This window comes from Phytopseudomonas seleniipraecipitans (assembly GCF_900102335.1).
GTDB classification, from domain to species: domain Bacteria; phylum Pseudomonadota; class Gammaproteobacteria; order Pseudomonadales; family Pseudomonadaceae; genus Aquipseudomonas; species Aquipseudomonas seleniipraecipitans.
Genome location: NZ_FNBM01000011.1, coordinates 112443 through 170113, shown reverse-complemented (window position 1 = coordinate 170113; position 57671 = coordinate 112443). Strand labels below are relative to the sequence as shown.

Genomic DNA, 57671 nt, shown 5'->3' with positions numbered 1-57671 from the left:
GCATGTGCTCGCGCAGCTGGCGCAGTTGCTGTCCGACCAGCGGGCCGCCGTAGTAAGCGCGAACCGCCACCAGCTGCGCCTTGCCGTCGGCGAAGTCGATGACCTGCAGCGCACCGGGGTATTCGATCAGGCGCTTGATGTAGTTGGTCACCACCTGCTCGGGGCTGATCAGCACGTCGATCGGGATCGCTTCGTTGTCGAACAGCCCGGTGCGGGTCAGGTAAGCCGGTTCGCGTACGCGGGCGATCTTGGTCGGCGTATGGAACAGGGTGTAGGCCACCTGACAGGCGATCATGTTGACTTCGTCGCTGTTGGTGACCGCCACCAGCATGTCGGCATCGTCGGCGCCGGCTTGGCGCAACACGGTCGGGAATGAGCCCTTGCCTTGTACGGTTCGGATATCGAGGCGATCACTGAGCACGCGCAGGCGGTCGCCATCGGTGTCGACCACGGTGATGTCGTTCGCCTCGCCGGCCAGGTGCTCGGCGAGGGTGCCGCCAACCTGGCCGGCGCCAAGGATGATGATCTTCATCGGGTGGCTCCTGCAGCGATCTTGATCAGCTTGGCATAGTAGAAGCCATCGTGGCCGTCCTGCTGGGCGAGCAGCTGCCGGCCGTGGGGTTGCTTGAGGCCGAACGGCCCGAGGATGTCGAGTTCGCGGGCACCCGGCGTGCGGGCTAGAAACGCCTCGATCACCTCGGTGTTTTCCGTCGGCAGGGTCGAGCACGTGGCATAGAGCAGGATGCCGCCGACCTCCAGGGTCGGCCACAGCGCATCGAGCAGCTCGCCTTGCAGCGCGGCCAGCGCCGGGATGTCGTCGGGCTTGCGGGTCAGCTTGATATCCGGGTGGCGACGAATCACGCCCGTGGCGGAGCAGGGCGCATCGAGGAGGATGCGCTGGAATGGCTTGCCATCCCACCAGGCGGCGGTATCTCGGCCATCGGCGGCGATCAGCGTGGCGTCGAGCCGCAGACGGTCGAGGTTGTCGCGTACGCGCAGCAGGCGCTTGGCTTCCAGGTCCACGGCGACCACTTCGCTGAGCCCTGGCTCAGCTTCGAGCAGGTGACAGGTCTTGCCGCCCGGCGCTGCGCAGGCATCCAGCACACGCTGGCCAGGCGCCAGTTGCAGCAGCTCGGCGGCCAGCTGCGCGGCTTCGTCCTGCACGCTGACGTGGCCTTCGGCAAAGCCGGGCAGCAGCGTCACGTCGCAGGCCTGCAGCAGACGGATGCCGTCATGGCTGAAGGAGCAGGGCTCGGCCTCGAAACCGGCCTGGCGCAAGCGCGCGAGATAATCGTCACGGCTGCCGTGACGCTGGTTAACCCGCAGAATCAGCGGCGGGTGAGCGTTGTTGGCGGCGCAAATCGCCTGCCAGTGCTCGGGCCAGAATGCTTTGAGCTGCTTCTGCAGCCAGCGCGGATGGGCGGTGTGCAGCACTGGGTCACGGTCCAGCTCTTTGAGCAGGCTGTCGCTGTCGCGCTGAGCATTGCGCAGCACTGCATTGAGCAGGCCCTTGGCCGAAGTCTTTTTCAGCTTGTCGACGCAGCCGACTGTCTCGCCGATCGCCGCGTGGGCGGGGATGCGCGTATAGAACAGCTGGTACAGGCCGATCAGCAGCAGTGCTTCGAGGTCGCGGTCGCCGTCCTTAAAGGGCTTGCGCAGCAACTTGTCGGCGATCAGCGCCAGGCGCGGTTGCCAGCGTGCGGCACCGAACGCCAGGTCCTGGGCGAGGCCACGGTCGCGGGCCTCGACCTTGTCGAGGAGCGGCGGCAGGCTACTGCCCAGCGACGCCTTGCCTTCAAGTACCGCGGCCAAAGCGCGGGCGGCTGCCAGTCTGGGATTCATGCCAGCACCGTGCCGACGGCGAACTGCTCGCGGCGGCTGTTGTACAGATCACTGAAATTCAGCGCTTTGCCGCCCGGCAACTGCAGGCGGGTGAGCAGCAGCGCGCCGCCGCCGCAGGCAACGGTCAGGCCGTCCTTGCTGGCCGCGAGGATCTCGCCGGGCTGACCGTGGCCCTCAGCGAGGCGGGCAGCAAGCACCTTCAGCGGCGCCTCATTGAGCGTGCTGTGGCAAATCGGCCAGGGGTTGAAGGCGCGGATCAGCCGCTCCAGTTCGTCGGCAGGGCGCGTCCAGTCGAGGCGCGCCTCGTCCTTGTTGAGCTTGTGCGCATAGTTGGCCTGAGCATCGTCCTGCACTTCGCCCATCAGCGTGCCGCCGGCCAGGCCGGCAATGGCCTGGATTACCGCAGGTGGGCCGAGTTCGGCGAGGCGGTCATGCAGGCTGCCGCCAGTATCGTCTGCGCTGATTGGCGTGCGCACCTTGAGCAGCATGGGCCCAGTGTCGAGACCAGCTTCCATCTGCATCACGGTGACGCCGCTCTCGGCATCGCCTGCCTGCACCGCGCGCTGGATTGGCGCCGCACCACGCCAGCGGGGCAGCAGCGAGGCATGGCTATTGATACAGCCGAAGCGCGGGATATCGAGTACCACCTGCGGCAGGATCAGCCCATAGGCGACCACCACCAGCAGGTCCGGTGCCAGCGCGGCCAATTCGGCCTGGGCCGCAGCGTCACGCAGGCTTGGCGGCTGCAAGACGGGAATGTCGTGTTGCAGCGCCAGCTGCTTGACCGGGCTTGGCATCAGTTTCTGCCCACGGCCCGCGGGGCGATCCGGTTGGGTATAGACGGCGACAATCTGGTGCGGCGTGTCGAGCAGCGCCTTGAGGTGGGCGGCGGCGAATTCCGGGGTGCCGGCGAATACGATACGCAGAGCTTCGGTCATGGTGTCTCGCTGTACTGGCAAATAGAGGGCGCTGAAAAAACAAAAGGCTTGCCGCGGCAAGCCTTTGCTGTGGGCCCGGTCAGGCCTGCTGGCGGTGCTGCTTTTCCAGCTTCTTCTTGATGCGGTCGCGCTTGAGCGTAGACAGGTAGTCGACGAACAGCTTGCCGTTGAGGTGATCGCACTCGTGCTGGATGCACACGGCCAGCAGCCCTTCGGCAATCATTTCGAACGGCTGCCCGTCACGACCCAGCGCATTGATCCTGACCTTTTGCGGGCGGTCGACGTTCTCGTAGAAGCCGGGCACCGACAGGCAGCCTTCCTGATACTGATCCATCTCTTCGGTGAGCGATTCGAATTCCGGGTTGATGAATACCAGCGGCTCGCTCTTGTCTTCGGACAGATCCATGACCACGACGCGCTTGTGCACATTCACCTGGGTCGCGGCGAGGCCGATACCGGGGGCGTCATACATGGTTTCGAACATGTCATCGATCAACTGACGCACGGCGTCATCGACCACGTCCACCGGTTTGGCGATGGTCCGCAGGCGCGGATCGGGAAATTCGAGGATGTTTAAAATCGCCATATGCGTTTGTGATGCACTTGTGGAATAAATTTAAAATCCGCTGCTAAGATGACGGCAGCATTGAAAAACGGCTTCACGCCGCGGTTTTACTGGGTTCTGTCGCGGCGCTAGGGCGCTTCACGCGAAGCCACATAATAAAGGGATTCACCGCATGAGGAAATCACTACTCGCCCTGTTGCTGGTCGCCGCGAGCGGCTTGGCGCTTGCCGAGGTGCAGCTCAAGGAAGGCCACCCCGACCGCTACACGGTCGTGAAGGGTGACACCCTTTGGGATATTTCCGGCAAGTTCCTGCGTCAGCCACTGGAAGTGGCCGGAAATCTGGCACGCCAACCCGCAGGTGCAAAACCCGCACCTGATCTACCCCGGCGACGTATTGAGCCTGGTCTATATCGACGGTCAACCACGCCTGATGCTGGGCCGTGGCGAGTCGCGTGGCACCATCAAGCTGTCGCCGAAAGTGCGCAGCACACCGATGGCCGAAGCTATTCCGACCATTCCGCTGGAGGCGATCAACAGCTTCCTGCTGAAGAACCGCATCATCGACAAACCCGAACAATTCCAGAGCGCGCCGTACATCGTTGCCGGCAATGCCGAGCGCGTGGTCAGCGGCGCGGGTGATCGTGTCTACGCCCGCGGCAGTTTCGACCCGGCCGAGCCGGTGTACGGCATCTTCCGTCAGGGCAAGACCTACACCGATCCGGACACCAAGGAATTTCTCGGCATCAATGCCGATGACATCGGTGGTGGAGAGATCGTCGCCGAGGAGGAGGGCATCGGTACCCTCAACCTGACCCGCACCACTCAGGAAGTACGCAACGGCGATCGCCTGTTCCCCACCGAGGAGCGCGCGATCAACTCGACATTCATGCCCAGCGAGCCGAGCGTGGACGTCAAAGGTCTGATCCTCGACGTGCCACGCGGCGTCAGCCAGATCGGCCAGTTCGACGTGGTCACCCTCAACAAGGGTGCTCGCGACGGTCTGGAAATCGGCAACGTACTGGCCGTCTACAAGACCGGCGAAACCGTACGGGATCGGGTTACCGGCGATTCGGTGAAGATCCCGGACGAGCGCGCTGGCCTGCTGATGGTGTTCCGCACCTACGACAAACTCAGCTATGGCCTGATCCTCAATGCCTCGCGGCAATTGGCGGTGATGGACAAGGTCCGCAACCCGTAACACTCGACAAGCCCCGCCTCTGCGGGGCTTGTGCTTTCTACCACCGCCGCTCTGGGCACTTATAAAAACCAGCTGCGTGTCATCACTGTTTTGCTTTGTGCTGACCGCCTCGCTTACGTTTTTAGATGTGCCCTTTGGCGGCGCGATCGATCAAGGATGATCAGCCATGTCGCAATCCCCCCGTGCCTTATCACCCGCCGAACTTGAAGCCCGTCTGCGCCTGCATTGCCTGCCGGAGCTGGGGCCGAAGCGTTTCCATAAGTTGCTCAGCGCTTTCGACAGTGCCTCTGCGGCGCTCAGTGCGCCAGCCAGTGCCTGGAGCTCCCTGGGCTTGCCATTGGCATGCGCCGAGGCGCGGCGCAGTTCTGAGGTGCGTGAACGAGCACGGCGCAGCCTTGAATGGCTGCAGGCGCCCGGTCAACAGGTACTGATGTGGGACGACCCGCACTATCCCGCCTTGCTCGCAGAAATCCACGACGCACCGCCGCTGCTGTTTGTCACTGGCGACCCGACACTGCTCGAGCGGCCGCAACTGGCAATGGTCGGCAGCCGTCGTGCGTCACGGCCGGGTCTGGACACGGCGCATAGCTTCGCCCGCAGCCTGGCCCGCGGTGGTTTCGTGATTACCAGCGGACTGGCGCTGGGCATCGATGGTGCCGCGCATCAGGGTGCGTTGGATGCTGAGGGGCACACCGTCGCCGTGCTCGGCACCGGTTTGCAGTGCCTGTACCCAGCGCGCCACAAGCGCCTGGCGCAGGACATTATCGAGCGGGGTGGCGCACTGATCTCGGAGCTGCCGCTCGATAGCCCGCCGCAGGCCAGCAACTTTCCGCGGCGCAATCGGATTATCAGCGGCCTTTCGCTGGGTGTGCTGGTGGTCGAGGCCAGCCCGTTGAGCGGCTCGTTGATCACTGCACGCCTGGCGGCAGAGCAGGGTCGCGAGGTGTACGCGATTCCCGGCTCCATTCATCACCCGGGCGCCAAGGGCTGTCACCAGCTGATTCGTGACGGCGCGACGCTGGTGGAAAGCATCGAGCACATTCTCGAAGCCTTGCGTGGCTGGCAGACGCCCAGTGGTGATGCCCCGGCGAGCGCAGAGGGAACGCCGCCGCCAGCCCATCCGTTGCTAATGCTGCTGCACGCCGCGCCGCATAGCAGCGAGGCGCTTGCCCACTCCAGCGGCTGGCCGCTGCCCGAGGTGCTCGCCGCGCTGACCGAGCTGGAACTCGATGGCCGAGTCGCCTGCGAAGCCGGGCTGTGGGTGGGCTGCAAGCCCTAGCTTGGATACACTGCGCCCAGTGTTTTTTGGGAGACGAGCCATGATCACCAGTTGGCAGGTTCAGCAGGCCGCGCGCGTGGTTCGCGCCGGTGGCGTTATCGCCTATCCGACCGAGGCGGTATGGGGATTGGGGTGCGACCCCTGGGATGAAATGGCGGTGGATCGTCTGCTGGCGCTCAAGGAGCGGCCGGTGCGCAAGGGGCTGATTCTGGTGGCCGACACTATTCGCCAGTTCGACTTCCTGCTCGAGGATTTGCCCGAGCTCTGGCAGGACCGCCTGGCCAGCACCTGGCCTGGCCCGAACACCTGGCTGGTGCCCCATCAGGATCGTCTGCCGCAGTGGATAACCGGCGAGCACGACAGCGTCGCCCTGCGTGTCAGCGATCATCCGCGCGTGCGCGAACTGTGTGCGCTGAGCGGGCCCCTGGTGTCGACCTCGGCCAATCCTGCCGGTCGGCCGGCGGCGCGTTCGCGCTTGCGGGTCGAGCAGTATTTCCCGAGGCAGTTGGACGCCGTACTGGGCGGTGCCCTGGGCGGGCGGCGTAATCCGAGCGTGATACGTGATCTAGTTACCGGCGACGTACGCCGACCAGCCTAGAGCCGTTTATGATCAGCTGCGCGTCGGCCCTGCGGCGTTAAAAACAGACTCGGAATGCTCATGTACAACAGTACAGTCGGCCGCGCCCCCGGCCGCTTCCTCGCCTGTTTTGCGGGGCCGCCTAGGCCTTGCATGGCTCTAGCTCGCAAACTCATAAACGGCTCTAGCCAGACTCAATAGGTTTATGGCAACAGAACTGTAGGGTGGATCACGCTTCACCGATCCACCGCTGCAACCGTACCCACTGGCCACAAAAAGCCCACTACCTTTCGCCATAGGGAAAGCCAAAAGGCAGCGGACCTCACCCCGACTTACGGCACCAGAATCGTCGAGCCCGTGGTCTTGCGGTCGCTCAGCAGCGTCTGCGCGGTGGCCGCTTCGCTCAGTGGATAACGTTGGGCGATTTCCACGCTGAGCTTGCCCTTGGCGATCATGCCGAACAGCTCATCGGCCATCTTCTGCAGGTTATCCGCCGTATTGGCGTAGCCCGCCAGGGTCGGGCGGGTGACGTAAAGCGAGCCTTTTTGCGAGAGGATGCCGAGGTTGACGCCAGTGACGGCGCCGGACGCATTGCCGAAGCTGACCAGCAGCCCACGCGGCGCGACGCAATCCAGCGAGGTCTCCCAGGTGTCCTTGCCGACGCCGTCATAGACCACCGGGCATTTCTTGCCATCGGTCAGTTCCAGTACGCGCTGGGCGACGTCTTCATGGCTGTAGTCGATGGTCGCCCAGGCACCTTGCTGCTTGGCGTAATCGGCCTTCTTCGCCGAGCTCACCGTGCCGATCAGCTTGACGCCCAGAGCTTTTGCCCACTGGCACGCAAATGAGCCAACGCCACCTGCGGCCGCATGGAACAGGATGATGTCGCCGCTTTTCAGCTCGGCTGTCTGGCGTAGCAGGTATTGCACGGTCAGGCCCTTGAGCATCACTGCTGCGGCCTGCTCGAAGCTGATCGCATCGGGCAGTTTGACCAGCTTGTCCGCGGGCAGCACGTGCAACTCGCTGTAGCCACCCAGCGGGCCCGTGGCATAAGCGACGCGGTCGCCGACCTGGAAGCCCTTGACCTCGGAGCCGATGGCATCGACAAAGCCGGCACCTTCAGTGCCCAGGCTGGACGGCAGCGATGGCGGCGCATACAGGCCACTGCGGAAGTAGGTGTCGATGAAATTGAGGCCGATGGCCTGGTTATGCACACGCACCTCATGAGGGCCAGGGGCAGCCGGCTGGTAGTCGGCGTATTCGAGAACCTCGGGGCCGCCGTGGCGGCTGAACTGGATGCGTTTGGCCATCGTTTTGCTCCTGCTTTAAAGATGAGTGCAATAGACCGCGAGCGCGGTACGGGGTTAAACCGTTTTTTTCTCAGCGGCTGAACGTCGCACCTGTCGTTGACCCGCGTCAACTGCGGAGTGCGGATACCCGGTGCTATGCTAGCCGCCGATTTCGCCGCAACCAGGGTAAGCCCGTGAGTGACCAGACCGAGGCCGTAAAAGCCTACCTGCTCGACCTGCAAGACCGTATCTGCGCCACCCTGCAAGCCGAGGATGGCCGGGGCAGTTTCATCGAAGACGCCTGGCAGCGTCCGGGCGGTGGCGGTGGTCGCACACGGGTCATCAGTGACGGTGCGGTGATCGAGAAGGGTGGGGTGAATTTCTCCCACGTGTTTGGCGACAGCCTGCCGCCGTCGGCCAGTGCTCATCGCCCCGAGCTGGCCGGGCGTGGGTTCCAGGCGCTGGGCGTATCGTTGGTCATTCACCCGCACAGCCCACACGTGCCGACCTCGCACGCCAACGTGCGTTTCTTCAGCGCCGAGAAGGAAGGTGAAGAGCCGGTCTGGTGGTTCGGCGGCGGCTTCGACCTGACGCCTTACTACGGCAACGAAGAAGACTGCGTGCACTGGCACCGGGTTGCCGAGCAGGCCTGCGCGCCGTTCGGTGCGGACGTCTACCCGCGTTACAAGGCCTGGTGCGATCGCTACTTTCACCTCAAGCACCGCGGCGAGCCGCGCGGTATTGGTGGACTGTTCTTCGATGACCTCAACGAGTGGGGTTTCGACACCTGCTTCGCCTTTATCCGCGCAATCGGCGACGCCTATATCGAGGCGTACCTGCCCATCGTGCAGCGCCGCAAGGCCCTGCCGTTCACCCCGGCGCAGCGCGAGTTTCAGGAGTTCCGCCGCGGCCGCTACGTGGAATTCAACCTGGTCTACGACCGTGGCACGCTGTTCGGCCTGCAGTCGGGCGGGCGTACCGAGTCGATCCTCATGTCGCTGCCGCCGCAGGTGCGCTGGGGCTACGACTGGAAAGCCCAACCGGGCAGCGAGGAAGAGCGCCTGACCGACTACTACCTCACCGACCGCGACTGGCTCGGCCTGCAGCCCGAGGCTTGAAGCGCGCGGGCAAAAGCTTCAGGCTTGCCGCCTTTGGCTTTCGCGCACGGAAACTTTCATGGATCGCTACGGTGTATTCGGCAACCCCATCGGCCACAGCAAGTCGCCACTGATTCACCGCTTGTTCGCCGAGCAGACCGGCCAGACGTTGAGCTACGAGGCGCTGCTGGCGCCGCTGGAGGATTTCGAAGGCTACGCCCGGGCCTTCTTCACCGATGGCCGCGGCGGCAACGTGACCGTGCCGTTCAAGGAACAGGCCTTCGCCCTGGCCGACAGCCTGACCGAGCGCGCCCGCCGTGCCGGGGCCGTGAATACGTTGAAGAAGCTGGAAGACGGCAGCATGCTCGGTGACAACACCGACGGTGCCGGCCTGGTGCGCGACCTGACCGTGAATGCAGGGATCGAGCTGCGCGGCAAGCGCATCCTGCTGCTTGGCGCCGGTGGCGCGGTGCGCGGTATTCTCGAACCCTTCCTGACGCAGCAGCCGCAAAGCCTGGTGATCGCCAACCGCACGGTGGACAAGGCCGAGCAACTGGCCCGCCAGTTCGCCGACCTCGGCCCGGTGGTCGCCAGCGGTTTCGACTGGATCGATGCGCCGGTGGACCTGATCATCAACGGCACCTCGGCGAGCCTTGCCGGCGAGCTGCCGCCGATCGCCGCCAGCCTGATCCAGCCGGGCCACACCTGCTGTTACGACATGATGTACGGCGCAGGCCCCACTGCGTTCAACCGCTGGGCCGCGGCGCAGGGCGCTGCACGCACCCTCGACGGCCTTGGCATGCTGGTCGAGCAGGCCGTGGAAGCTTTTCACCTGTGGCGCGGCGTGCGCCCGGACAGCGCCCCGGTACTGGCCGAGTTGCGTCGTCTGCTGACGGCTTGACCGCCTTCAGGCACCTGCCTGTGCCGAAATCGTCATCTGGGTGAGCCAAACGGATCAAGCCGTGCGGCGCCGCCGGCGCCAGTCTTGAAGACTTACCGTGCCCTTGTGGGCGCGCAACGGCCCGTGCCGGGCCTAGCCAAAGGAGTTGACGATGATTCGGCTGTCCCTGGAAGAAGCCCGTGAGTTGGTGCTGTCGGTCATGCGCCGGGCCGGCTTCAGCGAAGCGCAGGCCCAGGCTGTTACTACCACGGTAGTTGCCGGTGAGCGCGATGGCTGCGCCTCCCACGGGTTGTATCGCGTGCTGGGCTGCGTGAGTTCGCTCAAGGCGGGCAAGGTGGTCGCCGATGCCGAGCCAGAGGTGATTGACCAGGCGCCTGCGATTGTCCGCGTGGATGCGCGCGGTGGTTTCTCCCAACTGGCGTTCCAGGCCGGCTTGCCGGTGCTCAAAGACAAGGCTCGCGCTAACGGCATCGCCGCCTTGGCGATCAACCGCTGTGTGCATTTCTCCGCTCTGTGGGTGGAAATCGAAGCGCTCACCGAAGCCGGCCTGGTGGCCCTCGCGTGCAACCCGAGCCATGCCTGGGTAGCGCCGGCGGGCGGCAGCAAGCCGATCTTCGGGACCAACCCCATCGCCTTCGGCTGGCCGCGGGCGGGCAAGCAGCCGTTCATCTTCGACTTCGCCACCAGTGCCATCGCTCGCGGCGACATCGAGCTGCATCGGCGCGCCGGCAAAGCCATCCCGGAAGGCTGGGGCATCGATGCCAATGGCCAGCCCAGCACTGATGCCGAGGCGGTCATGAACGGCGCCATGCTGACTTTCGGCGGGCACAAGGGCTCGGCGCTGGCAGCCATGGTGGAGCTGATTGCCGGGCCGCTGATCGGCGACCTGACCAGCGCCGAATCCCTGGCTTATGACGCCGACAGCAAGTCGTCGCCGTACCACGGCGAGCTGATCATCGCCCTCGACCCGCAGCGCTTTCTCGGCGCGGCGGCCGACGAGCACCTGGCCCGTGCCGAGGTGCTGTTCGAGGGGATTCAGGAGCAGGGCGCGCGACTGCCTTCGCAGCGTCGCTACGACGCGCGCGCCCGCAGCCTTACCAATGGCGTACAGATTCCCCAGGCACTTTATGACGATCTGAAGGCGCTGCTCAGTTGATGCTGTAGCCGCGTCCGCCCAGACAGGCACCCAGTGCGCGCCGGTAGTAGTCGGTGGCGCTGGCGGCCGGCGCGCTGATGGCGGTAGCCGGATCGAAACCGCTCTGGCTGACCGCCCAACTGTGGCACTCATAGCGGTCGCGGGCCTGCAGGTCGGCGTTCTGGCCGCGGGCTGGATAGGCGATCACAGTGTAATTGGCCGCAGGGGCCGCTACGGCTACCGGCGGCGCCTCGACCATAATGTATTGCCTGCGGTCGGCGTTCCACATGTAGTAGCTGCCGGCGGCGACGAAGTACAGCGCGCTGCCGATCCACAGTTCACGGGCGTAGTCCGGCAGGCCATGGCCATGCCGTGGGCCCGGGCCGCCCCAGCCTGGCCCGGGGCCGTCGTGCCCGCGATGACCACTCGGGCCCCCTGGGCCACCACACGGCCCGCCGGGGCCAGCCATCGCGTTCAGGGAAAGCGCCGCCAGCAACAGTGCGGCGACAGCGGTACGGGGGAGACTTGCTTTCATCGTGGGCTCCAGAGAATCGACAGCCCGACCAGACGGTTGGGCAGGATCGATTATCGGGAAGCTTGTGCAAGGTGACGTCAGGCGGATGTAAAGCTGGTGTAAACCCAGCGCGTTGTTACGGCTGCAGCTGTGGATAACTGCGCGGCGTATACACCCACTCACCGCCATCGCCTCGGGGGAAGCGGCGGGTTTGGCTGGAGCCGATGATCACCAGGGTGCGCATGTCGACCATCTCTGGCGTCAGCTCGCCCAGGCTGAGCACGCGCAAGGCTTCGGCGGGGCGACCAATGTCGCGGCCAAGCACCACCACGGTGTCGGGCGTGCGGTGCTGGCGGACGATTTCCAAGGCGCGGCCGAGCTGCCAGGGGCGGGCTTTGGAGATCGGGTTGTAGAAGGCCATCGCCAGGTCTGCGGCGCCGGCGTGGTCGAGGCGGCTTTCGATCACCGCCCAAGGCTTGAGATTGTCCGACAGGGAGATCAGGCAGAAGTCGTGACCCAGCGGCGCGCCGGCCTTGGCGGCGGCGGCCAGGGCGGCGGACACGCCGGGCAGGATTTGCAGCTCGACGGCGTGCCAGTCGGCGGGTGCATCGCTTGCTTCAAGGGCTTCCAGCACGGCTGCCGCCATGGCGAATACGCCCGGGTCGCCGGAGGAAATCACTACCACGCGGCGGCCACTGGCAGCCAGTTCGAAGGCATGGCGGGCGCGTTGCAGCTCTTCCCGGTTGTCGCTGCAGTGGCGCACCTGCTCGGGGCGCAGCGGTTCGGCCATCTTCACGTAGGTTTCGTAGCCGAGCAGGTCCTCGGCTTCGTCCAGCGCGCGACGTACCGCCGGGGTCAGGTGTTCGGCGGCGCCGGGGCCCAGGCCGATCACGCTCAGGCGGCCACGTGGGCGGCCAATGGTTTGCGCCGCGTCTGGGGATGCGGCCTGCAGCAGCTGCAGGTTCGTGCTGCCGTGCACGGGTGCCGGCAGCGCCTCGTCCGCAGCGATGAAACGCAGCGGGATGGCCAACTCAGCTGCGGCCTGGGCCAGGCGCTTGTCGGCCATCAGGGCGTGCGGGGCGAGCAGGGCGGCCAGCGCCTTGGCGGCCAGGCCTGCCTGGTCGAGTGCCGCACCGATCTCCGCAGCCAGGTCATCGCCTGCGCTATTAATCAGCACCAGCAGCGTGCGCGGGTGGATCAGCAGTTCGTCGTGCTGCGCGGCGCCCTGGCGTGTGGTGATGCGCACCGTGCGGGCGGCGTCGTCAGCCAGCGGCAGGTTTGCTGCGGCCAACCAGGGCGCGTCGCCGTCGATGCGCAGGCTTTCGCCGCCGAGTAGGTCGGAGACGAAGCGTTTGCCTTGTTCGATATTGGCCAGGGCGTAACCGCTCGGTGGATCGAGCAGGCAGGTGCCGAAGCGCAGCTCGCCGCTGGTGGTGATCGCCGCCTGCGTGCCCAATGTCGCGGCGATTTCTCGGGCCATGCGGTTGACCCCACCCAGCCCGCCGAGCAGCGGCACCACGGCGCTGCCGTCCTCGGCCACGGCCAGCACGGGTGGCTCGGCACCTTTGTTGGCGAGCAGCGGCGCCAGGCTGCGGATGACGATACCGGCTGCGCACAGCGCGATGATCGGCGCACCGCTGCGGTACAGGTTGCGCAGGCTATCGCCGAAATCGTCATAGGCCTGATCGGCGTCCACCCGCCCATGCAGGCCATGGATGGCGGCCTGTGGATAAAGCGCCTGGATGCGCCGGGCAGTGGCCAGGGCGGAGGGGCCGAGGATGATGATGGCGGGCGAAGAGGTCATAGAAATTTAATTGTCCAAAGCGAGCGCAAGAGTGCTGACAGCATGAAACAGTGAGGGAGAACCTGTAGGCGCCGCGCCCCCGCGGTGAAGGGCACGGGCAACGGCGTTACAGTGGCTATCAATTCGCGCCGATGGCGATGCTCCTATAAGAACGCTGGCTGCTTTCACCCGCGCCACTTTTCACCCGGCACCACGATCATCGAGAAATAGGGCGAGGCCATCGGCTCGACCTCGTCCAGCGGCACGATGCGCTGGTTGGCCATGGTCGCCCGTTCCACGTAGTGAGCGCGCTCGTGCAGGCCAAGGTCCTGCAGCACCCGGCGGACTTTCTCGAAGTTGCGGCCGAGCTTCATCACCACGGCGGCTTCGGCATCACGCAGGCGCTCGCGCAGTTCGTCTTCGGGCAGCACGCCGGAAAGCACCGACAGGCTCTGGTTGCGGTACACCAGCGGCGCGCCGAGCACCGCCGCACTGCCGAGCATCGAGCACACGCCGGGAATCACTTCGGCCTCGTAGCGCTCGGCCAGGCGGTCGTGCAGGTACATGTAGGAACCGTAGAAGAACGGGTCGCCTTCGCAGATCACCGCCACGTCACGGCCGGCATCCAGGTGTTCGGCGATCTGTACTGCGCAGGTGTCATAGAAGTCGCTGATCACGGTCTCGTAGGTCAGCGGCGGCTCGAGCTTTTCAGTGGTCACCGGGTAGACCAGTGGCAGGCGCTGCTGGCTGTCGTCGAGGTGCGCTTCGATGATGCCGAAGGCGTTGCCGCCCTGGCCGACATTGGCCTTGGCCTTGGCCACGAAATAGCCGACCACGGGCGATGCCTTGAGCAGGCGCAGGGCTTTGACGGTAATCAGTTCCGGGTCACCCGGGCCGACGCCCAGGCCCAGCAGGCGGCCTTTGCCGGGACGGTCCATACCGGTCATCACTCGACCTCCGTGGCCAGCGCATTGACCGCAGCAGCTGCCATGGCGCTGCCACCACGCCGGCCCTGAACGATCACGTAGGGCACGCCGTGCTGGGCAAAGGTGCTGGCGAGCAGGTCCTTGGATTCGGCGGCGCCGACGAAGCCCACTGGAAAGCCGAGAATCAACGCTGGTTTGGGGGCACCAGCAGCGAGCATGTCGAGCAGATAGAACAGCGCAGTGGGCGCATTGCCGATCACCACGACTGCGCCTTCGAGGTGCGCGCGCCAGTGCTCCAGGGCCACCGCCGAGCGGGTGTTGCCCAGCCTCTTGGCCAGCTCCGGCACGCCGGCATCGTTGAGGGTGCAGACCACCGGGTTGCTGGCGTGCAAGCGCGCGCGGGTCACGCCTTCGGCGACCATGCGCGCATCGCAAAGGATCGGCGCGCCGTTGGCCAGGGCGTGACGCCCGGCCGCACCTGCACCCGGAGAAAACCGTAGATCCTGCACCACATCGACCATGCCGCAGGCGTGGATGACCCGCACGGCGAGCTTCTCCATATCGGCCGGAATGGCACTCAGGTCGGCCTCGGCGCGGATGATGGCGAAGGAATTGCGATAAATCTCCTGACCATCGCGGATGTAATCGGTCATTGGGTGAAACTCCAAGTATCGGGAAGCGAGGCCAGCAGCTCGCGGGCCTCGTCGAGTGTCAGGTGGCGCGCCAGTGGCGTGCCGAAATCGGTGCTGTGCGCCTGGCGGGCGAACAGGTCGTAGCGTCCCTCGGCGACCGCCAGCAGGGTCACCGGCGCGCGGTGAGCGGCGGCGCAGGAACGGCTGCAGCCGCTGAGGTGAATGCCCGGTTGCTGGCTACCAGTGGGCAACCCTTCGGCCAGCCGGCGCGCATCGGCCTTGGTGTCGGCCAGGCCCTTGGCGCATCCGCTGGAACCAGTGCAGGCAATCAGCCGGGCCAAGGGCGCGTCGGCGTCAACCAGTAGGCCGAGGCCTTGCATCGACTGGAGGACTGCCATCGCATCGGCTTCGGCGATATTCGGCAGCAACACGCTCTGCCAGGGCGTCAGGCGCAGGCTGCTGTCACCCAGGCGACGCGCCAGCGCGGCGAGGCCCAGCAGCTGTTCGGCGTTGAGCCGGCCCAGCGGTGGCACACCACCGATATGCACGCGTCCCGGCTGGCGCTGGGTGCCGATGCCAATAGGTGCCTGTGTGCCGGCAGGGCAGCGGCGCCACGCATCCGCGCTCAGCAGCACGTCGCCCATGCGTTCGTTCAGGCGCTGCAACAGCTCGGCGGCTGGGTGGGTCAGCAGCAGATGGCGCATGCGCGTCTGCTCGGGCGTCGCCAGTTCGAGGAACAGATCGAGCAGCGCCAGCAGCAGCTCATGGGCGTGCGCCTCAGGAACAACCGCCAGCGCGGGTGCATCTCCAGGTGCTTGTGGCGGGCAACCGGCCAGGCCGAAGGCGTAGCCGATCTGCCCATCGAACTGCAGGGCGCTGAGCCAGATGTCATGAGGGTGTTCAAGCATCGCCAGGCGTTCGCCGCCATCGAGCAGCACGGCGAACTTTGGCGACAGCGCATGCAGGCGCGGGGTGTTTTCCAAAGTGTCCAGCAGGCGAGCGGCCAGGGGCGATACATCGACCAGCGCCATCGGGTCGAGGCTCGCGGCGGGGCTGATCATCAGGTTGCGCACATCGTCGGCGCCTGGCGAGCGGGGCCCAAGTCCCGCCGCCAAGAGCTCGGCGATCAGCGCCTCTTCGCTGCCGGCACGGATGCCACGGATCTGCAGATTGGCGCGGTTGGTCGCTTCGATCACGCCGCCGGCATGCCGTTGCGCAGCGTCGGCGATGCGCTCGGCCTGGGTTGCGTCGAGGCGGCCGCCGGCCAGTTTGATTCTGCAGATGCCGCCATCCTTTGCCTGCACGATACGCAGCAACCCCGGGCAGGCCGAGGGGCGAAAGGCTGGAGATGGATCGAGCTGGGCCTGTTTCAACGGATCACCGGGGTCGGGTCACATGGGCATCCGTTCGAGGATAGGCCAGAGAAGAGCGAGCTTCTATCACCGGGACACCCCGCCCGGTGTGGGCACATGCGACTGAATCCGTCGGCAGGTCTCCTGGCTTGCAGGTCATGGCGCGTGGCCGGCCTTCCCGGTTTCCCAGTGGCGATTGGCGCGCTCGCTGCAACAGTTGCGGGGGCAGCCACGCGGCAGAGTGCTCTGCTCGTGTTCCCTCTTAGGCCCGCGTCTACGTACCACGTAGCCGACGGACACCGACGAAGGCGCTATTATGCCCGCTTTGCGCGCCCGGATGAAAAGCCGCGTCGTCGGATACGAAGCAGTGCGCGGCTCGCGGCCCTTTGGCAGGCGCATGCAAAAGGCTGCCTCTGCCCCGTAGACGTAGGGTGGACGACGCTCTCCGTCCGCCGCTCCAGCATTGCAAAGGTGGACAGAAAAGCGTTATCCACCCAGCGGAAAGCACGCCGGTGCCTTTATAGCTGATGAGGTCCGTAGGGTTGAGGAGTGCAGCGACGATACCCATCAAGGCTGACTGATGAGCACCGCTTCGTTCACCGTCATCCTCCGGCACGGCCGTTCTGATAATGAGGAAAAACGCATGACACCCTGGCTGACCGTCGTGGGCATTGGAGAAGACGGCTACACCGGCCTCGGCAAGGCGGCGCGGCATGCGTTGCTCAAGGCTGATCAGGTGTTTGGCAGCGAGCGCCAACTGGCGTTGCTGCCGCCGTGCATCCGCGCCACGCATCAGCTGTGGCCCAAACCCTTTTCCCTGGCGCCGGTGCTGGAACAGCGCGGCACGCCAGTCTGCGTGTTGGCCAGCGGTGACCCGATGTTCTTTGGTGTCGGTGCCAGCCTGGCCCGTGAGTTGCCGAGCGAGGAGCTGCATATCCTGCCCGCCCCGTCGTCCTGCTCGCTGGCGGCGGCGCGTCTCGGCTGGCCGTTGCAGACCACGCCGTTGGTGTCGCTGGTCGGCCGCCCGCTGGCGGCGCTCCAGGCGCAGATCCATCCCGGCGTGCGCCTGCTGGTGCTGAGCAACGATGGCGAGAGCCCTGCCGCCATCGCCGAACTGCTGCGCGAGCGCGGTTTTGGCCCCAGTCGCCTGAGCGTGTTCGAACACCTGGGCGGCGCGCGGGAGCGGCGCATCGATGGCCTGGCTGACGGCTGGTCGTTGCAGCGCGCTGCCGATCTCAATCTGGTGGCAGTCGACTGCATCGCCAGCCACGATGCCAGGTGTCTGCCGCTCACCCCCGGCCTGCCGGACGATGCCTACCGCCACGACGGGCAACTCACCAAACGCGACGTGCGCGCCATCACCCTGGCGCGTCTGGCGCCGCTGCCCGGCGAACTGCTCTGGGATGTGGGGGCTGGCTGCGGCTCGATCGGCATCGAATGGCTGCGCGCGCACCCCAGCTGCCGGGCCATCGCCATCGAGGCGGACGAAGGGCGCCAGGCGCACATCGCCCACAACCGCGATGCCCTTGGCGTGCCGAATCTGCAACTGGTGGCCGGCCGCGCGCCCGAGGCGCTGGACGGATTGACGGCGCCCGATGCGATCTTTATCGGTGGTGGCGTTACCGTGCCGGGCATGTTGCAAGCCTGCTGGCAGGCGCTCAAGCCCGGGGGGCGGCTGGTGGCCAACGCCGTGACCCTGCAGAGCGAGGCAGCGTTGATCGCCTTTCGCGGCGAGCATGGCGGCGAGCTGACCCGCATCGACGTGGCCCAGGCCAAACCGCTCGGCGGCTTCGACACCTGGCGCGCCGCGTTGCCGATCACCCTGCTGCAGGTCACCAAGCCCTCATGAGTCGTGTGTTGTTGCTCGGCGGTATCGGCGAGGCTCTGACTCTCGCCCGGCGCCTCGGCCCGGCGCATATCTACAGCCTGGCCGGGCTGGGCAAGGTACCGAATGATCTCGATTGCCAGGTACGCGTCGGTGGTTTCGGCGGCGCCGAAGGCCTGGCGGATTTTATCCACAAGCAGGGTATCGACCTTCTGGTCGACGCCACCCACCCCTATGCCGCGCAGATCAGCCACAACGCAGCCCGCGCCGCGCAACAGGCCGGGATCGCCTGCTGGGCGCTGCGTCGGCCGGGCTGGCAGGCTTCGCCCGAGGACGACTGGCGCGAGGTAGTCGACTGGCCGACGCTGATCACTGCACTTGGCGACTTTCAGCGTCCGCTGTTCACCCTCGGCCGCGAGCCACTGGAGCATCTGCATGAGATTCCCGCCCATCAGCACTGGACGGTGCGCTGCCTGCACAGCCAGCCCGCTACGCCGCGCGCCGAAGTGATCGGCGCCCGCGGACCGTTCAGCCTGGAGGACGAGCGCGCGTTGTTCGAGCGCCTCGATTGCGATGTGCTGGTGAGCAAGAACAGCGGCAGCGCGGCGACCGAGCACAAGCTGCAAGTTGCCCGTGAGCGCGGCGTGCCGGTGCTGGTGCTGCAGCGGCCGCTGTTGCCCGCTGTAGACCGCGAATTCAGCGAACCCGAAGCGCTCTGGCAGGCGTTGCAGGGGCTTGGCCTCTAGCCGTAGCCCGCGGTAGAGCGCAGCGAAACCCGGGGAACGCTCTGCCAGATGTACGCCAAATCCAAGGGCCAACCTGGGTATCGCTGCGCTCAACCCAGGCTACGAACTGACCACGCTGTTAAACTGCCGCACTTTTTGCGGAGCCCGACCATGACTGCCACGCCTTATGCCCAGGTGCTATTCGCTGGCCCGGACTTGCTCGACGGCTCGTTCGCCGAGTTGTTTCGTGGCCGTTTGGTCGAGCTGCGCGGCGCGGCGGCGCTGGCCGATATCGTCGACACCGGCGCTGGCTACGACGGCCTCTGGCAACGTGTGGGCGACGGCAGCGGCCCGCTGCTGGTGATCGACCTGGAGCCGCAGAGCAGCAGCCAGCATGTCGACTGGCTACGCGCTGAACTCGCTGCCAAGACCGATCGCGAGCGCGTATTCGTCACCAGCCTGTTTGGCCAGCTCGATGCCGATGCTGCCGGCGCCGCCTGTGCATTGATCGAGCGGCCGGAGCTGCACCTCGGCTGCGTCGAGGTGCCGGCTCTGCCTGGCAGCCATGCCTGGTCGAAGGTCCCCGCCCACGAATACCGCGTGCTGCTCTGCAATGGCCCACGTTGCACCCGCCGCGGCGCGTTGGGGCTGTGGAAAATGTTGCGCGAGAAAGTCAAAGCCGCCGGACGCCTGGAGTGCGACGGCGGCGTGCACATCACCCGCACCCAGTGTCAGTTTCCCTGCGATCAGGGGCCGACACTGAGCGTCTATCCGCCAGGTCATTGGTACCAGGTGCGCAGCGAAGCCGACGTGGTGCGCCTGGTGGACGAGCAGCTGGTCGCCGGACGCCCGGTCCCCGAGCTGATGATGCAACGGCCGTAGTCCGTAGCCTGGGTTGAGCGCAGCGATACCCGGGACTGGCAATTATCCGCACCTGTCCGTTGGGTTACGTCGACCACCGCATCCGCTACTCGACCCGCGGGCATTTCGGGCTAACATGCCGCCATCATAAAAACTCGAGTCGTGCATGACCGCCCTGTTTCTGCGCAACCGCACCGTCGCAATCGTGCTGCTGATCGCTCTCGGCCTGGCTGTGAGCTTGTGGCTGGCCAGCCGTTATGCCGAGCAGCGCGCCTGGGAAGATCGCAGCAGCGAGGCCCACGGCCAGCTGCAGCTTTACGCGCAATCGATCCAGACGCTGGTCGACCGCTTCCGTTCGGTGCCGCAGCTGCTGGCGATGGACAGTGACATCCAGTCGCTGCTGCAGGCCCCTGACGATCCTCAACTGCGCAACAAACTCAATCGCCGATTCGAGCTGCTCAATGCCGCCGCCGGGGCCAGCGTGCTGTACCTGATCGACCGGCAGGGGCTGACCCTGGCGGCCAGTAACTGGAACGACTGGAGCAGCTTCGTCGGCAACAACTACAGCTTCCGCCCTTACTTTCAGGACGCCCTGCGCCGCACCTCAGGCCGCTATTTCGCGGTTGGGGTGACCACCGGTGTGCCGGGCTATTTCCTGTCCCACGCGGTGTACGACGATGACGGTGCGGTTATCGGCGTGCTGGTGGTCAAGCTCGAGCTTGAGGAGCTGCAGCGTGAATGGGTCGGCCAGCCGGGTGTGCTGCTGGTCGCCGACAGCTATGGCGTGGTAATTCTCAGCAACCGGCCGGCCTGGCGCTTTCGGGCGCTGGAAGAGCTCGATGAACTTGACCACGCCGAGTTGGTGGAGGTGCGCAAGTATGCCGAACGGGCGCTGCAGCCACTGCCCAAGGAGCACAGCCGATCACTCGGTGATAACGCCGACTGGATGACTATCGACGGCCCGGACGGTCGACGCAATTACCTCTGGCAACGCTCGCGCCTGCCCAGTGAAGCCTGGACGCTGCACCTGCTCGTCGATGAGGGCAGCCTGGGCGACACGGCGCGCAGCTATCGGCTGGCCGCCGCTGGCGTCTGGCTGACCCTGGTGTTCCTAGTGCTGTTCCTGCTGCAGCGGCGCAAGAACCGGCGGTTACAGGCGAGCATCCGAGAAAACCTCGAGCGTGAGGTGACGTTGCGCACCGCCGAACTGCGTGAAGCTCAGGAGGGCCTCGTGCATGCCGCGAAGATGGCCGCGCTGGGGCAGATGTCGGCGGCCATGGCCCATGAGATCAACCAGCCGCTGACCGCCATTCAAATGCACTTGAGCAGCCTGGGCCTGCTGCTCGACAACGGGCGCGAGCAGGATGTGCGCACCGGCCTGACGCGGATCGACGGCCTTCTGCAGCGCATGGCCAGCCTCACCGGGCACCTGAAAACCTTCGCCCGCAAGAGCCCGGCCGGGCTCAACGAGCGCTTGCTGCTCAGCGACGTGCTGGAGCAGGCGCTGTTGCTGCTGGCGCCACGGCTGCGCAGTGAACAGGTCGAACTACTGCAGGAAATCCGCAGCGAAGCCTGGGTCTGCGGTGATGCCATCCGCCTCGAGCAGGTCATTCTCAACCTGCTCAACAACGCCCTGGACGCCATGCTCGACAGCCCTGTGCGGCGGCTTGGCGTGTTAATCGAGGTTCAGGGCGCGCAGTGCGTCATGCGCATCAGCGACAGCGGCGATGGCATTGCCGAGGCTAACCTGGGCCACGTGTTCGAGCCGTTCTTCACCACCAAGCCGGTGGGCGAGGGCCTGGGTCTCGGGTTGGCGATTTCCTACGGTATCGTGCGCGACCTGGGCGGCAACCTGGAGGCTGCCAACGCTGCCACTGGCGCAGTCTTCACACTGCGCCTGCCCAAGGCATGAGCGGCTGTGTGCGAGTGGATGAGTGTGGGCGCGGTGCGGCTTTCGCCGCCGCGCACGGGGAGCTGTGGCGTTACACTGCGGCGTCGAGCCAGGAGGTGGTATGAGTGGTCAGGTAATCGTCGTCGACGATGAAGCAGCGATTCGCGAGGCGGCGCAACAGTGGCTGGAGCTGTCCGGTTTCAGCGTGCAGGTCTGCTCCAATGCCGCGCAGGCATTGGCACTGATCGACGTCGACTTTGCCGGCGTGCTGATCAGCGACGTGCGCATGCCCGGCACCGATGGCCTGCAATTGCTTGCCAAGGTGGTCGAGTGCGACCGCGACCTGCCGGTGATCATGATCACCGGGCACGGCGATGTGCCGATGGCCGTGCAGGCGATCCAGCTGGGCGCCTATGATTTCATCGAAAAACCGTTCACCCCGGATCGGCTGCTCGACGTCGTGCGGCGTGCACTGGAGAAGCGCCGGCTGGTCTGCGAGAACCGTATCCTGCGCCAGCAATTTGGCATGAAGGACGGTATCGCCGCGCAGCTGCTCGGTGTATCGCGGCCCATGGAACGCCTGCGGCGGCAGATTCTCGACCTCGCCGGCACCTCGGTGAACGTGCTGATCCGCGGCGAAACCGGCTCCGGCAAGGAGCGCGTGGCGCGCTGCCTGCACGATTTCAGCGAACGTGCCGACAAGCCGTTCGTGGCCCTCAACTGCGCGGCGATCCCGGAGCACCTGTTCGAGAGCGAGCTGTTCGGTCACGAGAGCGGTGCGTTCACCGGCGCGCAAAGCAAGCGCATCGGCCGCATCGAGCATGCCGACGGCGGCACCCTGTTCCTCGATGAAGTGGAAAGCCTGCCGCTGGCGCAACAGGTCAAGCTGCTGCGCGTGCTGCAGGAAAAGACCCTGGAACGCCTCGGCTCCAACCGCAGCATCCGTGTCGACCTGCGCGTGATCAGCGCGGTGAAGCCGGACCTGCTCGATGAAGTTCGCGCCGGGCGCTTCCGCGAGGATCTGCTCTATCGGCTGAATGTCGCCACCTTGCAGATCCCCGCGCTGCGCGAGCGCCGTGAAGACATCTCGCTGCTGTTTGAGCATTTCGCCGAGGAAGCTGCGCAGCGTCATGGCCGCAGCCTGGAGCCGTTGACCCCGGCCGAACTGGCCAACCTGCTGGGCCACGACTGGCCGGGCAACGTGCGCGAGCTGATCAACGCAGCCGAGCGCCACGCCCTCGGGTTGAGCGGCTCAACGCAGGAGGACGTGGAGCAATCGCTGGCGCAGCAGATGGAAGCCTTCGAAGCGCAGTGCCTGCACAACGCGCTGCTGCGCTGCCGGGGCAGCATCCTGCAGACCATGGAGCTGCTGCAACTGCCGCGCCGCACCCTCAATGAGAAAATGCAGCGCCACGGCCTGCAGCGCAGCACCTACCGGCCCGCCGGCAGCAGCGACGAAGACTGAAAATCGCCGGAGCATTTCGCGATCATCCGCGAGGGCTGGCAGACGGCGGGAGCGGGCAGCCGTTGGCAATTGATGGGTTTTATCCATCCTGCAGCCATGTTCAGGCTGAGCAGTTGGTGAGTTGACTCCAGGTCGACCGCCGCTTCTGGCGGTCAGTTATCCACGTTTGAGCGGAATCTTGCCGGTTGCCCAGCCGGTAATAGGCGGGGTTTCGCTGGTTTACGCCTGGCTGCCTGGGCTGGACCCCTCTGGCGCGTGGGTTCTTATCTCTGGCACGGCATCTGCTATGTATTTAGGGCAACCGGCATTCATCGACCGGTGACCATAATAAAGACAAGAGTCGTCATGCTTCGCGGTAGCCAACCGCCTGCAGCCGTTCGCGCGGCACTCTCCGTCCCCGTGGTCATCGATCCGAACCGGCTCTATGACAACAATAAGCACGGAGAAACACCCATGCGACTGACCAAGCGTTTCAGCCTTCTCGCCGCTGCTGCGGCCATCACCGCCAGCACGGCCGTGTTCGCGGCACCCACCTTCATCAATGTCCTGACCGGCGGTACCAGCGGGGTGTACTACCCGATCGGCGTAGCGCTGTCGCAGGTTTATGGCAACGGCATCGAAGGGTCGAAAACCTCCGTACAGGCGACCAAAGCCTCGGTGGAAAACCTCAACCTGCTGCAGTCGGGCCGCGGTGAGCTGGCCTTTGCCCTCGGCGATTCGGTAGACGATGCCTGGAACGGTGTCGAAGACGCGGGCTTCAAAGCGCCGCTGAAGAAAATCCGCGCGATTGCCGCCACCTACCCGAACTACATCCAGATCGTTGCCAGCAAGGAATCCGGGATCAAGACCCTGGAAGACCTCAAGGGCAAGCGTATTTCCGTCGGTGCACCGAAGTCCGGTACCGAGCTCAATGCACGGGCGATCTTCAAGGCCGCCGGCCTGAGCTACAAGGACATGGGCCGCGTTGAGTTCATGCCCTACGCCGAGTCGGTCGAGCTGATCAAGAACCGTCAGCTGGACGCCACCCTGCAGTCGTCCGGCCTCGGCATGGCAGCAATTCGTGACCTGGCGTCGATGGTGCCGATCACCTTCGTGGCCATTCCGGAAGACGTCGTCACCAAGATCGGCAGCAGCGCCTACCAGGCGCGCGTGATCCCGGCCGGCACCTATGACGGTCAGGATCAGGACGTACCGACCGCAGCGATCATCAACATCCTGGTCAGCCATGAAGGCGTCGACGATGAAGTCGCCTACCAGATGACCAAGCTGATGTTCGACAACCTGCCTCGCCTGGTCAATTCGCACTCGGCGGCCAAGGACATCAAGCTGGAAACTGCTACCGAAGGCCTGCCAATCCCGCTGCATCCGGGCGCTGAGCGCTTCTACAAGGAAGCAGGCGTACTCAAGTAAATCGCCCTGGCCGAGCGCTTCTACAGCGCTCGGCACACTTCCCGCTTCGCCGGGTGGGTGCAGGCTGTCAGCTGATGGTCGGCATTCACCCGCAGTCCGATTTTTCGCCCTCTGGGCGTCAGCGTAGGTGTGACCAGCATGAGTGAACATCAGGGGCTGAGCGCCAGCCCGAGTGAATGGCCGAAGGCGTTGTTCTACACCGCCTTGCTGTTCTCAACGTACCAGATCATCACGGCGGCGTTTCACCCGGTGTCCAGCCAGGTGTTGCGTGCCGGGCACGTCGGCTTCCTGCTGCTGATGGTCTATCTCTGCTACCCGGCCCGCGGCGCAGGCCGCCCGTGGCAGCCGCTGGCCTGGTTGCTGGGCCTCGCCGGGATGGCCACGTTCGCCTACCAATGGTATTTCGAAGCTGATCTGATCCAGCGCTCCGGTGACCTGAGCACTGCGGATATGGTCGTCGGCATCGGCCTCATGCTGCTGATTTTCGAGGCAGCCCGCCGTGTGATGGGCATCGCGTTGCCGCTGATCTGCGGGTTGTTCCTGCTTTACGGCCTGTTCGGTGAATACCTGCCGGGCGATCTGGCGCACCGTGGTTACGGCTTCGATCAGATCATCAACCAGCTGGCGTTCGGTACCGAAGGCTTCTATGGCACACCGACCTACGTGTCGGCGACTTACATCTTCCTGTTCATCCTGTTCGGTGCGTTTCTCGAACAGGCTGGCATGATCAAGCTGTTCACCGATTTCGCCATGGGCCTGTTCGGCCACAAGCTCGGCGGCCCAGCCAAGGTCTCGGTGGCGTCCTCGGCGCTGATGGGCACCATCACCGGCTCCGGCGTGGCCAACGTGGTGACCACCGGGCAATTCACCATTCCGTTGATGAAGCGCTTCGGCTACCGACCGGCGTTTGCCGGTGCCGTGGAAGCGACCTCGAGCATGGGTAGCCAGTTGATGCCGCCGGTGATGGGCGCAGTGGCGTTCATCATGGCCGAAACCATCAACGTGCCGTACGTGGAAGTGGCCAAGGCTGCACTGATTCCCGCGCTACTGTATTTCGGCTCGGTGTTCTGGATGGTTCACCTGGAGGCGAAAAGCGCCAACCTGCGCGGCCTGCCGAAAGACCAGTGCCCCAGCGCCTGGGCAGCGGTCAAGCAGCGCTGGTTCCTGCTGATCCCGCTGCTGGTACTGGTGTACCTGCTGTTCTCCGGGCGCACGCCGATGTTCTCCGGCACCGTCGGGTTGGCGCTGACGGCCATCGTCATCCTCGGTTCGGCGATCATCCTCAAGGTATCGTCGAAGATCATGCGCATGGTCTTCTGGGTCGCGTTGGGGATTCTTTGCGCGGGCTTCTTCCAGCTCGGCATTGGCGTGGTGTTCGGGGTGATCGCCGCGCTGGTGGCGGTCTGCTGGTTCATCAAGGGCGGCCGTGAAACCCTCCAGGCCTGCGTGCATGCGCTGGCTGAAGGCGCGCGGCACGCGATCCCGGTCGGTATCGCCTGCGCCCTGGTGGGCGTGATCATCGGTGTGGTCTCGCTGACCGGCATCGCCACCACCTTCGCCGGCTACATCCTCGCCATCGGCCAGAACAACCTGTTCCTGTCATTGGTGCTGACCATGATCACCTGCCTGATTCTCGGCATGGGCATCCCGACCATTCCCAACTACATCATCACCAGCGCGATTGCTGCGCCGGCGCTGCTGGACCTGGGCGTGCCGCTGATCGTCTCGCACATGTTCGTGTTCTATTTCGGCCTGCTGGCCGACCTGACGCCGCCGGTGGCGCTGGCCTGTTTCGCAGCCGCGCCGATCGCCAAGGAGAACGGCTTCAAGATCAGCCTGTGGGCGGTGCGTATTGCGGCTGCCGGCTTCGTGGTGCCGTTCATGGCGGTCTATGACCCGGCGCTGATGATGCAGGGCGACAGTTGGGCCGCGACGATCTACATGTTCGCCAAAGCAGTATTTGCGGTCGGCTTATGGGGCATGGCGGTGGTCGGTTATCTGAACGTGCGGATGGCCTGGTGGGAGCGCATTTGGGCGTTCGCCGCGGGCGTCGCGCTGATTCTGGCCATGCCCATCAGCGACGAGATCGGCTACCTGCTGGGTATCACGCTGATTGCCCAGCACCTGTGGCGCGCGCGCCGCGCCGCTGCGGTGGCGGTTTGATCGGTCTGTGCCTCGGCTTGGCGGGGACGGTATGGGCGCAGCTGCCCATGCCGTCCTTTACCCTGGCCTGGAACCACACGATCGAGAAGATCCGCTGGGAAGAGGACTACCGCGTCACCCCTGCCGGGCTTTTGCTCGGCGAGGCGCGCGTACGTGGCAGTGGCGCCGGCATGGAGATTCCAGATGGCGCCGTACTGCGCGATGGCAGCTGGCACTACCAGCGCCAGCTGCCGGCTCTGCAACCGCTGCGCCTCGGTCGCACCCCCGAGGCCGGTGATTATCAGCTGTGCAACGACAACGACTGTCAGCCTCTCAGCCAATGGCTTGGCCCGCCGACGGCAAGCCAGCCGGCGGTGGAACTGTGGAGTTGCGAGGTGGACGCGCGGTAGAAGGTGAAAGCAGCCATCAGATCGTTCCTCACGCTCCGCGTGGGAATGCCTCCTGGGACGCTCTGCGTCCGCTTTTGAATTCTGCCTAGCGCAAACGGGCGCAGAGCGCCCTAGCCTGAGCTACCACGCTGGAGCGTGGGAGCCATCATTAAGCGGAGCGTGAGGAACGATCTGTTGAACGTCCGCTCTCGCCACGCAACAGCCACTCCCTGCGCTGCGCTCACGAGATGCGGCGCATCTCCGCCAGCTCTGCACGTAACCCTTCAGCTCGTCGAGGATCATCTGTTCGCGTACTGCGCGGGCCTCGACTTCGGGGTCCGGGCCCTGGGCGTCCTGCATGGCGTTGACGATCACCGCGATGAACAGGTTGAGCATCATGAAGGTGGCGATAAGGATGTAGGGCACGAAGAACACCCAGGCCAGAGGCTGCTCTTCCATGACCGGGCGGACAATGCCCATCGACCAGCTTTCCAGGGTCATGATCTGAAACAGCGTGTAGAGGCTGGCGCCGATGTTACCGAACCATTCAGGGAAGCTCTGACCGAACAGTTGCGTGGCCATCACGGCGGCGACGTAGAACAGTAGCGCCATCAGCATGACGATGCTGCCCATGCCCGGTAGCGAGGCCAGCAGCGCCTGCACCACCTTGCGCATGCTCGGGTTGATCGACACCAGGCGTAGCACGCGCAGTACACGCAGCGCGCGCAACACGCTGAATGGCCCGCTGGCCGGCACCAGTGCGATACCCACCACCAGGCAGTCGAACACCGCCCAAGGATCACGCAACAGGCCGATGCCCCGAGCCGCGAAGCGCAATGCCAGCTCGATCACGAACGCCGTGAGGATGAAGATATCCACAGGCAACAGCAGCCAGCCCCATTCGCGAACGATATCCGCCGAGGTCAGCAAACCGAGGATGGCGGCGTTGATCAGGATCAGCGCGGTGATAATCCGCTGCACCGGCGTGCTGTCCATCAGCTCGGCCAGCTTCAGGCGCCAGGTAGGGGCGGTTGGGTGTGACATGCTTTCGTTCATGGTCTGCTAGACGGGCTCAACTGGGCTGCTGAGCGTAGAGAAGCGCCATGACGGAAGGAAGCGATAAGGTTGCGGTTGGCCGAATGCTTTTTCACCAAATGTGTAGACGGCTATCAACGGAACACCGTGCAGCCGAATGGCATGATTGCCGAAGCCGCTCTGGGGCATTAGCCTGCACGTTTTGCTTCGGGCCAGGCGGCCCTTACCACGCGACGGATGACCGCATGAGCGAGCAGGGCGACAACATCACGTATTACCTGGAAATGCACAGCGCCGAGCAGGTGCGTGGCAAGCCGTTGCCGGATGATCTGCAGGTAGTCGAATGCCGGATCAAGCAGTTCCAGCTCAACCGCTTTCTCTACCAGCTGGTGGGTGGGCCCTGGGAGTGGACGGACAAGCTGTCCTGGTCCGATGCGCAGTGGCGCGAGCTGATCGAGCAGGACAACCACCGCACCTGGGTGGCCTATCACCAAGGCGCAATCGCCGGTTACTACGAGCTGCAGCGTGACGCCGAGAGTTCGGTGGAGATTCTTTATTTCGGCCTCGCCGAAGCCTTCTTCGGCCAGGGTTTCGGCGGCCCGTTGCTCACTCATGCGCTGCAATCCGCCTGGGCGTGGGCGGGCACTCGGCGGGTCTGGGTGCATACCTGCACACTCGATCATCAGAGCGCCCTGGCCAACTACCAGGCGCGTGGGTTGCAGCTGTATCACCAGGAAGTCGAAGGCTGATAGCGCCATCGTGCCGTGACATCCCAGCCGGTTTGCTGTCTGAGATCAGGCGAGCCACGTCGCGTTCACTGAACGGAGTCTTACATGCCGATGCCTAGTCTGAAGTTCCTGCCCCTCTGCTTGCTGGCGCTGCCTTTCATGGCCACCGCTCAGCAGCAGATCCAACCCGGCCTTTGGGAAATCACCTCGAAGAATATGCAGCTTGGCGGCCGCACGCTGCCCAGCAGCGACGTGATGCTGCAGCAGTTCAAGAACCTGCCCCAGGCGCAGCGCGAAATGATGGAGCGGGCGATGGCCCAGCAGGGCATTCAGCTAGGCGACAAGGGCGTGCAGTATTGCATCAGCCAGGCGCAGATTGATGCGCAGAACATACCGCTGCAGGACCCTAATTGCCGCCAGCAGATCACCTCGCGTGACAATGACCGCTGGGTGTTCAACTTCACCTGCCCGCAGGGCCGGGGTGAGGGTGAAGCGCATTTCCTCGACGATAAATCTTTCACCACGCAGGTTCGCGGCGAATTCGACAGCGGTGCCGGTCGTCAGCAGGGCAGCATGGAGTCCGATGCTCGCTGGGTCTCGGCCGAGTGCGGGGCGTTGAAGTCGCTTCAGCCCTGAGCCCGTTCCGCGTTACAGAATCGGCGAGATCAGCCGCGCCACGCGCATGCCCAGTTGTTGAAGGCGATGCACCTCGCGGCGGTCGGCGCCAATCAGCTCGCGGGATTGGCTGAAGTCGTTCTCCAGCATGGCCTCGACTTGGCGGGCGAACTCCGTATCAACCGTCACCAGGGTGATTTCGAAGTTGAGGCGGAAGGAGCGGTTGTCCAGGTTGGCGCTGCCGACCACGCCGATGTCCTGATCGATCAGCGCGACTTTCTGATGCAGGAAACCCGGCAGGTAGCGAAAAATCCGCACCCCTGCGCGCAGCGCCTCGAAGGCAAAAAGGCTGGACGCGGCGTAGACGATGCGATGGTCTGGTCGCGCTGGTAGCAGAATGCGTACATCCACGCCGCGCAGCACGGCCAGACGCAGGGCCGCGAACAGTGACTCGTCCGGGATGAAATACGGGCTGGTTAGCCAGATGCGCTCACGGGCCGCGTTGAGCATTTCCACGAACAGCAGTGAGCAGGTTTCCTGAGCATCCGCGGGGCCGCTGGTGATCACCTGGCAGAGCATGCCTTCGTCCGGGTAGATCTCGGGCAGCAGCAGTGGCGGCAATTTGCGGGTCGCCCAGAACCAGTCTTCGGCGAAGGATTCCTGCAGGCAGGCCACGGCGGGACCATGCACTTCCACATGGGTATCACGCCACGGTGACAGGCGCGGCTTCTCGCCCAGGTACTCGTCCCCCACGTTGTGCCCACCGAGAAAGCCACGCTCGCCATCCACCACGACGATCTTGCGGTGGTTGCGGAAATTCAGCTGGAAGCGATTGAACAGCCCGCCGCCGGTAGGGAAGGCATGCATGTGCACGCCGCCCTCACGCAGGCGTTTCACATAGCGCCGCGGTAGCGCGTGGCTGCCCACCGCGTCGAATAGAAAGTGCACCTGCACGCCTGCCGCCGCGCGTTCGAGCAGGACTTCCTGCAGGCGCCGGCCGAGCTTGTCGTCATGGACGATGAAGAACTGAATGAGGATCACCTGACGCGCCTCGGCCAGCGCTTGGCATATGGCGTCGAAGGTCGCTTTGCCATCGATCAGCAGGCTGACCCGATTGTTCGCCAGGCACGGCATGCGGCCCAGCCGCGGCAGGGCACGGAGTTGCCCATAGGCTTCTGATTCGCCGGCGGCGATGGCTTCTCTGACCCAGGGACGCCAGTCGAGAGCCGCCATGGCCTTGTGCATCTGCTTGTCGACCTGGCGGCGCGCCTCGATGTACGCGTAAAAGCGGCTGCGCCCGAAAATGACATAGGGCAGCAGGGTCAGGTAGGGCATGAAGAACAGCGACAGCGCCCAGGCAATGGCGCCCTGGGCGGTGCGTACGGTAAGAATCGCGTGCACGGCGGCGATCGCTCCAAGGCCATGGGTCGCCGCGATCAGATAGCCGAAGAAATGCTGTATGCCGAATTCCATTGCCGTTCGCTTAATGACTGCTGTGCCAGCATAGACCACGCTATCGGCTGCTCGTCGCGAGGGATTGTCGGCGTTCCACGTGAAACCCGACTTCGTCTGCTCGGCAGTCCGCCATGTAGGCCATGTCTGGGTGTCGCGCGGTAGTGGCCAGTCATCAGGGTAAGCGACTGCCTTCAGCGCCAATTATGGCTGGCGCTCGCGGCAGCATCATGGGCATGCAGGCTTTCTGCGTGGGTCACGTGGAGGCGGAAACCCTCGACTTCCGGCATCGACAGCAGCGCGCCATGCAGGCGACGCGCGGCGTCTTCGCAAAACATCAGATTCTGTCCGTTGGCCAACGCAAAGGCCTGCTCGTCGGCGCGCTTGACGGCAGTTTGCACGGCGGTACCGAGGGCGGCCTCGGCACGGTCGAGCAGGCCGATAAAGGGCAGTGAAGTGGCATCGGCTTGCAGGCGCACACGGATATCGGCCTCACTGCGCTGGCTGTGGGGCGTGGCAATGATTCCAGCGCTGCTGCCGAGCCAGGCGTGCATCGTATCGAAGTCTGGCTGCCGTTCGCAGAAGTCGTCGGCGAAGCGCTGCTGGATCAGCTGCCGCGCCAGAGCCGCCGAGCAGGGGCAGGTGGATGAGTAGCTCAGCTGCAAGCCCAGCTCCAGGTGAAATCCTGATGGGGCCAGGTGTGCCTTGAGCGTAAGCGGATAGGCCTTGTAACCGGACAATGGGCTGATCAGCGCCGGCCGTTCGATCAGCCATTCGCCGCGCAACTCCAGGTAGGCGCGTAACGACAACCCGTCGTGGCTGTTCAGAAAACGCTCCAGTACTTCACGCAGCAAGGCCGGCGACACGGCTTCGCGCTGCAGCTCGGCAACAGCCAGATACAGGCGTGACATATGAATGCCACGCGTCTGGCCGTCGTCCAGGCTTACGCCGGCATCGATTCGCGCGCTGACGGCCTGCGTGTCGATGCGCACGGGCAGCGCAATGCCGCGCATGCCCACCCAGTCGAGCATGGCGGTGGAACCGCTGCTGCGCTGAGCGGCGATATCGGGCATGTCGGTTTGCTGATTCATTGTTCACCCTGGTTCGTTTTCAGTACAATTCCGCTTTAAATGTTATGTTATAACAAATAAGGTAAATGAGTGAGCCTGCGATGACCCCCCGACGAACTGCTTGCCCTGCCACCTGCGGCGTACATGAACGAAGCCCAGCAAGGTTTCTTCCGTGATCTGCTGCTTCAACAGCGCCAGGCGTTGCAGCAGCGTATCGACGATGAGTTTGGGGCTTTGCGCGAGCAGGACCGACCCGCCGACGAGGCCGACATGGCCAGCCGGGAGGAGCAGCGGCAATGGCAGCTGCGCCTGCTTGAGCGTGAAAAGAAGCTGCTCGACAAGATCGACGAAGCGCTCGAGCGAATGGCCCACGGTGAATACGGCTGGTGCCGCGAAACCGGTGAGCCGATCGGCCTGCGTCGTCTGCTGCTACGGCCAACCGCAACCCTGTGTATCGAGGCGAAAGAGCGCGAAGAACAGCGCGAACGCCACCAACGCTCCGTGTAATGCCTGACGCTCTGATGAGGAACCCGTGATGCCCAACCGCCTACCCGTAACCGTGCTGTCCGGCTTTTTAGGGGCCGGCAAGAGCACTTTGCTCAACCACGTGCTGAAGAACCGCGACGGTCTGCGCGTGGCCGTGATCGTCAACGACATGAGCGAAATCAACATCGACGGCAGCGAGGTGCGGCGCGACGTCAGCCTTAACCGTGCCGAAGAAAAGCTGGTGGAGATGAGCAACGGCTGCATCTGCTGCACCTTGCGCGAAGACCTGCTCGAGGAAGTCAGCAAATTGGCCCGCGATGGTCGTTTCGATTACTTGCTGATCGAGTCCACCGGTATTTCCGAACCACTGCCGGTGGCCGAAACCTTTACCTTCCGCGACGAGGCAGGCCAGAGCCTGGCAGATCTGGCGCGCCTGGATACCCTGGTGACGGTGGTCGACGGGGTGAACTTCCTGCAGGACTTTCAAGCCGCCGAGAGCCTGGCCAGCCGGGGCGAAACACTGGGTGACGAGGACGAGCGCTCGATCAGCGACCTGTTAATCGAGCAAGTCGAGTTCGCCGATGTGCTGCTGGTCAGCAAGATCGACCTGATCAGCCAGGCCGAGCGTGAAGAGTTGATGGCCATTCTGCGACGCCTCAACACCCGTGCCGAAATCCTGCCGATGAGCATGGGCGCGGTGCCGCTGCAGGCGATTCTCGACACCGGGCTGTTCGACTTCGAGCGAGCAGCCGAAGCGCCAGGCTGGCTCAAGGAATTGCGCGGCGAGCATGTGCCGGAAACCGAAGAATATGGCATCGCCTCCAGCGCTTACCGGGCGCGCCGGCCGTTTCATCCACAGCGGTTCTTCGATTTCCTTAACCGGGAATGGGTTAACGGTCGGTTACTGCGTTCCAAGGGATTTTTCTGGCTGGCCAGCAAATACCAGGAGGCCGGCAGCTGGTCGCAGGCAGGCGGGCTGATGCGCCACGGTCTGGCCGGGCGCTGGTGGCGCTTCGTGCCGAAAAGCCAATGGCCGCAGGACGCCGACGAGCGGCAGGCGATCATCCGTCAATGGGACGAAGCCAGCGGCGATTGCCGCCAGGAGCTGGTGTTCATCGGCCAGAATATCGACTTCGCGCAGCTGCATGCGGAGCTGGATGATTGCCTGCTCAGCGATGCCGAAATGGCGGCCGGGGTAGAGACCTGGTGCCAATTGGCCGATCCGTTCGGCCCCTGGGTGGAGGCCGCATGATGCTTGCTCTGCAGACACCACCGGCACCACAGCAAATGAGCGGCGAGCGCGTCGATGTACTGACCGAAGTGCTGCGCGATGACGTCAACCTGGCGGTCTGGCAGCGCACGCTGCCGGATCACGTCACGGGCTTTGCCGCCGCGCTGCTGGCTCAGGGCGAGCCGCTGGCGCAATCATTGAGCATCGACCTCACCGATGCAGAAGCCGAGCCGGCATTGCCCGGGCTGCTCGCTGGGTACAGCGATATGCCCGGCCAGGCGGCCTTTCTCGCTGACGTGGCCTGGCTGGTTCGCGCCTATGCCTGCCTGCTCGACGCCCGCAGCGTCGGCTTGCGTCTGCGCGTGCTGGATGGCGCCATGTGCCCGCGCTTCCACGTTGATCGCGTACCGCTGCGGCTGATTACCAGCTACGCCGGTCCCGGTAGCCAGTGGCTGCGCGAGGGCGCAGTGGCGCGGCAGCCTCTCGGTGGCGCGCAGGCGCTCGCTGGGGAAGGTGCAGCAGTCGAACAGATCGCTTGCGGGCACGTCGCGCTGCTCAAGGGCGAGCGCTGGATCGGCAACGAAGGCCGCGGCCTGGTCCATCGCTCACCGGCGTTACCCGCTGGTGAACGGCGCTTGCTGCTGACCCTGGACTGGTTGGCGTGAAGCCAATGCACAGGCAAAAAAATGCTGCGCCAAGGCGCAGCAACAGCGCAGCTCGGGCCTGTCCGGCTGCGAGCCTTTATTAAGCCCCCTACAGATGACGATTGAATGACGGCTCAGTAGGCCATCCACACGCCTTTGCTTTGCTGCTCGCAGAACGGCTTGAGGTAGGCGGCGTCGTTGGCCACGCCGTAATAATGCACATCCTGCTGGTACGGCGTGCCGCCGACCCGGGCGTTACGACACACCCCGAATGCGCCAGTGGGGCACTGCTCGACGAAGCTGACGTCGACCTTCTGGCCCTTGAGCTGCGGCTGGCAGAAACCGGTGCGGAACAGGTTCGGGGGAATGCTGCGGTTCTGCTGGCAGACTTTCACATCCAAACGCTCAGCCTGGCTGTGCACCACGCACGCTTCGCCCCAGGCCAGGCCGGACAGACCACATAACGCGAGAGGCAGCAAACGGCGCATCGATCCAACTCCGGAAAAATGATGCAGAACTGTAGGGGCTGAGGTGCGCTTATCGCAAGCCAAAGCTTCCTCCCAAACTGCCAACGCGTCACCATAGTGGAATGTTGAAACAGATACCCACCCACCTGATCGCCGGCCCGCTCGGTGCCGGCAAGACCAGCCTGATCCGTCATCTTCTGGCGCAGCGGCCTGCGGGCGAGCGCTGGGCGGTGCTGATCAACGAGTTCGGGCAGATCGGCCTGGACGCTGCGCTGCTGGCGCGTGACGAGGATGGCCTGAGCTTCAGCGAGGTTGCCGGTGGCTGCCTGTGCTGCGTCAATGGCGTGCCGTTCCAGGTCGGCCTGGGCCGTCTGCTGCGCAAGGCCAAACCGGATCGCCTGTTTATCGAGCCCTCCGGGCTGGGCCATCCGCTGAGCCTGCTGGAACAGCTGGCGGCCGCGCCCTGGGAAGGCGTATTGGCCGTGCAGCCGCTGCTGATGGTGCTCGACGCAGCCGCCCTGGCCACAAATGTACCGCTCGCCGATAGCCAGCGTGACGCGCTGGCCCATGCCGGTTTGCTGGTGTTGAACAAGAGCGACGGGCTGGACGCAGCGAGCCGTGCGGCCATCGAGACCCGGTTGCAGCGGGCGCTGTACTGGACTAGCCAGGGCCGCGTGCCGTTCGGCCGTCTGCCGATTGCTAGCGTGGCAGCGGCTGCAAGCAGCAGCGCAGCGTTGCCGGATGGTCCGTTACCGCCAGCGGCGGTCTGGCGCAGTGCCGAAGAGCCGATCTGCCTGATTCAGGATCAGCCCGAGGGGTGGAGTATTGGCTGGCGCTGGCACCCCAGCCAGCGTTTCGACCTTTTGCAGGTGCAGCAATGGCTGGCTCCGCTGCCCTGGCGCCGCGCCAAGCTGGTGCTGCACACCAATGCTGGCTGGCTCGCCGCCAATGCATTGCAAGGGCAAGCCCTGCATTGGCAGAACAGCGAGTGGCGCAAGGACTCACGGCTTGAGCTGATCTTCAGCGGCGCTCAGGACCAGGCCGCACTGCGCGCGGCGATGGCTGCCTGCCGGTTGGCCTGAGGCTGTTTCAATCCCGCGTGGAGGGGTGGTCGCGGCGCCATTGCTGCAGCTCGATCACTTGGCCAGACTGCCGGGGTGCGGGTGCGGGTGCGGGTGCGGGGGGCGACGCGACCGCCGCTGGCGGCTCGCGGAATGGATACGGATCCAGCTCGATGCCGCCCAGGTTGGCGCCGAACATGACGATGCGACCGCCATGGCGCTGATCGCCAGTGACGGTGAACTCGAACCCGTAGATGCGCGCGAAGCGCCGATTGCCTCGCGCGTCACGCACCACAGCGAAGCGCTGGAAGGCGACGTTACCGTCGAGCAGTTCAATATCCAGCTTGCTGCAGTGCTGCTTGACCCGCGTCAGTGCGCGCTCGCGAATGCCATGGCCGTGCCAGAGCCAGGCGGCAGCGGCGGCCAGCAGCATGAGAATCAGCAGGTTGCCGAGGGTCAGCATGGCAAACGAACTCGCGAGGTGGGCGCTCAGCTTACCCGATCTGCCGGACGATGGCGCCCGGCAGATCGGTTGCCACTGGCAGGTTACTGGCTGATTGGCGCCGGCGCCTGCAGCCCCAGGCGCTCGAACATCACCCGGGCGATTTCCCGCTCACCCATCACCACCAGATCGGCCTTGTGCTCGCGCAGGTAATCGACTTCGTCATCGAAATGTGCGCGTGCAATGATGTCCAGGTCGGCATTTGCCTGCCGGCCATGCAGGGCGATCTGCCCGGCCTCGAGGCTGTTGGGGATGGCAATCATCAACCAGCGCGCCTGGGCGACATTGGCCAGCTCCAGCACGTGGGTGCTGGCCGCGTTGCCAAGCACGACGCTAAAGCCTTCCTCGCGCAGTTCCTGAGCGCGGGTGCGGTTATCGTCGATGATCACCAACGGCACGCCTTCGCCGCGCAGGCGTTTGCTGATACGGCTGCCGACGCGACCATGGCCGATGAGGATGGCATGGCCGACTTCGCTGATCGGATGCAGATCGTTGTCTTCGCCGTCCGCAACGCTGACTTGGTCGGCCGGCTTGGTGTGTTCGCGGCGATCCAGCCACGGTTGCAGGCGGTCGATCAGCAGGAACAGCAGCGGGTTACAGAGGATCGACAGGATGGCGCCGGCCAGCACCAGATCGCGGCCTGCTTCCGGCACCAGGTTCAGGCCGATACCCAGGCCGATGAGGATGAACGAAAACTCGCCGATCTGCGCCAGGCTCACCGAGATGGTCAGCGCGGTGCTCAATGGCTTGCGGAACGCCAGCACGATCAGCATCGCCGCCAGCGATTTGCCGAACACGATGATCAGGAATGTGCCCAGCACCAGTAACGGTTGCTCGACCAGAATCGCCGGGTTGAACAGCATGCCCACCGAGACGAAGAACAGCACGGCAAAGGCATCACGCAGCGGCAGCGAGTCTTCGGCGGCCTTGTGGCTGTATTCGGACTCGTTGAGGATCATGCCCGCAAAGAAGGCGCCCAGCGCAAAGGACACGCCGAACAGCTGTGCCGAGCCGTAGGCGATACCCATGGCGATGGCCAGCACGGCCAGGGTGAACAGCTCACGTGAGCCGGTGCCGGCGCTGCGTTCCAGCAACCAGGGGATGACCCGTCGACCGACCACGATCATCAGCGCGACGAATGCGGCGACCTTGCCAAAGGTGAGCAGCAGTTGCATACCGATGCTGCTGGAGCCGTCGCCCTGCGGGATGCCACCGAGGAAACCGGACAGCGCGGGCAGCAGAACCAGCGCCAGGACCATCACCAGGTCCTCGACGATCAACCACCCGACCGCGATCTTGCCGCGGCGGCTGTCGATCAGCTGGCGCTCTTCCAGAGCGCGCAGCAGCACCACGGTACTGGCTACCGAAAGCGCCAGGCCGAACACCAGGCCAGCGCCCCAACCCCAGCCCATGGCCCACGACAGGCCCATGCCCATGAGTGTGGCGACGGCGATCTGAACCACGGCGCCGGGAATGGCGATGTGTTTCACCGACATCAGGTCTTTCAGGGAGAAATGCAGGCCCACGCCGAACATCAGCAAAATCACGCCGATCTCGGAGATCTCATGGGACAGTTCCTTGTCGGCAACGAAACCAGGGGTGAAAGGGCCGACGATGACGCCAGCGAGTAGATAGCCGACCAGAGGCGACAGCCGCAGCCGGTTGGCGAGGCTGCCGAAGATATAAGCGAGTACGAAACCGACGGCGATGGTGGCAATCAGGGGGGTGTGATGAGGCATGCAAGCTCCCGATTTGGAACGGGCCTCGCGTGCCTACGCTGGAGAAACTCAGCGCAGAGGTGCGTAACGGCCCAGGTCGGGTTGCCCGACCATAAAGACCGATATTTTATATGAAAATATTGCTTATAACTAAAAGGTATTTGTACGGGATGTGTCTCAGCCCTTGCTAATGCCGTTGCATTAGGTCAGGCATCGCCTTTCAGCGCACGGTAGCGGCTTTCCAGTTCCTGACGAATCTCGCGCCGCTGGCGGCCTTGCTCAAAGCGTCGGCGTTCTTCTGAGTTTTGTGGCTGGCGCACCGGCACCTCCACGGATTTACCCTGTTCATCGATCGCCACCATGGTGAAGAAACAGCTGTTGGTGTGGCGTACCGAGCGTTCGCGAATGTTTTCGGTGACCACCTTGATGCCGACTTCCATGGAGGTTCGGCCGGTGTAATTCACCGAGGCCAGGAAGGTCACCAGTTCACCGACATGCACCGGTTCGCGAAAGGTCACCTGATCCACCGACAGCGTCACCACATAGCGACCGGCGTAGCGGCTGGCGCAGGCGTAGGCCACTTCGTCGAGGTATTTGAGCAGGGTGCCGCCGTGCACATTGCCGGAAAAGTTGGCCATGTCCGGGGTCATCAGGACGGTCATTGTCAGTTGTGCGTTTCCGGGTTCCATAGGGTCTGGCTCATCAGGTTGAAGGGGCGCGATTTTCCACCGTCTGAGCGGCGTTGGCTGGTCGATTGTGTCTATGTACGTGATTGCTGCAACGTATGCTCCGGTATTTCACTCTCAGCGTCATGACCCATTTGTTCATTTACAAGGAAGCCACCATGAAGCGTACCGTTGTTGTCTGCGCCTTGCTGCCGCTTGTGATCGGCATTGCCCAGGCCGCACCGCAGCCCTGCGACACCGTCAGCCTGTGCAATTCGGCCGGCACCGCAGCCTATCAGGCGGGACGTTACGAAGAAGCTGCAGAGGCCTTCGAGCGTCAGCTGCGACGTGCCGAGCAAACGCAAGACAGCGCCGCCCGCGAGCTGGCCCTGAACAATCTGGTAGTGACCAGCCTGCGCCTTCAGCAGTCAGGTCAGGCAAGAGCATGGTTGAACCTGGCTCTGAACGACGGCATGCACGGCACGGCCACCCGGCACAATTTGCGCTCGGTGTCCGCGGCGCTGGATTACCAGGCCCTTGGCGCCAGCCTGGAGGGTCGCTATCTGCGTTACGCCGGAGCGGCAGTGTGGAGCAGCCTGGATATCAGCCGTCAGCCAGACGGCAGCTATCGGGCGCATTTTTCACCATTGCGCGCGGGCGCCAAGGTCGAAGAATACGGTCCGGCCGCCATCGGTGAGCTGCAAGGAGCCTTACAGGGCGAGAAAGCCTATTACCAACTGACGGCTGCGGATCTGCCTCAGGGCTGCGCCGTCGAGTTGTTTCACGAAGGCTTGGATATTCGCGTGCTGGAAGTCTTCGACCCGCAGTGCCAGCAATACGGCGGCGCCGGGATCAGCGTGGCTGGCAATTACCTGAAGGTCAGCGCCGATCCGCAGCAGCAGGCGCGCTGATCAGGCGCTGCCTGGAACACCGGCGTGGGTAGCCCGGTCGAGTGCAACGCCATGTGGGATGGCTGCTCTGGGTATCGCTGCGCTCAACCCAGGCTATGGGCACTCCGCCACCATCGTCAGCAACCCAGCTCCAGCTAGGGCGCTACCGGATTCAGGCACCAGGGCCAGCCCTGCTCGCCGATTCAGATCATGAGCGGCGTGCAGATTCGGTGATGCTGTTGCCGATCATGGGTGTTTCCTCGCGAAGGTGGGCGCTTATTCAAACCGTCGAATCAGGGTGTCGCATGCATTGGCGGTGACCTGAAAACATCGTCGGACGTCTTTTTGCGGTACCTGCACAACCGCGTACGGCGTGCGCTTTGCGGTAAATGTTTCCGAATATTGCCACGTCGCGACGTGTACGGCTCGGATGTTAACCTGCGGTCAAAGTGGCCCAGCAACGGGCCAATTACCCCCATTCTTCAGCAGGCTCACGTGAGCCATCGAGCAGCCGCCCGAGCTCGCTTGTGCCTGCCTCAAAACAAGGAGCAGTTTCCTCATGCATGCCATCAGCTTCATCCAGGATCTAGCGGTGATCATGCTGGTGGCCGGGGTGGTCACCGTGCTGTTCCACCGCTTCAAGCAGCCGGTGGTGCTCGGTTACATCCTCGCCGGCTTCCTGATCGGCCCGCACACGCCGCCGTTCGGCCTGATCCACGATGAAGAGACCATCCGCACCCTCGCCGAGCTGGGGGTGATCTTCCTGATGTTCTGCCTGGGGCTGGAATTCAGCCTGCGCAAGCTATTCAACGTCGGAGCCACGGCCTTCATCGCGGCGTTCCTGGAAATCATCCTGATGATCTGGATCGGTTTCGAGATCGGCCGTTACTTCGGCTGGAGCACCATGGATTCGCTGTTCCTCGGTGCGATCCTGGCGATTTCCTCGACGACCATCATCATCAAGGCGCTCGGCGACCTGAAGATGAAGAACGAGCGCTTCGCACAGCTGATCTTCGGGGTGCTGATCGTCGAGGACATCCTCGGCATCGGCATCATCGCGTTGCTGTCCGGTATCGCCCTGAGCGGCAGTGTGGAAACCGGCGAGGTGTTCGCCACCGTCGGCAAGCTGTCGCTGTTCATGATCGTCGCCTTGGTCATCGGCATCATCCTGGTGCCGCGCATCCTCGCTTACGTGGCCAAGTTCGAAAGCAATGAGATGCTGCTGGTGGCGGTGCTGGGCATGTGCTTCGGCTTCTGCCTGCTGGTGGTCAAGCTCGAATACAGCATGGTGCTGGGCGCCTTCCTGATCGGCGCGATCATGGCCGAGTCGCGCCAGTTGGTGCAGATCGAGCGTCTGGTCGAGCCGGTGCGCGACATGTTCAGCGCGATCTTCTTCGTCGCCATCGGCTTGCTGCTCGACCCCAACGTGCTGGTCGAATATGCCTGGCCGATCGCCGTGATTACCGTGGCCGTGATCGTCGGCAAGGTGGTTTCGTGCAGCGTGGGCTCCTTCATCGCTGGCAACGACGGGCGTACTTCGCTGCGCGTCGGCATGGGCCTGTCGCAGATCGGCGAGTTCTCTTTCATCATCGCTACCCTGGGCATGACCCTGCAGGTGACCAGCGACTTCCTCTACCCGGTAGCGGTTGCCGTGTCGGTGATCACCACCCTGACCACGCCGTACCTGATCCGCTCGGCGGATCCGCTGGCGGTGAGTCTCGGCAAGGTCATGCCGCAGCGCGTGTCGCGGGTGTTCTCGTTGTACGGCGAGTGGCTGCGCAGCATCCAGCCGCAAGGCCAGGGTGCGATCCTGGCGGGGATGATCCGCAAGATCGTCCTGCAGGTGCTGGTCAACCTGGCGTTCGTGGTGGCGATCTTCCTTGGCATCGCCTTCTTTGCCACCCAGATCGGCGCCTGGCTGGCTCAATGGCTCGATCAGGAAAACCTGCGCAAGGCAGTGATCTGGGGCGCGGCGCTGATCCTGTCGCTGCCGTGCCTGATCGCGGCGTACCGCAAGATCAAGGCGCTTTCCATGCTGCTCGCCGAGATGGGCGTGCGCCAGGAGAAGGCCGGTCGCCATACGGCGCGGGTGCGCAAGGTGATTTCCGAGGTGATTCCGCTGCTCTCGCTGGTCGGCATCATGGTGCTGCTGACGGCGCTGTCGTCGAGCATCCTGCCGTCCAACGACATGCTGCTACTGGTCGGTGTCGTCGCCGCCGGTGTGGTGGCCGTGCTGTGGCGCTGGTTCATCCGCGTGCACACGCGCCTGCAGATCGCCCTGTTCGAGACGCTCGACAAGCCCGATACACCTGGGCATCACTGAAACGACAAGGGCGCCAATAGGCGCCCTTCTTGTATGTAAACCCGTAGCCTGGCGTTGAGCGAAGCGATACCCAGGGCTGTATTCCCCGCGTGTCGCTACGCTCAGCACGGGCTACGAAAGCAGCCGCTGTGCCCTTGGGGAGCGAGCGATCACTCCTCCAGCCAGACCTCACGCACCCAGTGCCAGACCGAATCCCAGCTGTCGTCGGTGAGGTCTTCTTCTTCGCCGTCCCACAGCAGCACGGTGCCGTCCTGTTCGACGCAGTAGTAATTGCCGTTGTCTTCGCAGATCGGCACCAGTTCACGTGAGACCCCTAGCGACCAGGCGACCGAGGCCACTTCCGGCAGGTAGGTGTGCGACTGCGGGTCGGTGACGGTGACCGGCTCCAGGCGGCCGTAGACCACGTCGCTGACCTTGAGCAGGAACTCGCGCAACTCGAACGGCAGGTTGATGAGGATCTGCTCCTCGATCTCCACCAGCAGCTCTTCATCCGGCAGCTCGAGGGGCACCGGCACGGGTTCGTTCAGTTCACGCAGTTGTTCGATGACTTCTTCCACAGGCGGCTCCAGCGAAACTCGGTAAATCTCTAGGGGTGTTGGAACACAAAAACCGCCAGGCGTTTGGTTTGCGCCTGTCGGACTCGATGCTCGGGTGATAGCGCAGCGTTTTACGCTGAATGGAAAATAGTCACAAGTCGGAAAAAGGCAAAACGCCACATCCCTCGGGCGATCACAACATGCTGTTCGGTGTGACCGTAGCGCCTGAGCGCAGTGAGAGGGCCAGCACACGGGCGCTGAAAAACAAAAAACCCGGGCAAACCCGGGTTTTCATAACGCGTGGTGATCAGCCGTTCTGGCGGATACCGGCGACCAGCCAAGGCTGGTTGTCGCCCGTCGCGCGCTCGAGGCGCCAGCTCTCGCTGAACACTTCGCCCTGGTCGAAACGCGAAGTCTTCGACACACCGCTGAAGGTCAGCGTGGCAATGGTCTTGTCGGTGTGGTCGTCGACACCGTCCAGCTGCACGTCGAGGTTGTCGATATAGGTGGACTGGAAGCCTTCACCCAGATCGGCACGCTCGCGCTTGAGGAACTCGAGCAGTTGCGGGGTCACGAACTCGGCGATCTTGTCCATCTCGTTCGCGTCCCAATGCTGCTGCAGGCTCAGGAAGTGCTCACGACCAGCATTGATGAAGCTTTCCTCGTTGAACCAGGCCGGTGCGTTGATCACCGGTTTGATCGCAGCGGCGCTGCTGCCACCGAAGATCGACGGCTGTGCCGGTTGTGGCTGGCCATGCGCTTCACGCTGGAACGGCGCACCACCGGCGGCGGCCACATTCGGCTGCTGCTTCTGGCGACGAGCGGCCAGGAAGCGGAACAGCAGGAAGGCGATCAGGCCGAAGATCAGCATGTCCATGATCTGCAGGCCTTCGAAGCCGTCACCCATGAACATCGAAGCCAACAGGCCACCGGCAGCCAGGCCAGCCAGCGGGCCGAGCCAGCGCGATGCACCGCTGGCGGCAGCCGGGGTACGGCCTGGCGCAGCAGCATTGGCGTTAGGTTGCGAAGGCGGTGCGGCCTGGCGAGTCTGGTGGCTCGGCGCAGAGCCAAAGGATTTGCCGCCGCCCATACGCTTGGCGTCGGCAGTCAAACTGAACGACAGGCCCAGGCAAACTACCAGGGCGATGCTGAGGAAACGCTGCATTATCGGTTTTCTCTTGGTTGTTGAAACACTGACGGGCATCTTGCCCGTGGCGGGTCGGCATGACCAGCAACAGAATGTTTCGAGCTTTTGCCCAGCGCAGCGGCTGGCGCTGTGTGAGGCAATCAGAAGAGTGGACGAGAAACGGAACCCGCAGGTTCCGTTTCAGTGCTGCTTGAGGTTTTGGTGGCGACCGGCTGCAGTAGCCGGGTGAGCCATTCAGCTCGCCCGGCAAGGCCGCTGCTGACTCAGCGCCAGTTGTACAGTTCTTGCTCGGTCACTGCGCTCATTGGCGTGACTTCATCCTGGAAGGTCTTCATCGACTTCCAGATGCGGCCGTTGAGGTCGTTCTGGCTGGCCAGGTCTTCGAGCACAGCCTGCGATTCACGCTTCATGGCGTCCAGCACGTCGTCAGGGAAGCGCTTGATCGGCACGCCCTGTTCCTTCAGCTGGATCAGCGACTTGGCATTGTGGAAGACGTAGTCGTCCATCATGTCCAGCGTTGCGGCGCGAGCGGCTTCGACCACGATGGCCTGCAGGTCGGCCGGCAGGCTGTCAAACGCCTTCTGGTTGACCATGGACTCGACCACTGCCTGCGGCTCTTGCCAGCCCGGGAAGTAGTAGTACTTGGCAGCCTTATGCAGGCCGAAGGCCAGGTCGTTGTACGGGCTGACCCAGTCTGTTGCATCGATGGCGCGCGTTTGCAGAGCGGTGAAAATCTCGCCGCCTGGCAGGTTGACGGTGATCGCGCCGAGCTTGCTCCACACTTCGCCGCCCAGGCCCGGCATACGGATTTTCAGGCCCTTGATGTCGTCCAGCGAGTTGATTTCCTTGTTGTACCAGCCACCCATCTGCATGGTGGTGTTACCCGCCGACAGCGGCTTCACGCCGTACGGCGCGTACGTTTCGTCCCACAGGGCCTGGCCGCCGCCCTTGCTCAACCAGGCGTTCATTTCCAGGGTCGACAGACCGAACGGTACCGAGGAGAAGAACTGTGCGGCCGGTACTTTGCCCTTCCAGTAATACGGCGTGCCGTGACCCATTTCGGCAGTGCCGCGGGATACGGCATCGAACACTTCCAGCGCGGGTACAAGCTCACCAGCGGCGTACACCTTGACGGTCAGGCGCCCGGCGCTCATGGCGTTGATACGCTCGGCCAGGCGCTCGGCAGCGGTGCCCAGGCCTGGATAGTTCTTCGGCCACGAGGTGACCATCTTCCAGTGGAAGGTTTCAGCCTTTGCAGCCGGGGCGCTTTGCTGGGCAGCAGGGGTTTCTTCCTTGCAGCCGGCCAGGCCGATGGCAGCGAGCAGCGCCACAGCGGCGCCGAACAGTTTACGGCGGTTCATCGTGTTCTCCCTTGGGGTGTTGAGCAGCGTGCCCGTATTTATTAAAAGATTTGCGCCACGAATTTCAGTGAGTCTTCTCAAAGGCTTTCGAGTTAGAGCCATGCAAGGCGAAATCAGGCGAGGAAGCGGAGTGTACTGTTGTCCATGAGCATTACTCGCTTCGCTCGCCCGTTCGGGCCGCACTAAAGTGCGTTAGCCGCAAGCGGCTTTGCGACTGGGCTGGCAATCCAGCCTGATTTCAAAGCAGCAGGGCCGACGCGCAGCTGTCTTTGAGCAGACTCCTTAGATAGCCTCGAGCTTCGCGTAGGCCAGCATCAGCCACTTGCTGCCCTCGCTCTCGAAATTCACCTGCACCCGTGCCTGTGGGCCCGAGCCTTCGAAGTTGAGAATGGTGCCCTCGCCGAACAGTGAGTGCTGCACGCGCTGGCCGAGGTTGAACGGCGTGTCCGGCACGGCGCTGCCGGCGAACAGGCTGCTGCCACTCATGCTGCGGTTGCCGCTGCCGTAAGGCCGGCTGACGCTGTTCGACAGGCGCACTTCCTGAAGCAGATGCGGCGGCACTTCGCGTACGAAACGCGACACCTTGTTGTAGGTCTCGTTGCCATACAGGCGGCGAGTTTCCGCGTAGCTGATCACCAGGTTGTGCATGGCGCGAGTGATACCGACATAAGCCAGGCGGCGTTCCTCTTCCAGGCGGCCGGGCTCTTCCAGGCTCATCTTGTGGGGGAACAGGCCTTCTTCCATACCCACCAGGAATACCCGTGGGAATTCCAAGCCCTTGGCGCTGTGCAGGGTCATCAGCTGGATGCTGTCTTCGTTCTCGGCGGCCTGGGTGTCGCCGGCCTCCAGCGAGGCGTGGCCGAGAAACGCGGCCAACGGCGTCTGTTCTTCGTCACCGTCTTCGCCCTCGTAGGAGTCGAAGGCGCGCGCGGCGGACACCAGTTCCTCAAGGTTTTCCACCCTAGCCTGGGCCTTCTCACCCTTTTCGTCGCGATGATAGGCGAGCAGGCCGGATTGCTCGATGACCAGCTGCGCCATGCTGTGCAGCTGCATGCCCTCGACTTTCAGGGCCAGCGTGTCGACCAGCTCGACGAAGGCATTCAGGGCACTGGCGGCACGCCCACTGACGACCTTGGTGCCGACCGCTTCGTGCAGCGCCGCCCACATCGACAGCTCGTTGGCCCGGGCGAACTGGCGCAGGGTTTCCACCGTCTTCTCGCCAATGCCGCGTGCCGGCACGTTGATCACCCGCTCCAGCGCCGCGTCGTTGCCGCGCTGGTGGATCAGGCGCAGGTAAGCCATGGCGTTCTTGATCTCGGCACGCTCGAAGAAGCGCTGGCCGCCGTAGATGCGGTAGGGAATCTTCTCGCGCAGCAGCGCTTCTTCCAGCACCCGAGACTGGGCGTTGGAGCGATACAGAATGGCGATTTCGCTGCGCTTGAGGCCGTCCTTGCGCAGCGCGTCCTCGATGGTTTCCACCACGTAGCGGGCTTCGTCATGCTCGTTGAAGGCCGCATACAGGCTGATCAGCTCACCATCGCCGACATCGGTGCGCAGCTCTTTGCCTAGGCGGCCCTGGTTGTTGGCGATCAGCGCGTTGGCCGCATTGAGGATGTTCGCCGTAGAGCGGTAGTTCTGCTCCAGACGGATGATCTCGGCATCGGCGAAGTCGCTGTCGAACTGCTGGATGTTCTCGATCTTCGCACCACGCCAGCCGTAGATCGACTGGTCGTCGTCGCCCACCACCATGAGGCTTTCGCCGCCCTTGGCAAGAAAGCGCAGCCAGGCGTACTGCACGGCGTTGGTGTCCTGGAATTCGTCCACCAGGATGTGCCGGAAGCGGCGCTGATAGTGCTCCAGCAGGCCGGCATTGTTGCGCCACAGGTCGAGGGCGCGCAGCAGCAGCTCGGCGAAATCAATGACCCCGGCACGCGCACAGGCGGCCTCGTAGGCTTCGTAGATGCTGCGCATGGTCGCCAGGAACAGATCGCCGCTGGCCTGGATGCCGGCCGGGCGCACGCCTTCGTCCTTCTGCCCGTTGATGAACCACTGCGCCTGCTTGGCCGGCCAGCGCTGCTCATCCAGGCCCAGCTCGCGAATCACCCGCTTGACCAGACGCTGCTGGTCGTCGGAGTCGAGAATCTGGAAGTTCTCGGCCAGATTGGCCTCACGCCAATGGGCGCGCAGCAGGCGGTGCGCCAGGCCGTGGAAGGTACCCACCCACATGCCAGCCGGGCTCTGCCCGAGCACGTCTTCGATGCGATGACGCATCTCGGCCGCTGCCTTGTTGGTGAAGGTCACCGACAGAATGCTGTGCGGCGAGACGTCCAGGCGCTGGATCAGAAAGGCGATGCGGTGCACCAGCACGCGGGTCTTGCCGGAGCCGGCACCGGCCAGCACCAACTGATGACCAGGCGGCGTGGTAACCGCATGGTGCTGGGCTGGATTGAGTGAAGTGAGTCGCTGATCGAGGTCATTTTGCATCGCGGCATTCTAGGGGGGCGGGCACGCCATCACAAGCGATCTTGGCCGGACGGGGCGCGGGTTGTAGGGGCGGCGTCAGTGTCGAACGCTGCACATTTCTTTGCACCGTTGAGCAGCTTTTTCAGACATTGGGGAACCCTCAGGTGCTCAGGCCGTCGTAGCGACCGACTGGATTTTCAAACAGGTAGGGATGCATGGCGTTGCGCAAAGGAGCTGCATGGGTAGGATTTTGTCTGGCGGTTTTGCCAGTTTTTACCAGCGCTCAGACGCCCGGCGATCAAGAGCTGTTTCGTGATCGACAGGAGCGTTTGCTGCAGGAGCAACAGCAGCGGTTACAGGAACTACAGCAGTTGCCGGGACGCGAAGCGCAGCCGCCTGCCGAGCCTGCGCCGGATGATGAACGCTGCTTCGCCATCGAGCAGATCGAGATATCGGGTGCCAGCCTGCTCTCCGCGGCCGACCGTGCCGCCATCCTTGCCCCCTTCGCTGACAGTTGCCTGGGCATCAGCCAGCTCAATGCGCTGCTCAAGGCCATCACCAACCACTACATCGACCGTGGTTATGTCACCACGCGGGCCTACCTGCCCCAGCAGGATTTGTCTGCCCGCACCCTGAAGATCACCGTGGTCGAAGGCCGCCTCGAAGGCCTCGACAGCTCCGCCCTGGCCAGCGACCGCGAACTGGCCATGAGCTTTCCCGGCGAAACCGGCGAGGTGCTCGACCTGCGCGAGCTGGAGCAGTTGGTCGAGAACCTCAATCGGCTGCCATCGCGTTTCGCCAAGCTGGAGCTGGTGCCTGGCGAGCAGGTCGGTGGCAGCCGCGTACAGTTGCAGGGGGAGCGCAGCAAGCCGTGGCACGCCAGCCTGTCCCGCCACAACGACGGGCAGCTCAGCACTGGCGAACAGCAGTGGGGCATCGGCCTGGATTGGGATAGCCCCCTCGGCCTGGCCGACCAGCTGAGCCTGCGCGCCAGTCGCGATGCAGTCAGCGACAGCTACCGGCATTCGCACAGCCAAAGCCTCTACTACAGCCTGCCTTACGGTTGGTGGACCTTCAGTTACAACTACGGCCAGTCTTACTACCGCACCACCGCGGACCTCAACGGTTACGTCGCGCAAACCGATGGCGATTACCAGAGCCACAGCCTGCGCGCCGAGCGGGTGCTGCACCGGGATAGCGTCAGCAAGACCGCCTTCAGCACCGGTCTCAGTCACGTGCGCAGCAACAACTTCATCGAAGACAATCGCATCGATTTCTCCAGCAACCGGCTCAGTGAGTGGCAGCTGGGCTTCAACCATGGCCGCCGAGTGGGCAGTGCCTTCGTCAACGCCGATGTCGGCTGGCAACGCGGCATCGGTGCCTTGGATGCGCAGGGCAATGGTGATCCGCGTGGTGACCAGCCTGTTGCGCGCTACAACAAATACACCCTGACCCTGAGTTATCTGCAGCCCTTCAACCTCTGGGGTGAGCGCCTCAGCTTCGACAGCCTGGCCACTGGGCAAAAGAGTGAAGACGAACTGCACAGCCCCGGACGCATCAGCATCGGTGGTCTCAACTCGGTGCGCGCGTTCAAGGACCAGTCGCTGTCCGGCAATAGCGGTGGCTATTGGCGCAATCAGCTGCGCTGGACTCGCCCGGTCACCTGGGCACCGCTACAGCCCTTCGTGCAGCAGTACGGCGCCGCGCTGGCCTATGACGTCGGCGTGATCAGCCATGACAGCCACAACAGCGGCGTCAGTGGGCGCATGAGCGGCCATGCCCTGGAGCTCAGCACCCGCGGCGAGCACCTGGCTGCGTCGGTGACCTTCGCTCATTCCCTGGAGCGCCCGGCTGCCTTCACCGAGGGTGAGCGGCCTGTGTATTTCCGCCTGGATGTCTTTTTCTGATTTCAACGCGTAACGGAGTTATCCACATGGACGTTCGCAGCCCCCTGAACCGTGCCATCGCCCGCATTCTCATCGGCGTCATGCTCTTCGATCCGCTCAAGGCGCTGGCCGCCGACCTGGCGGTCGACGCCGCTGCCGGCGGCAACACCAGCATTGGCCAGGCTGGTAACGGCGTGCCGGTGGTGAACATCGCCACGCCCAACAACAACGGCTTGTCGCATAACAAGTTCACCGACTACAACGTCGATCAGCAGGGGTTGATCCTCAACAACGGCACTCAGGCTTTCGTGCCCAGCCAGCTCGGTGGCTACATCAGCGGCAACCCGAACCTCAAAGGTGGGGCCGCGGGCGTCATTCTCAACGAGGTGACCGGCAGCAACCGCAGCCAACTCAAGGGCTATACCGAGGTGGCCGGGCAGGGAGCGCACGTTATCGTCGCCAACCCGCACGGCATCACCTGCGATGGCTGCGGCTTCATCAACACCCCACGTGCGACCCTCAGTACGGGTGCGCCGGTAATCGAGAACGGCCAACTGCGCAGCTTCGACGTGAATGGCGGCGACATCGCCATCGAGGGTGCGGGCCTCAATGCCGGCAACGTCGACCAGTTCGACCTGATCACCCGCAGCGCCAAGATCAATGCCGAGATTCACGCCACGCGCCTGAACATCGTCGCGGGCCGCAATGACGTGGACGCTGCCACCCTGCAAGCCACCGCCAAGGCCGACGACGGCAGCGAAAAGCCCCAGGTGGCTATCGACAGCTCGGCATTGGGTGGCATGTATGCCGGGGCGATTCGCCTGGTCGGTACCGAACAGGGCGTGGGCGTGAAGCTGGCCGGTGACATGGCGGCGACCGCGGGTGATATCCAGATCGACGCCAGCGGTCAGCTGACCATGCACCGCAGCGCGGCCAGTGGCAATACCACCTTGGTAGCCGACAGCATCGACCTCAAGGGCGATACCTATGCTGGCCGCACCGCGCGTGTCGAAGCCAGGCAGGTGGACATACGCGAGAGCCTCGCCGCCGGTGAGCAAGTCGTGGTGCAGGCAGAGCGCCTCAACAACGCTGGAACCATAGAAGCCGGCGTGCGGGCCAATGGCACCACCAACAGCGCCGGTCACCTGCAACTGAGGGGCGGCAGCGTGCGCAACGCTGGCCAGCTCACCAGCCATGGCAGCCTGAATACCGACCTGCAAACACTGAACAACCAGGGCGGCAAGGTAGCTGTCGTTGGCAGCGCCAACCTCAAGGCCAAGCAGCTCGACAACCAGGGTGGCACGGTAATCGCTCAGGGCGACCTCACCCTCGACAGCGACCAGATCGACAACCGCAAGGGCAGCGCACTGGCCGGAAAGGCGCTGGCGGTTGACGCCGAGGCTGTGGATAACCGCACCGGCACCCTGGCTGCCAGCGCCTCGATACAAGCGCGTGTTGCTACCGAGCTGAACAACGAAGACGGGCTCGTCGAAGCTGGCAGCCACATGGACATCAAGGCCGACAGCTTGAGCAACACCGGCGGCCGTATGCGCGCCTTGGGCAGCACGGGCGAGAGCCGCTTCACCATCGGCACTCGCCTGAACAATGACAACGGCCTGCTGGAAGTCGGCAGCGCCACTCTGTCGTTCGACACTCCAGCCTTGAGCAACCAGGACGGCGTCGTTCGTCACCTCGGCACTGGCGGGCTGGGCCTCGATATGGCGCTGCTCGGCCAGGCTGGCGGCCAATTCATCACCAACAGCGCAATGAGCCTGAGCGCCGAGGAGTGGGTCAACACCAGCCTGTTACAGGCCGCCTCGATCACCCTGGATATCGCCCGCCTGACCCAGACCGCAAGCGGCGGCCTGCTGGCGGTCAACAGCCTCAGCACCTCGGGTGACAGCTGGATCAACGATGGCCGCATCGAAACCAACGGCAATCTCGATCTGCGCCTGAGCGGTGATTACCGCGGCAATGGCAGCTTGCTGGCCCTGGTTAACCTCGACTTGCAGGCCGATAACATCGCTCTCGGTGCCGACGCACAGCTGCGTAGCGGCGGTTACAGCCGGCTGGCGGCGCTGGGTGATCTGGTCAGTCAGGGACGCATGACGGCAGGCGCCTGGCTGAGCATGGCTGCGCAAAAAATCGATAACCGCGGCACGCTGGGAGCGGGCGCTGACTTGCTGATGCAGGCGAACAGCGTTCGTAATGACGGTGGCCTGGTGTTTAGCGGCGGCAACCTGCAAGTGTTAGCCGACAGCGTCCTCAACCGCAATGCCGCGCTTTATAGCCTGGGCAACCTGAGCATCGCCAAGGATGCCCAGGGCAACCTCGCCAGTTTGATCGAGAACCGCTCTGGCACGTTCGACAGCGCGGGCGACATGAGCCTGCGCGCCGCCGTGATTGCCAACGTACGTGATGAGCTGGAAACCGAACAGGGCAAATACGACGCCGTGTTCACCGAGCTGGCCTGCCGCGGCCCTTACAACCCCGGTGGCGACTGCAAACTGGGCAGCAACGGCCGCAAGGTGGGCGTCTGGCAGCTCAAGGAATACGACCGCCTGATCGTCACGGCCGACAGTGGCGCCTCGCACATCACCTCCGGTGGCGCCCTGAATGTGCTTGGTAACGAGCTGACCAACAGCAGTAGCACCATCGCCTCGGCGGGTGACCTGCAGATGCAACTTGGCAGCCTGCGCAACATCGGCCTGGAAACCGGCGAAGTGCATACCACCCGTGTACTCGTCTCCGGGCGAAAGCCGAGTTACTACTACTACCGTGGGCTGGTCGAGAGCTTCAACGCCACCCACGCGGGCTCGCGCAACCTGGGCTCCCTGGAGGCCGACCTCAACCGCGTGATTGGCAGCATGGAGCGTGAATACCTGCCTTACAACACCGTAGAGCGGGTGAATACCGACGGGCAAAGCTACGCAGCGGTTATCCAGAGCGGCGGCGACGTTCGCATCAACACCGCCGACGGCTTCGACGCTAGCGTCATCCGTCCCAGCTACGCCTACCTCGGCGGTGGTACGCGGGTCGACACCACGGCGCCAGGTAGCGATATCGCCACCGCCATTACGCTCAATCCGCAGCTTCCGGCTGACCTGGCCCAGCAGGCGGTCGACCCGCTCGGTCTGCCGAGCTTCAGCCTGCCGACTGGCAGCAATGGCCTGTTCAGCCTCAACACCAATCCCGATCACCCTTATCTGGTCGAGACTGACCCGGCGTTCGCTGATCTGGGCAACTTCCTCAATTCCAGCTACCTGCTCGACCAACTCGACTACAACCCCGATCAGGTGCAGAAGCTGCTCGGCGATGGCCTCTACGAGCAACGCCTGATCCGCGAGGCAATACTTGCGCGTACCGGCCTGCGCTTCATTGCCGGGCTGACCAGCGACGAAGCACAGTTCCGCTACCTGATGGATAACGCCATCGCCAGCCAGCAAGCGCTGCAGCTATCCGTCGGCGTGGGCCTGTCTGCCGAGCAGGTCGCCGCCCTGACCCACGACATCGTATGGATGGAAGAGCGCGAGGTGAATGGCCAGAAAGTGCTGGCGCCGGTGGTCTACCTGGCTCAGGCCGAAGGCCGTCTGGCAGCTAACGGTGCGCTGATCCAGGGCCGCGACCTCACCCTGATCAGCGGCGGTGGCCTGAACAACGCGGGCACCCTGCGCGCCACCGCTAACCTTGGCATTCAGGCCGATTTCATCGGTAACAGCGGCCTGATGGAGGCCAATCAACGCCTGCAACTGCTGGCCACCGAGAGCATCCGCAACGCCCAGGGCGGCATCATTGCCGGTCGCGACGTCAGCCTGCAGGCCGGCAGCGACATTATCAACGAGCGCAGCGTCGCCACCCACCAGTCCGCCAACGGCAAGGCCTACGAGCACCAGCGGCAGATGGCCGACAGTGCCGCACGTATTGAAGCCGAAGGTGACCTGAGCATGGCTGCCGGGCGTGATCTGCTCAATGTCGGCGGCGCCTTGTCCGCCGGCGGCAATGCCGCACTGCAGGCCGGTCAGGATCTGCTGCTGGCCAGCCAGCAAACCGACAACAGCACCTCGCGCTACTACGCCGCGCGCAACTACAGCACTCGCCAGCAGATCGATCAGTACGGCAGTGATGTAAAGGTCGGTGGTGACCTGCAAGCCGTTGCCGCGCGGGACATGGCCATCGTCGGTAGCAAGGTCGCGGCAGAGGGCGATATGGCCCTGCAGGCCGGTGGCAGCATGACCATCGCCTCCGCTGCCAATGAGTACCACTACGATGCCAAACGCAAAGGCGGCGGCAAGAAAGTCGAGGCCGTAGAGGACAGCGTTACCCAGGTCGCCAGCGAGCTGAGCGCTGGCGGTGACTTCCGCGCGGTGTCTGGCCAAGACATGAACCTGAGCGCCAGTCGCATCGATGCGGGTGGTTCTGCCTACCTCTACAGCGGCGGACAACTCAACCTGCTGGCCGCGCAGAACAGCCACTACTCGCTCTACGACAAACAGTCCAAAGGCTCCTTCGGCGTCAAAGCCACCCGGCGTGACGAAGTCACTACCATCCGCCATATCGGCACCGAGATCACCACCGGCAGCGACCTGACCCTGGCCAGCGCCGGCGACCAGTTGTACCAGCGTGCGCGCCTCGACAGCGGCGCCGACCTGACCCTGCAAAGTGGCGGTGGCATCACCTTCGAAGGCGTAAAGGACCTCGACCAGAAGAGCCACGAGAAGAGCAGCAACAGCCTGGTGTGGACCTCCGCCAAAGGCAAAGGCACCACCGATGAAACCCTGCTGCAGACCCAGATGATCGCCCAGGGCGAAATCGCCATCAAAGCGGTGGAAGGCTTGAACATCGACATCAAGGATGTCGACCAGCAGACCGTCACCCAGACCATCGACGCCATGGTCGATGCCGACCCGCAGCTGGCCTGGCTCAAAGCCGCCGAGCAACGCGGCGACGTCGACTGGCACCGCGTGAAGGAGATTCACGACAGCTTCAAGTACAGCCATTCTGGGTTGGGTGGTGGCGCTGCGATCGTCATTGCGATCATCGTGGCGTATTTCACGGCGGGGGCGGCGAGTGGGTTGATAGGCAGTGCCGCCGGAGCCGGGGCGGGTAGTGGATCGGCAATGGCTGCTGCTGGTTCTTCTGCAATGGTTTCTGCGGGAACGGCTGTGGGGACTGCTAGTGCTGGTTGGGCAAATGTGGCGCTCACTGCAGTCGCAACATCCGCAGCTAGCGGTGCTGCTATCAGTACCGTGAACAACCGGGGCAACCTCGGCGCAGTTTTTAAGGACGTCACCTCCAGCGATGCATTGAAAGGCTACATGGTGGCGGGAGCGACCGCAGGTCTGACGGCGGGCCTTTATGACAGTTGGACAGGTACGGAGACAACCAACACCAGCACCAGCAATGCGGTCGGCGCAAATACGCCGCTGAGTAACTCCGGCACCGTAAGTGTTGCGAACTCGGGATCAAGTTTGAGCACCTGGTCGGGAGTCGGGAGGTTTGCGGCTAACCAAGCCCTGCAGAACACCACGTCCGCCGCGCTGAGCAAGCTCGTCGGCCAGGACGGCAGCTTTAGCGATGCGTTGCAAAGCACCCTGGCCAACACCTTTATGGCGGCTGGCTTCAACTGGATTGGCGATAACACGGCGCCGGGCGCCAAGCTGGAACTGGAAGACGGCAGCCTCACCAAGGCTGGCCTGCATGCCGTCATGGGCGGCCTCACCGCCGAAGCCATGGGCGGTGACTTCAAAACTGGTGCGTTGGCGGCAGGGGTGAACGAGCTGCTTGTCGAGAAGCTGGATGCCCAGCACCAGAAGATGGGAGTGGAAGACCGCAAAGCGCTGCTGGTCATGAACTCGCAACTGGTGGGCGTGTTCACCGCTGGGTTGCAGGGTGGGGACGAGAAGAGCCTGCAGGTGGCTTCGGCTGTGGCGGGTGGGGCAACAAGCTACAACTTCCTCAATCACGAGGATGTGGAGGATCTGGAAAAGGCTCAGCGCGAATGTAAAGTGCGGGGTAACTGCGATGGAATTAAGCAAGAGTTTGATGCCCGGAGCGACGCTAACCGCCAGCGTTTGAATAACTGCGATGTTACGGGGAATTGCGCTGAAATCCGGGCGGAAATTGACCAAGGTTCAAACGCTTTGAATGCGTTGGTCGAGCGCCAGGAAATCGCCAACCCCGGTGGTAGTGATGCAGATTTGGCCTATGGCTATTTGATGCAGCGTAACGCAAGCGATTGGACCAAGGCAGGCCAACTGCATTTGGATCAGACTGCCAAGATGGCACTGGCTGGTAATCCTGACTGGAGCAAGTCCTTCGGCCAGTATTTAGATCAGACCGGGTTTAATCCCTTTGGAATAAGTGCAGCCGGCGTTGGAGGGTTGATTGGTGGTAAGTCATCGTCGGGTACGACGAAAGCCAGTGAGCCGGAAATAATCAGTGCAACCCCTAATCAAGTAAAACCTAAGTGGGATAATGCTGTTTCTCGAGCAGATGGAGATTTTGGACCGCTTAACCAACCTGTAAGGGCAAAGGAGGCAACAGGTGTTGATACAATGGGCGGGACGAAAAGTGCTTCAAATAGCGCAGGGCCTATTCCTCCGGTTCGGGCAAATAAGGCTTCAGGAGATGCCGCACGAGACTTCATTGCCGCGCGAGAAGGTGGCGTGATTGAGCAGAACTTCAGAGTTACTGGTGGATTGCGTCGGGTCGATGTGCTGAATAAAGGTGGTGACATCATTGCGATTGAGTCGAAAGTAGGACGTACAAGCTTGGATTCTAGAATTCGTAAAGAGCTTGCGCGTGACGTTAAGATGCTGCGTAGTGGTCAAGTTGATCGAGTTGTATGGGAATTTTCGGAAAGTGCAAAAACTGGGCGAGTGGGGCCGACCCCTGCGCTCCGAGAGAAGCTCGAAAAATTTGGTATTGAGATAAAATATAGCGGTCAACGTTTCTAGATGGTGGGTAAATATGACTGATAAGATCGTGCGCTCTATTGAGTTGGCAGTTGCGCCGATACTAGAGCAAGAAGAATTTTCAAAGAACGAGCAGGGATTTTTTCGCGAGCGCATGCAGTTTGCTGATTACTTGTCGATACAGGTGAAAAGCGATAATTCAGCTGTCGCATTAAACGCGGGAGTTCAGCCCCTTTTCTTATTGTCACCTGAGCAGGCCAATGAAAACGCACTGCGTAGACTGTCTGAGGTTGAATGCTTTATAAGAACTAGGCTGGTTTTGCAAGGGATGGATGACTATTGGGTTTCACTTAGTCAAGAGCCACAGCAAGTGGCTGATGAATTGGTGATTCTATTTAAAAAACAGGGCGTACCCTTCTTTGAGCTTTTTGATTCCTCGGAGAAATTAATCAGGATGCTGACTATCAACGATATTGAATCAGGAAGTCTTCCTACATGCTTTTCGATGATGACGAAGTCACGATTGGCTTTGCTCGCTGCCAAAGCTAGCCTATCCACTGGCAATACCTCGTTGGCTAAGTCGTTAGCTGAGTATGGGCTCGCAGTTTCTGGCATGGCTGTCAGCCTAAAACGAGAGTTTAGAGATATTATGGCGAGAGAATAATAGGGGACACCCATTAGCCGGCCCTGCGTCAAGACTCAAAGCCACCCGCTCTGCTTTTTAAGAGCAGAGTTTTCCAGCGCCGAACCTGATGGGTTGATCCGGTCGAGTCCAGGGAAAAGGGGACAGATTTATTTTTAGCGCATGGCAATTGCTGAATAAATAAATCTGTCCCCTTTTCGCATCTGAGGTTCTTGGCGACGGGGTATCGAAAAGCGTAGAAGCAGGAGCAAGCGAATGAAATTTGAAAAAGTTGATATAAAGCTATTGCTGGTGCTGATCTCTGTTTTGGTCCTTACTTCCTTTCTGGTTGTATTTTTTATGAGGCTTGCGGCGGCTTTATATATTTATATGGTTGGTGGGGGGTTTGAGTTTTCGTGGGCTCAGAATCTTATTTTATCTGCTCGAGGTGGAGTGGGTGGTGGTGTGGTTTTAGGTATAGGGGTATGGGTTATGAGTAAGTTAGAGGAGAAGAAGAACAGGAAGGTTGACAAGAAGTAATAGCGAATCGATAGGGTCAGAGTCATTGACTTTGTCTAGCCGCGGGGCAGTCCAGGCGGAATATGTATTCAAAGCCAATCCGGCCTTGAGAGAAACTAGTATCAAGGTTGATGGCTATTACTTCCAGGTGTAATAGGGGACAGACCCCGTTTATAGCTTTAGCTTTGAGTGGAATCGTGGTCTGTCCCCTATTGACCAAGTTACGCCTGCTGAAACCGAGCAGCTAATGAGGGAAGTCGCTGAGTCAAGGTCTAGGTATTAATAATGAATTTAGAGCGCGTCATTAGGGATTACATCCAACTACCGAGGGAAAAGGGGGCAGATTTATTTTTAGCGTATGGCAATTGCTGAATAAATATATCTGTCCCCTTTTCGTTTTAATCTTTCAGGAAAGTTGCTTCCTTACCGAATTGGCGGATCTATCATTGATCCAAACAAGCCAATTCTGCTACAGAATATTGGCGTCAAAAACCCATGCCCGGCATATGTTGGAGAGGCGGCAGCGGGCGCTGCAAGCGGTAGCATTCCTTTAATTATTGATAAGCTGAATAAGGAGCAGTAGTGAGAAAGCTTCCTAG

The 57671-nt window shown here is 63.3% G+C and carries 46 protein-coding genes, 2 pseudogenes and 1 riboswitch (2 of these 49 cut by a window edge); of the genes and pseudogenes, 27 read left to right on the top strand and 21 right to left on the bottom strand.

Features of this window, described 5'->3' with window-relative positions:
- From trkA to def, 4 genes are all read right to left on the bottom strand, one after another.
- On the bottom strand, nt 1-532 hold the 5' portion of the coding sequence (trkA, locus tag BLS60_RS20120; protein ID WP_070882442.1) for a Trk system potassium transporter TrkA. It extends 842 nt beyond the left edge of the window; only the first 532 of its 1374 coding nucleotides appear in the window; the start codon lies at nt 530-532; its stop codon lies off the left edge, out of view.
- Entirely contained in the window at nt 529-1842 is a 1314-nt protein-coding gene (rsmB, locus tag BLS60_RS20115) for a 16S rRNA (cytosine(967)-C(5))-methyltransferase RsmB (RefSeq protein ID WP_070882443.1), read from the bottom strand. Before rsmB ends, trkA begins: the two co-directional genes overlap by 4 nt.
- Nucleotides 1839-2780 (bottom strand): methionyl-tRNA formyltransferase, encoded by a 942-nt coding sequence (gene fmt, locus BLS60_RS20110; protein ID WP_092371681.1) that lies wholly within the window; start codon nt 2778-2780, stop codon nt 1839-1841. Before fmt ends, rsmB begins: the two co-directional genes overlap by 4 nt.
- 79 nt (nt 2781-2859) lie before the next feature.
- On the bottom strand, nt 2860-3366 hold the full coding sequence (gene def, locus BLS60_RS20105) for a peptide deformylase (RefSeq protein WP_092371678.1): 507 nt from the start codon (nt 3364-3366) through the stop codon (nt 2860-2862).
- Nucleotides 3367-3517: 151 nt separating this feature from the next.
- Between def and BLS60_RS20100 the strand changes: the two are divergent.
- The 3 genes and pseudogenes from BLS60_RS20100 (at nt 3518) to tsaC (ending at nt 6421) form a co-directional block, all read left to right on the top strand.
- Nucleotides 3518-4544, top strand: a pseudogene (locus tag BLS60_RS20100) (LysM peptidoglycan-binding domain-containing protein).
- Nucleotides 4545-4710: 166 nt separating this feature from the next.
- On the top strand, nt 4711-5823 hold the full coding sequence (dprA, locus tag BLS60_RS20095; RefSeq protein WP_092371675.1) for a DNA-processing protein DprA: 1113 nt from the start codon (nt 4711-4713) through the stop codon (nt 5821-5823).
- 40 nt (nt 5824-5863) lie between these two features.
- Complete coding sequence (tsaC, locus tag BLS60_RS20090) at nt 5864-6421, top strand: L-threonylcarbamoyladenylate synthase type 1 TsaC (RefSeq protein WP_092371672.1); 558 nt, start codon at nt 5864-5866, stop codon at nt 6419-6421.
- A gap of 311 nt (nt 6422-6732) precedes the next feature.
- On the opposite strand, the gene BLS60_RS20085 is transcribed toward tsaC, so the two are convergent.
- On the bottom strand, nt 6733-7710 hold the full coding sequence (locus BLS60_RS20085; protein ID WP_092371669.1) for an NADPH:quinone reductase: 978 nt from the start codon (nt 7708-7710) through the stop codon (nt 6733-6735).
- A gap of 173 nt (nt 7711-7883) precedes the next feature.
- Here BLS60_RS20085 and hemF point away from each other — a divergent pair, with 173 nt between their 5' ends.
- The 3 genes from hemF (at nt 7884) to BLS60_RS20070 (ending at nt 10843) form a co-directional block, all read left to right on the top strand.
- On the top strand, nt 7884-8807 hold the full coding sequence (gene hemF / locus BLS60_RS20080) for an oxygen-dependent coproporphyrinogen oxidase (RefSeq protein ID WP_092371666.1): 924 nt from the start codon (nt 7884-7886) through the stop codon (nt 8805-8807).
- A gap of 58 nt (nt 8808-8865) precedes the next feature.
- On the top strand, nt 8866-9687 hold the full coding sequence (aroE, locus tag BLS60_RS20075; RefSeq protein ID WP_092371663.1) for a shikimate dehydrogenase: 822 nt from the start codon (nt 8866-8868) through the stop codon (nt 9685-9687).
- A 151-nt stretch (nt 9688-9838) separates the two neighbouring features.
- A complete protein-coding gene (locus BLS60_RS20070) occupies nt 9839-10843 on the top strand; it encodes an Ldh family oxidoreductase (RefSeq protein ID WP_092371660.1) in 1005 nt (334 codons plus the stop codon).
- Here the strand turns inward: BLS60_RS20070 and BLS60_RS20065 are convergent.
- The 5 genes from BLS60_RS20065 to cobG form a co-directional block, all read right to left on the bottom strand.
- Complete coding sequence (locus BLS60_RS20065; RefSeq protein WP_092371657.1) at nt 10836-11357, bottom strand: hypothetical protein; 522 nt, start codon at nt 11355-11357, stop codon at nt 10836-10838. The genes BLS60_RS20070 and BLS60_RS20065 overlap by 8 nt on opposite strands.
- A gap of 115 nt (nt 11358-11472) precedes the next feature.
- A complete protein-coding gene (gene cobJ / locus BLS60_RS20060) occupies nt 11473-13140 on the bottom strand; it encodes a precorrin-3B C(17)-methyltransferase (protein ID WP_092371654.1) in 1668 nt (555 codons plus the stop codon).
- A gap of 164 nt (nt 13141-13304) precedes the next feature.
- Nucleotides 13305-14057, bottom strand: coding sequence for a precorrin-2 C(20)-methyltransferase (locus BLS60_RS20055; RefSeq protein WP_070882585.1), 753 nt, complete (start codon nt 14055-14057; stop codon nt 13305-13307).
- Nucleotides 14058-14065: 8 nt separating this feature from the next.
- Complete coding sequence (locus BLS60_RS20050; RefSeq protein ID WP_092371651.1) at nt 14066-14698, bottom strand: precorrin-8X methylmutase; 633 nt, start codon at nt 14696-14698, stop codon at nt 14066-14068.
- Nucleotides 14695-16050 (bottom strand): precorrin-3B synthase, encoded by a 1356-nt coding sequence (gene cobG / locus BLS60_RS20045; RefSeq protein ID WP_092371648.1) that lies wholly within the window; start codon nt 16048-16050, stop codon nt 14695-14697. The genes BLS60_RS20050 and cobG overlap by 4 nt, the downstream gene beginning before the upstream one ends.
- A gap of 96 nt (nt 16051-16146) precedes the next feature.
- A riboswitch (cobalamin riboswitch) is annotated at nt 16147-16348 on the bottom strand.
- A 324-nt stretch (nt 16349-16672) separates the two neighbouring features.
- On the opposite strand from cobG, the gene cbiE reads away from it, so the two are divergent.
- The 8 genes from cbiE (at nt 16673) to BLS60_RS20005 (ending at nt 26758) form a co-directional block, all read left to right on the top strand.
- Nucleotides 16673-17878, top strand: coding sequence for a precorrin-6y C5,15-methyltransferase (decarboxylating) subunit CbiE (cbiE, locus tag BLS60_RS20040; protein ID WP_092371720.1), 1206 nt, complete (start codon nt 16673-16675; stop codon nt 17876-17878).
- Nucleotides 17875-18600, top strand: a complete 726-nt coding sequence (locus BLS60_RS20035) for a cobalt-precorrin-6A reductase (RefSeq protein WP_092371644.1) — start codon at nt 17875-17877, stop codon at nt 18598-18600. The genes cbiE and BLS60_RS20035 overlap by 4 nt, the downstream gene beginning before the upstream one ends.
- A gap of 150 nt (nt 18601-18750) precedes the next feature.
- Nucleotides 18751-19461 carry a (2Fe-2S) ferredoxin domain-containing protein gene (locus tag BLS60_RS20030; RefSeq protein WP_092371641.1) on the top strand — a complete coding sequence of 237 codons (711 nt, stop codon included), beginning with the start codon at nt 18751-18753 and terminating at the stop codon, nt 19459-19461.
- Between the two features lie 145 nt (nt 19462-19606).
- Nucleotides 19607-21352: a sensor histidine kinase gene (locus BLS60_RS20025; protein ID WP_092371638.1), complete on the top strand. Its 1746-nt coding sequence runs from the start codon at nt 19607-19609 to the stop codon at nt 21350-21352.
- A gap of 100 nt (nt 21353-21452) precedes the next feature.
- Entirely contained in the window at nt 21453-22796 is a 1344-nt protein-coding gene (locus tag BLS60_RS20020; protein WP_092371635.1) for a sigma-54-dependent transcriptional regulator, read from the top strand.
- 453 nt (nt 22797-23249) lie between these two features.
- Nucleotides 23250-24206 carry a TAXI family TRAP transporter solute-binding subunit gene (locus BLS60_RS20015; protein WP_070882461.1) on the top strand — a complete coding sequence of 319 codons (957 nt, stop codon included), beginning with the start codon at nt 23250-23252 and terminating at the stop codon, nt 24204-24206.
- Between the two features lie 138 nt (nt 24207-24344).
- Complete coding sequence (locus BLS60_RS20010; RefSeq protein ID WP_092371632.1) at nt 24345-26369, top strand: TRAP transporter permease; 2025 nt, start codon at nt 24345-24347, stop codon at nt 26367-26369.
- Nucleotides 26366-26758, top strand: a complete 393-nt coding sequence (locus BLS60_RS20005; protein WP_070882587.1) for a DUF1850 domain-containing protein — start codon at nt 26366-26368, stop codon at nt 26756-26758. The genes BLS60_RS20010 and BLS60_RS20005 overlap by 4 nt, the downstream gene beginning before the upstream one ends.
- Before the next feature lie 220 nt (nt 26759-26978).
- On the opposite strand, the pseudogene BLS60_RS20000 reads toward BLS60_RS20005, so the two are convergent.
- Nucleotides 26979-27781: pseudogene (locus BLS60_RS20000) on the bottom strand (ion transporter).
- Between the two features lie 236 nt (nt 27782-28017).
- Between BLS60_RS20000 and BLS60_RS19995 the strand changes: the two are divergent.
- Nucleotides 28018-28521 carry a GNAT family N-acetyltransferase gene (locus BLS60_RS19995; protein WP_092371629.1) on the top strand — a complete coding sequence of 168 codons (504 nt, stop codon included), beginning with the start codon at nt 28018-28020 and terminating at the stop codon, nt 28519-28521.
- An 84-nt stretch (nt 28522-28605) separates the two neighbouring features.
- Entirely contained in the window at nt 28606-29136 is a 531-nt protein-coding gene (locus tag BLS60_RS19990; RefSeq protein ID WP_092371626.1) for a DUF3617 domain-containing protein, read from the top strand.
- Nucleotides 29137-29148: 12 nt separating this feature from the next.
- Here the strand turns inward: BLS60_RS19990 and cls are convergent, their stop codons facing one another.
- Both cls and folE2 read right to left on the bottom strand, forming a co-directional pair.
- Nucleotides 29149-30588, bottom strand: a complete 1440-nt coding sequence (gene cls, locus BLS60_RS19985) for a cardiolipin synthase (RefSeq protein WP_092371623.1) — start codon at nt 30586-30588, stop codon at nt 29149-29151.
- Between the two features lie 173 nt (nt 30589-30761).
- Nucleotides 30762-31658: a GTP cyclohydrolase FolE2 gene (gene folE2, locus BLS60_RS19980; protein ID WP_092371620.1), complete on the bottom strand. Its 897-nt coding sequence runs from the start codon at nt 31656-31658 to the stop codon at nt 30762-30764.
- 123 nt (nt 31659-31781) lie between these two features.
- On the opposite strand from folE2, the gene dksA reads away from it, so the two are divergent.
- The 3 genes from dksA to BLS60_RS19965 are packed head-to-tail and all read left to right on the top strand — an operon-like array spanning nt 31782 to nt 34019.
- Nucleotides 31782-32144: an RNA polymerase-binding protein DksA gene (dksA, locus tag BLS60_RS19975; RefSeq protein WP_092371617.1), complete on the top strand. Its 363-nt coding sequence runs from the start codon at nt 31782-31784 to the stop codon at nt 32142-32144.
- Nucleotides 32145-32172: 28 nt separating this feature from the next.
- Complete coding sequence (zigA, locus tag BLS60_RS19970; RefSeq protein WP_092371613.1) at nt 32173-33375, top strand: zinc metallochaperone GTPase ZigA; 1203 nt, start codon at nt 32173-32175, stop codon at nt 33373-33375.
- Nucleotides 33375-34019, top strand: a complete 645-nt coding sequence (locus BLS60_RS19965; protein WP_092371717.1) for a DUF1826 domain-containing protein — start codon at nt 33375-33377, stop codon at nt 34017-34019. The genes zigA and BLS60_RS19965 overlap by 1 nt, the downstream gene beginning before the upstream one ends.
- A gap of 113 nt (nt 34020-34132) precedes the next feature.
- Here the strand turns inward: BLS60_RS19965 and BLS60_RS19960 are convergent, their stop codons facing one another.
- Complete coding sequence (locus BLS60_RS19960) at nt 34133-34486, bottom strand: NADH:ubiquinone oxidoreductase (RefSeq protein ID WP_070882469.1); 354 nt, start codon at nt 34484-34486, stop codon at nt 34133-34135.
- A gap of 101 nt (nt 34487-34587) precedes the next feature.
- Between BLS60_RS19960 and BLS60_RS19955 the strand changes: the two genes are divergently transcribed.
- Nucleotides 34588-35547, top strand: a complete 960-nt coding sequence (locus BLS60_RS19955; RefSeq protein WP_092371610.1) for a CobW family GTP-binding protein — start codon at nt 34588-34590, stop codon at nt 35545-35547.
- Between the two features lie 7 nt (nt 35548-35554).
- Here the strand turns inward: BLS60_RS19955 and BLS60_RS19950 are convergent, their stop codons facing one another.
- From BLS60_RS19950 to BLS60_RS19940, 3 genes are all read right to left on the bottom strand, one after another.
- Nucleotides 35555-35989, bottom strand: coding sequence for a DUF3301 domain-containing protein (locus tag BLS60_RS19950; protein ID WP_092371606.1), 435 nt, complete (start codon nt 35987-35989; stop codon nt 35555-35557).
- 83 nt (nt 35990-36072) lie between these two features.
- Nucleotides 36073-37767, bottom strand: a complete 1695-nt coding sequence (ybaL, locus tag BLS60_RS19945; protein WP_092371603.1) for a YbaL family putative K(+) efflux transporter — start codon at nt 37765-37767, stop codon at nt 36073-36075.
- A gap of 185 nt (nt 37768-37952) precedes the next feature.
- Entirely contained in the window at nt 37953-38435 is a 483-nt protein-coding gene (locus BLS60_RS19940) for an acyl-CoA thioesterase (protein ID WP_070882473.1), read from the bottom strand.
- Nucleotides 38436-38590: 155 nt separating this feature from the next.
- On the opposite strand from BLS60_RS19940, the gene BLS60_RS19935 reads away from it, so the two are divergent.
- Both BLS60_RS19935 and BLS60_RS19930 read left to right on the top strand, forming a co-directional pair.
- Nucleotides 38591-39322 carry a tetratricopeptide repeat protein gene (locus BLS60_RS19935; protein WP_092371714.1) on the top strand — a complete coding sequence of 244 codons (732 nt, stop codon included), beginning with the start codon at nt 38591-38593 and terminating at the stop codon, nt 39320-39322.
- Nucleotides 39323-39860: 538 nt separating this feature from the next.
- The gene (locus BLS60_RS19930) at nt 39861-41624 is read left to right on the top strand and encodes a cation:proton antiporter (protein WP_092371600.1); all 1764 of its coding nucleotides are present in this window, start codon (nt 39861-39863) and stop codon (nt 41622-41624) included.
- A 149-nt stretch (nt 41625-41773) separates the two neighbouring features.
- Here BLS60_RS19930 and BLS60_RS19925 read toward each other — a convergent pair whose 3' ends face one another.
- The 4 genes from BLS60_RS19925 to uvrD all read right to left on the bottom strand — a co-directional run bounded on the left by BLS60_RS19925 (nt 41774) and on the right by uvrD (nt 47152).
- Complete coding sequence (locus tag BLS60_RS19925) at nt 41774-42181, bottom strand: SMI1/KNR4 family protein (protein WP_092371597.1); 408 nt, start codon at nt 42179-42181, stop codon at nt 41774-41776.
- Nucleotides 42182-42467: 286 nt separating this feature from the next.
- A complete protein-coding gene (locus BLS60_RS19920) occupies nt 42468-43325 on the bottom strand; it encodes a Tim44 domain-containing protein (RefSeq protein WP_070882475.1) in 858 nt (285 codons plus the stop codon).
- A gap of 245 nt (nt 43326-43570) precedes the next feature.
- Nucleotides 43571-44668, bottom strand: a complete 1098-nt coding sequence (locus BLS60_RS19915) for a TRAP transporter substrate-binding protein (protein ID WP_092371595.1) — start codon at nt 44666-44668, stop codon at nt 43571-43573.
- A gap of 282 nt (nt 44669-44950) precedes the next feature.
- Nucleotides 44951-47152: a DNA helicase II gene (gene uvrD / locus BLS60_RS19910; RefSeq protein ID WP_070882477.1), complete on the bottom strand. Its 2202-nt coding sequence runs from the start codon at nt 47150-47152 to the stop codon at nt 44951-44953.
- A gap of 194 nt (nt 47153-47346) precedes the next feature.
- Here uvrD and BLS60_RS19905 point away from each other — a divergent pair, with 194 nt between their 5' ends.
- From BLS60_RS19905 to BLS60_RS21420, 5 genes are all read left to right on the top strand, one after another.
- Nucleotides 47347-49038 carry a ShlB/FhaC/HecB family hemolysin secretion/activation protein gene (locus BLS60_RS19905; protein WP_092371592.1) on the top strand — a complete coding sequence of 564 codons (1692 nt, stop codon included), beginning with the start codon at nt 47347-47349 and terminating at the stop codon, nt 49036-49038.
- A 26-nt stretch (nt 49039-49064) separates the two neighbouring features.
- A complete protein-coding gene (locus BLS60_RS19900) occupies nt 49065-55973 on the top strand; it encodes a two-partner secretion domain-containing protein (RefSeq protein WP_092371589.1) in 6909 nt (2302 codons plus the stop codon).
- A 13-nt stretch (nt 55974-55986) separates the two neighbouring features.
- Entirely contained in the window at nt 55987-56595 is a 609-nt protein-coding gene (locus BLS60_RS19895; RefSeq protein WP_092371586.1) for a DUF4304 domain-containing protein, read from the top strand.
- Nucleotides 56596-56829: 234 nt separating this feature from the next.
- A complete protein-coding gene (locus BLS60_RS19890) occupies nt 56830-57093 on the top strand; it encodes a hypothetical protein (RefSeq protein WP_070882483.1) in 264 nt (87 codons plus the stop codon).
- Between the two features lie 561 nt (nt 57094-57654).
- Nucleotides 57655-57671, top strand: partial view of a hypothetical protein gene (locus tag BLS60_RS21420; RefSeq protein WP_143024631.1) — the 5' end (the start) only. 349 nt of this gene lie beyond the right edge of the window; the window shows 17 of its 366 coding nt (coding positions 1-17); the start codon lies at nt 57655-57657; its stop codon lies beyond the right edge, outside the window.

Bases quoted from the DNA above. Each gene is read 5' to 3' on its own strand.
- rsmB (WP_070882443.1), bottom strand. From the start codon at position 1,842: ATGAATCCCAGACTGGCAGCCGCCCGCGCTTTGGCCGCGGTACTTGAA.
- fmt (WP_092371681.1), bottom strand. From the start codon at position 2,780: ATGACCGAAGCTCTGCGTATCGTATTCGCCGGCACCCCGGAATTCGCC.
- def (WP_092371678.1), bottom strand. From the start codon at position 3,366: ATGGCGATTTTAAACATCCTCGAATTTCCCGATCCGCGCCTGCGGACC.
- dprA (WP_092371675.1), top strand. From the start codon at position 4,711: ATGTCGCAATCCCCCCGTGCCTTATCACCCGCCGAACTTGAAGCCCGT.
- tsaC (WP_092371672.1), top strand. From the start codon at position 5,864: ATGATCACCAGTTGGCAGGTTCAGCAGGCCGCGCGCGTGGTTCGCGCC.
- BLS60_RS20085 (WP_092371669.1), bottom strand. From the start codon at position 7,710: ATGGCCAAACGCATCCAGTTCAGCCGCCACGGCGGCCCCGAGGTTCTC.
- aroE (WP_092371663.1), top strand. From the start codon at position 8,866: ATGGATCGCTACGGTGTATTCGGCAACCCCATCGGCCACAGCAAGTCG.
- BLS60_RS20070 (WP_092371660.1), top strand. From the start codon at position 9,839: ATGATTCGGCTGTCCCTGGAAGAAGCCCGTGAGTTGGTGCTGTCGGTC.
- BLS60_RS20065 (WP_092371657.1), bottom strand. From the start codon at position 11,357: ATGAAAGCAAGTCTCCCCCGTACCGCTGTCGCCGCACTGTTGCTGGCG.
- cobJ (WP_092371654.1), bottom strand. From the start codon at position 13,140: ATGACCTCTTCGCCCGCCATCATCATCCTCGGCCCCTCCGCCCTGGCC.
- BLS60_RS20055 (WP_070882585.1), bottom strand. From the start codon at position 14,057: ATGGACCGTCCCGGCAAAGGCCGCCTGCTGGGCCTGGGCGTCGGCCCG.
- BLS60_RS20050 (WP_092371651.1), bottom strand. From the start codon at position 14,698: ATGACCGATTACATCCGCGATGGTCAGGAGATTTATCGCAATTCCTTC.
- cbiE (WP_092371720.1), top strand. From the start codon at position 16,673: ATGACACCCTGGCTGACCGTCGTGGGCATTGGAGAAGACGGCTACACC.
- BLS60_RS20035 (WP_092371644.1), top strand. From the start codon at position 17,875: ATGAGTCGTGTGTTGTTGCTCGGCGGTATCGGCGAGGCTCTGACTCTC.
- BLS60_RS20030 (WP_092371641.1), top strand. From the start codon at position 18,751: ATGACTGCCACGCCTTATGCCCAGGTGCTATTCGCTGGCCCGGACTTG.
- BLS60_RS20025 (WP_092371638.1), top strand. From the start codon at position 19,607: ATGACCGCCCTGTTTCTGCGCAACCGCACCGTCGCAATCGTGCTGCTG.
- BLS60_RS20020 (WP_092371635.1), top strand. From the start codon at position 21,453: ATGAGTGGTCAGGTAATCGTCGTCGACGATGAAGCAGCGATTCGCGAG.
- BLS60_RS20015 (WP_070882461.1), top strand. From the start codon at position 23,250: ATGCGACTGACCAAGCGTTTCAGCCTTCTCGCCGCTGCTGCGGCCATC.
- BLS60_RS20010 (WP_092371632.1), top strand. From the start codon at position 24,345: ATGAGTGAACATCAGGGGCTGAGCGCCAGCCCGAGTGAATGGCCGAAG.
- BLS60_RS19995 (WP_092371629.1), top strand. From the start codon at position 28,018: ATGAGCGAGCAGGGCGACAACATCACGTATTACCTGGAAATGCACAGC.
- BLS60_RS19990 (WP_092371626.1), top strand. From the start codon at position 28,606: ATGCCGATGCCTAGTCTGAAGTTCCTGCCCCTCTGCTTGCTGGCGCTG.
- cls (WP_092371623.1), bottom strand. From the start codon at position 30,588: ATGGAATTCGGCATACAGCATTTCTTCGGCTATCTGATCGCGGCGACC.
- folE2 (WP_092371620.1), bottom strand. From the start codon at position 31,658: ATGAATCAGCAAACCGACATGCCCGATATCGCCGCTCAGCGCAGCAGC.
- dksA (WP_092371617.1), top strand. From the start codon at position 31,782: ATGAACGAAGCCCAGCAAGGTTTCTTCCGTGATCTGCTGCTTCAACAG.
- zigA (WP_092371613.1), top strand. From the start codon at position 32,173: ATGCCCAACCGCCTACCCGTAACCGTGCTGTCCGGCTTTTTAGGGGCC.
- BLS60_RS19965 (WP_092371717.1), top strand. From the start codon at position 33,375: ATGCTTGCTCTGCAGACACCACCGGCACCACAGCAAATGAGCGGCGAG.
- BLS60_RS19960 (WP_070882469.1), bottom strand. From the start codon at position 34,486: ATGCGCCGTTTGCTGCCTCTCGCGTTATGTGGTCTGTCCGGCCTGGCC.
- BLS60_RS19955 (WP_092371610.1), top strand. From the start codon at position 34,588: ATGTTGAAACAGATACCCACCCACCTGATCGCCGGCCCGCTCGGTGCC.
- BLS60_RS19950 (WP_092371606.1), bottom strand. From the start codon at position 35,989: ATGCTGACCCTCGGCAACCTGCTGATTCTCATGCTGCTGGCCGCCGCT.
- ybaL (WP_092371603.1), bottom strand. From the start codon at position 37,767: ATGCCTCATCACACCCCCCTGATTGCCACCATCGCCGTCGGTTTCGTA.
- BLS60_RS19940 (WP_070882473.1), bottom strand. From the start codon at position 38,435: ATGGAACCCGGAAACGCACAACTGACAATGACCGTCCTGATGACCCCG.
- BLS60_RS19935 (WP_092371714.1), top strand. From the start codon at position 38,591: ATGAAGCGTACCGTTGTTGTCTGCGCCTTGCTGCCGCTTGTGATCGGC.
- BLS60_RS19930 (WP_092371600.1), top strand. From the start codon at position 39,861: ATGCATGCCATCAGCTTCATCCAGGATCTAGCGGTGATCATGCTGGTG.
- BLS60_RS19920 (WP_070882475.1), bottom strand. From the start codon at position 43,325: ATGCAGCGTTTCCTCAGCATCGCCCTGGTAGTTTGCCTGGGCCTGTCG.
- BLS60_RS19915 (WP_092371595.1), bottom strand. From the start codon at position 44,668: ATGAACCGCCGTAAACTGTTCGGCGCCGCTGTGGCGCTGCTCGCTGCC.
- uvrD (WP_070882477.1), bottom strand. From the start codon at position 47,152: ATGCAAAATGACCTCGATCAGCGACTCACTTCACTCAATCCAGCCCAG.
- BLS60_RS19905 (WP_092371592.1), top strand. From the start codon at position 47,347: ATGGCGTTGCGCAAAGGAGCTGCATGGGTAGGATTTTGTCTGGCGGTT.
- BLS60_RS19900 (WP_092371589.1), top strand. From the start codon at position 49,065: ATGGACGTTCGCAGCCCCCTGAACCGTGCCATCGCCCGCATTCTCATC.
- BLS60_RS19895 (WP_092371586.1), top strand. From the start codon at position 55,987: ATGACTGATAAGATCGTGCGCTCTATTGAGTTGGCAGTTGCGCCGATA.
- BLS60_RS19890 (WP_070882483.1), top strand. From the start codon at position 56,830: ATGAAATTTGAAAAAGTTGATATAAAGCTATTGCTGGTGCTGATCTCT.